The organism is Streptomyces sp. NPDC088354, from assembly GCF_044753585.1.
Lineage (GTDB): Bacteria > Actinomycetota > Actinomycetes > Streptomycetales > Streptomycetaceae > Actinacidiphila.
In genome coordinates, this window is sequence record NZ_JBIVNJ010000012.1 from 111,176 (window position 1) to 167,324 (window position 56,149).

The window sequence follows — 56,149 nt, forward strand, 5'->3', positions numbered from 1 at the left end:
ACTCTGAGGTCTGTCATGGGAGCACGGTAAGCCCCGAGACACCGCCGTTGGGCGGAGGACCTTGGCCCTACGCAGAGGTCAGGCGCTTGCCGTCGTGGCTGCGGACGTGTGGGCCGTTGCTGTCCAGGGCATCCAGGAGCCGGACCGCGAAGACCTCGGCCATTCGGTCTGCGACTTCTTCGGGCGTGAGCCAGTCGACGGCTGTGGACTCGTCGGAGGTGCGTTCGGTGCCGCCGGAGGGCTTGCAGCGGAAGACCAGGGCGACGATGCCGCGGGTGGTGTTCTTGTAGACGCCGGTGAGTTGGTCGACCTCGACGTGGATGCCGGTCTCTTCCCAGACCTCGCGGCTGACGCCGGCTTCGGGGGTCTCGTGCAGTTCCAGGACGCCGCCGGGGAGCTCCCAAGTGCCGTTGTCTGCTCGGCGGATCGCCAGGAGCCGGCCGTCCTCGCGTACTACGGCTCCGGCTACGGATACCGAGTGCAGCGCTGGCGTCGGTGCGGGCCCCTGCGATTTACTCATGTACAGGAGCATAGGAGGCTGAGAAGGACTATGGGAACCGCGGTAGGAGGGGAGAAGTCGGTGCCTCGGTATGTGGAGATCGCCGATGAGATCGTTCTGCAGATCCGGCAGGGCGTTCTCAAGCCCGGCGACACGGTGCCGAGCGAGTCGGAACTGATGGACCGCTACGGCGTCTCCGGTGGCACGATCCGCAGGGCGATGACGGAGGTCCGCGCGAGCGGCCTGGTGGAGACGCGCCACGGCAAGGGTTCGACGGTCAAGGACCGCCCGCCTGTGCGGCATCGGTCGTCGGACCGCTTTCGCCGCTCGCTCCGCCGGGGTGGCAAGGCCGCGTACCTGGCCGAGTCCGAGCAGTCCGGTGCCGAAGCGAAGGTCAGCGTTCTCTACATCGGCCCCGTGGAGGCCCCCGAGGACATCGCCGAGCGGCTCGGTGTGGAGGTAGGCGCCAAGGTGCTGGCCCGGCGGCGGCTCTACTTCCGCAACGGCACCCCGGTTGAGACAGCCACCTCGTACCTGCCGTGGGACGTGGCGAAGGACATCCCCGAGCTGTTCGCCGAGAACCCGGGCGGCGGTGGCATCTACGCCCGGCTGGAAGACCACGGGCACGAGTTCGCCGAGTACGTCGAGACCTTGCAGGCCCGGCCGGCGTCCAAGGCGGAGTCGTCGGAACTGGCGCTCAGTCCTGGTGCACCGGTGATCCACCTCATCCGGAACGCGGTCACCGTGGACGGCCGGGTGGTGGAGGCGTGCGACACGGTCATGGCCGCTGACCAGTTCGTTTTCACCTACCGCATCCCTGCCGTCGACTGACGCTCGCTCAACTCCGTACAGCCCGCCGTGATTTCTTCTTCGCGGCGGGTTGACTCATGTATAGGAGTCGGGCACTCTTCTTCATGTCACTCCTATACATGAGTGACCGAGTTGAAGCCTCTATAGAGGAGTGATCTTCTGTGCGTCAGATCCCCGTCGACACCTCCGCCGCCACCGTGATGGTCGCGCAGCCGCCCCAGCCCAAGGTCCGCGACCGTCGCACGGGCGAGATCGCTACGGACGCCGAGACCGGCGCGACGATGATGACCGTGGACGTGATGTTCGCGGCGAACGGCGAGGTCGAGATCCTGTCGGTGTCCGTCCCGGAGCCCGGTATCTCCGGCGAGCTGGTGATGGGCACCCCGGTCGCGATCACCGGTCTGATCGCCCGGCCGTGGGAGAACGAGTTCAACGGCCAGCGCCGCCACGGCATCAGCTTCCGCGCCGTCGCGGTCACCTCGCTCGCCGCCGGCGCCGCGAAGGCGGCCTGAGCCATGACCCGCTTCACGGTCGCGCTGCTGCTGGTCGTCGCCACCGCGCTGGTTCTGCGGTGGCGGCGTCCCGCCTGGTACTGGCTGACCTTCGGCGTCACCCTCGCTGTCCTGCGGGTCCTCGTCCGCTACACCACGGTCATGGAGGCGTGCGGGCTGACCGTGCCGCCGTCCCGCTGGCGCATGGCCCTCGCGCGGGCCACCAACCGCCCCGCCCCCACCTCGCGGGCCCCGCGCATCCTGCGACTGCGCCCCACCCGCACCGGCCTGGTGGTGCGGTTAGGACTGCGCCCGGGGCAGGACGCCTTCGACGTCGCCGCCTCCTGCGACCGACTTCGGCACTCCTTCGGCATGTACGGCGTCACCTCGCGCGAGCTGCGCTCGGGCGTCGTGGAGCTGCGGATGACCGGATACGACGTCCTCAAGCGGGTGCAGATGCCCGCGAAGATCGACCGCACCCCGATGCGGGTCCCGGTCGCCCTGCGGGAAGACGGCGCCGTCCACTACCGCGACTACCGCACCGTCCCCCACGCCCTGACCCTCGGCGCCACCAAGTCCGGAAAGTCGGTGTACCAACGGAACCTGGTCGCCGAACTGGCAGCGCAGGACGTCGCCCTGGTCGGCATCGACTGCAAGCAAGGTGTGGAGCTGTTCCCGCTGGCCCGCCGGTTCTCTGCCCTGGCCGACAACCCCGACACCGCCGCCGACCTCCTCGACGCCCTCATCGACCGCATGGAGGCCGTCTACCAGCTCATCCGCGCCGAACAGCGGATCACCGCCGACGTCCCCGATGCGGAGATCGCCGCCGACATCTGGGACCTGCCCGACCACCTGCGCCCGACCCCGATCGTGGTCCTGGTCGACGAGGTCGCCGAACTCGCCCTGTTCACCACCAAAGACGAAGAAAAGCGCCGCGACCGCATCATCACCGACCTGGCCCGCCTCGCCCAGCTCGGCCGCGCCGCCGGCATCTACCTGGAAATCTGCGGACAGCGCTTCGGCTCCGAACTCGGCAAGGGCATCACCATGCTCCGCGCCCAGCTCACCGGCCGCACCGCCCACCGCGTCAACGACGAACCCTCCGCGAACATGGCCTTCGGCGACATCGCCCCCGACGCCGTCCTCGCCGCCATCCAAATCCGCCCCGACACCCCCGGCATCGCCGTCACCGGCGACTCCACCGGCGGATGGGCCCGCATCCGCACCCCCCACACCACGCTGCGCGAGGCCGTCAACGCCTGCAACCGGCACGCCGACCGCACCCCGGACCTCCCTGAACTGGCCCCGTTCCGGCCCGCCCTGGATGCCCACCTCACCCGGGTGACGGCACCGCCCGCCAAGACACCGGCCCCGGCCGCTGCCTGATCCCTCCCCGCCCCAACGGCCGACGCGACCGCCTCGCGCCACGTCCCTACCCCTCCGATGCCGAAAACAGGAAGGAGACCGACGATGCCCAAGCTCCGCGTGGACGCCGTCCTCGTACAGGCCGTGATCGCCGGTGCCCTGTCCTTCGCCCACCTGCACGACCTCGCAGCCGCAGCCGGACAGGACGGCTGGAAAGCCTGGGCCTACCCCATCAGCGTCGACCTGCTCCTCGTCGCCGCCTGGCGAAAGCTCCGCTCCCTCCGTCCCAGCGGTGAACCGGTGCGAGCCGCGTGGTTCTGGTTCGCCACGGCCCTGACCGCCTCCCTCGGCGCCAACGTGGCCACCGCCGGCCTCCTCGACCTGGACCACGTACCCGACTGGCTCAGCATCCTCGTCGCCGGATGGCCCGCCCTGGCCTTCCTCGGCGGCACTCTCCTCGTCCACTCCCCAAGCCCCGCCCCCAAACGACAGGAAGCCCCGGCCCCCGACGTGACGGCGGCACACCTCGAACGCGCCGCTGAGCCCGCGCCCGTGTCGGACGCAGTCGAGGCAGCCGAGCCCGTCCCGGCTCTGCCTGCCTCGCAGCCCGCCGCTGCGACGGCGCTTCCCGCGGTCCCGGCCGCACTGGTTACCCACGCCCGCAAGGTCGCCGACGACCACCACGCCCGCACCGGGACCCCGATCGACACCGACACCCTGCGCGTCCGGCTCGGCGTCCCCGCCCAGCTGGCCGACGCCATCGCCGCCCACCTCACCTGACAGGAGAACACCGCAATGCGTCCGCACATCCGCGCCGCCCTGGAACGGTCCGCCGAACTCACCCGGAACCACCGCCTGGTGGACGCCATGCGCCTAGGCGAGGACGCGATCAACCAGGCCACCGACGACGAACACCCCGAGATCCGCCAATGGCTCACCGACCACGCCGGCGACTTCACCGGACAGGAGGACTGACCCCGATGCCCGCCCGCGACTTCTTCCACTCCGTGATGCGGATCGGCCCCGTGCAGATCGGCACCCACCGCGACCGCCACGGCGCCACCAAGCACGCCGCGGTGTGCACCAACGACCGCTGCGGCTGGTCCGCCGACTACTCCAGCCAGTCAGCCGCCCAGCTGGCCGCCCGCACCCACCGCTGCACGGCCCGATAGGAGACCCGCCCGTGGAAGTCCCGCTCTGGTTCGCCCTGATCGTCGTCGGCTACCTCGGCTGCAAACTCATCCGCCCGCCGCTCTGGCTCGTCCTGGTGCTGCTCCTCGGCGGCTACCTCATCGCCGACAGCCTCCTCGCCCCCGTCATCGACACCCTCATCGAGAAGTAGGGAGACCGCTCATGCTCCGCCCGAAGATCCCCACCAACCCCACACCCACCGGGACCGTGATGCCTCTCCCGGTCGAGCCGACCGCCATCGTGCCGTCCACCCCGACCCCGGCCGCCGCGCCCGTCCCCGCCGCGCCCGTCCCCGCGGCCCCGGCTCCGGTGTCGTCCCGGCCCGTCGTACAGCTCACCCCGGGCGCCCTGATCACGCTCGTCGGTGGCGGCACCGCGGTGGTGCTCGTCGTCGGCACGGTCCTGGTGTCGCTGCTGCTGGCGGTCGCCGTCACCGCCGCATCCGTCGCCGTCTGCGCCGTCGTTCTGCGCTCGATGCTCAACGGCCAGCGTCAGCGCTGACCGGCTCCCGGGGCGGTCTCAACCGCCAAGTATCGCCCGCCCCGGGAGCCACGCCCCTGCCCGAACCAGAGATCCGGAAGGAACCCCCATCATGACCCACCCTGGACGCACCTCGCGGCGGATCTGCCCGGCCTGCGACGGCTTCCCCGTCGTCGCCATCACCACCGGCACCCGCCTGCCTGACGGCTCCCGCGGCACGCTCCGTGTCAGCTGCCCGACCTGCTCCGGCTCCGGCACGGCCCGGCCGGCCGCCGTTCCGGCTTGGGTGAGGGCGGGTGTGTCGTGCTGACCTACGTCGACTTCTTCTGCGGTGCGGGCGGCTCCTCCTCCGGCGCCGCCGCCGTCCCGGGTGTCCGTCCGGTGCTGGCCGCGAACCACTGGGACAAGGCCATCGCCTCTCACTCGAAGAATTTCCCCGGGGCGGATCACTTCCTGGGCGACCTGCACGACGCCGACGTCGCCCGCTTCCCTGCGGCTGACTTGTTCTGGGCCTCCCCGGAGTGCCCGCAGTGGTCCAACGCCCGGGGCAAGCGACGCGACTTCGACGCCCAGCCCGACCTGTTCGGCGACACCCTCCCCGACGCCGCGACCGACCGGTCCCGTGCCCTGATGTGGGACGTCCCCCGCTACCTGGAGGCCTGCGCCGCCCGCGGCAAGCCCGTCCTCGCGGGTGTGGTGGAGAACGTCATCGACGTCCGCGCCTGGTACCGGTGGACCGAATGGGTCGCCGCCATCCGCGCCCTGGGCTACCGCACCCGGCTGATCGCACTGAACTCCATGCACGCCCGCCCGGTCCGCTCGACCCCCGCACCGCAGTCCCGCGACCGCCTCTACCTCGCCTACTGGCGCACCGATCTGGGCCGCGACCCGGACTGGGACCGCTGGCTCCGCCCACAGGCCTGGTGCCCGCGGTGCGAGCAGACCGTGAGCGCGGTGCAGTCGTTCAAGAACCCGCAGCGGGACATGGGCCGCTACCGCCAGCAGTACGTGTACCGCTGCCCCCGGGCAGCTTGCCGGAACTCGGTCCTGGAACCTGGTGTCCTGCCGGCCGCGGTGGCGATCGACTGGACCCGCCCCGGCACCCCCATCGCCGACCGCCCCAAGGGCCTCTCGCCGAAGACCCTCGCCCGCATCCAAGCAGGCCTGGACCGCTACGCCCTCCCCGTCACCGTCCCGGCCGGCGGGACCTGGCGCACCGACCCCGCCCCGGTCACCGAACCGATGCCTACCCGCACCACCCGGGAGAACGACGCCCTGGCGGTGCCGCCTCTTCTGGTGCCAGTGGAGGGCAGGGAAGGCAAGCAAGCTGCCCCCGCTGGCGACCCGCTGCGCACCCAGACCGCCCGCAACGAAACCGGCCTGGCCTGGCTGCCGTTCATCACCGAACTGCGCGGCGGCTCCTCCGACGCCCGCCCCGTCACCGACGCCCTCGCCACCGTCACCGCCTCCGGCAACCACCACGGCCTGGTCACCGCCCCCGAACCCGTCCACTGGGACACCCTCCTCGTCCCCTACTACGGCACCGGCACCGCCCACACCGTCCGCGAGCCCGTCGGCACCCTCACCACCCGCGACCGCTACGCCCTCGTCAACGGCCCCGCCGTCGACCTGGACGCGGTGCTGTTCCGGATGCTGGAGCCCGGCGAGATCGGCCGCGGGATGGCCTTCCCCGACACCTACGCCGTCCTCGGCAACAAGCGGGAGAAGGTCCGCCAGTACGGCAACGCCGTCACACCCCCCGTCGCCGAAGTCCTCGTCTCCGCCCTCGTCGAAGCCATCACCGGCACCGCGCTGGAACGGGGCCGCGCATGACCGACACCGCCACCGCGGCGGGCCTGGACCCGACCACCCTCGCAGACCTCCTGCGGGTGGCCGGCGCCCCGGACTTCCACCGCTGGGAAGAACAGATCCGCCGCACCGGCGGCTGCTCCGACCCCATCCACCTGACCGGCTGGACCCTCACCAAAGACAAGGTGAGCGGCGAGACCCTGCACCACTACTCCACCGAGAACGAACCCGGCGGACGCCTCCGCATCGCCTGCGGCAACCGCCGCGCGTCACGCTGCCCGGCCTGCGCCTGGACCTACGCGGGTGACACCTACCACCTCATCCGCGCCGGCCTCGCCGGAGACCAGCGCCGCGACATCCCCAGCACGGTGCGGGACCATCCGCGGGTCTTCGCCACCCTTACCGCGCCGTCGTTCGGGCGCGTGCACAACCGGCCCGACACCGGCCGCTGCCGCTGCGGCAACCAGCACCCCGCCGACGATTCCGCCTTGGGGACCGCGCTCGACCCGGGGACCTACGACTACGCGGGGGCGGTGCTGTTCAACAACCACGCTGGGCAGTTGTGGCAGCGGTTCACCAACCGGCTCCGCCGCGAGATTGCCGCCCGCGCCGGCCTCACACAGAGGGCCATGCGCGAGGTCCTGCGGGTCTCCTTCGGGAAGGTCGCCGAGTTCCAAAAGCGTGGCGCCGTGCACTTCCACGCCGTCATTCGTCTCGATGGCCCCGAAGGTCCTGACACAGAGCCTCCGTCCTGGGCCACCGTGCAGCTGCTCACTGACGCGATCCGTGCCGCCGCACACCACGGCTACACGAGCGTCAGCGTCCCCGCCGCCGGCGACCAACCCGCCCGTACGTTCCGCTGGGGTGCCCAGCTCGACGTCCGACCGGTCAAGGCGTTCGGGGACGGCTCGGACATCACCGAGCAGGCGGTCGCCTCCTACGTCGCCAAGTACGCCACCAAAGCAGCCGAGAACACCGGCACCCTCGACCGCCGCATAGGCGAACTCGCTGAACTCGACCGCCACCAGGTGCCCGACCACGCCCGCCGCCTCATCCAAGCCTGCCGCGACCTCGACGACCTCTACCCCGACCGACGCCTGTGGGCCTGGGCACACATGCTCGGCTTCCGCGGCCACTTCTCCACCAAATCCCGCGCCTACTCCACCACCCTCGGCGCGCTGCGCCAGGAACGCGCCGACTACCGCGCGGCCCAAGAACACGCGGACCTCGGCCTGGAGCCCATCGAGCCGGACACCGTCCTGGTCCTGGCCGACTGGCAATACGCCGGCCACGGCCACACCCCCGGCGAATCCGCCCTCGCCGCGTCCATCGCCCGGGACATCCAGCTCAACCGCGAAACCGCACGCGATGCCCTGCACGACCAACTCGCCCTGGAAGGAGCCGCAGCGTGAAAGACGAATTGATGACCGTTCCGCAGATTCTTGCCGAGTTGGGAGGAGTCTCACGCCGTACGTTCTACCGCTGGCGTGAACTGGGGCAGGGTCCTGACGCTTTCAAGCTGCCCAATGGGGAGCTCCGGGTCTGGCGCAGTGACTTCATGGCGTGGCTGCGCCGACTGGAGGGGGCTGCCGCATGAAGTCTCTCGACGTGAAGGTGTGGGCTGTTCGCAAGCGGAACACCAAGACACCGTCCTACAACGTGCGCTGGTCCGTGGGTGGCCAGGTCTTCTCCGATACGTTCCGGACCAAAGGTCTCGCCGAGAATTTTCGCTCCAAGATTCTGCGGGCCGCCCACGACGGTGAAGAGTTCGATGCTGACTGCGGTCTCCCTGGGTCCATGGCTGCGAAGAAGCCCACGCTGACCTGGTACGACTTCGCGCTCAAGTACCTGGCCATGAAGTGGCCGCACGCCGCGCCGAATACGCGTGTCGGGATCAATGAATCGCTGGCGGCGGTGACCGTGGCGCTTCTGGATGACCGTCTCGGCAGGCCTCCGGAGGAACTGCTCCGCAAGGCCCTGCGGAACTGGGCCTTCGTTCTGCCGGGGCCGAATGATCGGGAACTGTCACCGGAGATCGCCAACGCGCTGCACTGGGTGTCCAAGGCATCGCGCCCGCTGGCCGATCTCGGGGACCCAGTGATCGGCCGTGCCGTGCTCGATTCGCTCAAGCTCAAATTGGACGGTACCTCGGCGGCCGCTGAGACCGTGCGCCGGAAGCGACGAACTCTCGTCAACGCCATGCATTACGCGGTCGACCTGGGGGAGTTTCCAGAGAATCCGCTCTCCGGCGTCCGGTGGCAAAAGCCCAAGGTTTCCAGCGAGGTAGACCCTCGGGTCGTCGCCAACCCTCACCAGGCCCGGGCCATGTTGTGCGCCGTGTCATACATCGGCGGCTACCGTCGTGCTCGCGGCCGGCGCCTGGTCGGTCTCTTCGCCGCAATGTACTTCGGGGGCCTGCGCCCGGCCGAAGCGGTCGGACTCGCCGAGAGTGATCTCACCCTGCCCCCGTCCGGCTGGGGCTCCGCCCTGCTCCACCGCACGCGCCCCAGCGTCGGCAAGCAGTGGACCGATTCGGGGGAGAGCCACGACGACCGCGGTTTGAAGAACCGGCCGGCGGAGGACGTGCGGCGGGTGCCGATTCCCCCACAGCTCGTGGCCATCTTCCGGGAACACCTCGACACCTTCGGGACCGCCGGCGACGGGCGCCTGTTCTTCAGCGAGGGCGGGGGAGTGGTCTCCTCGTCCTCCTACTACCGGGCCTGGCAGGAGGCTCGGCTACTGGCCCTGCCTCCGGCCGTGGCGGCGTCGCCCCTCGCACGCCGCCCGTACGACCTGCGGCACTCGGCGCTGTCGACGTGGCTGAACGCCGGCGTGGACGCCACGGAGGTCGCCGAACGAGCGGGCAACAGCGTGGAGGTGCTGCTCAGCCGGTACGCCAAATGCATCGACGGGCGGCAGGAGGTCGCGAACCGCCGGATCGAGGACCTATTCCGCGAGTACGAGTGAAATTCACTGCCTGCGCCAGTGCCCCTGGAACCCGCCCCCTCCAGGGGCTCTGGCGTTTGTGCGCCCTGACAGGCAGTCGCGCCCGGCGTGCCCTTGGCCCCCGGGGGCGCATGGGTTGTCGGAGGTAGCTGGCAGGCTGGGGGCATGGTGATCGACGGATACGAAGACGACCCGCTTGTTGCCGGGGAGGAGTTGCTTTCCCGGCCGGGCTTTTGGGCCGCCTATCTGCTGTGGCTTTGCGAGACGGACGAGGGCGACGAGCCGGATCCTGCATGGTTCGGCGCGGACGAGGCTGATGCCGACGCTGCGTACGGGGCATTGTCCGACGAGGAGCACTGGCCGGTCTTTCGGATCCCCTTTGGCGACGGCCACTGCGCCGTAGTGCTGGCACGTAATTTTGCCGAGGACGCAGGGATGGAGTACTTCATCACGCATCCCGCCTGGGGCCGCCGCGGCCACCTCGCCACGGCCGATGGACACCAAGCCGGCCCTGGCTTGTCCTGGCCTGAACTGACCCATATCGCCCGCACGCCTGATCCGGCCGCCCCCGGAGTGCAGGATCCGAGCGCCCGCCTGCTCCTCCTCCTGCCGGCGCTTGGCGACGCGGACCTTCCTGTCGACGCTTCCGACGTAGTTCGCGACGCTCTCATTCAGGTGGGAGCCGCGGTGGATACGGCCCCGTCGGTCGCCGAAGCTCTGGTGTCGGAACATTCATTGTGGGAGCCAGCAACATGGAGCCTGCCGGGTCTGTCCCCGCTCTCCGGCGGCCAAGAACCCTTTGCTGGCATTCTCTACTGCGATGAACCGGGAAGCCCCCGGTACGGAATACGACTTGCCCAAGGCATCAGTCGTGAGCAGAGCGATCGGCTTGCCCGGGCTCTCGGCACGTGGCCGAGCGACTGACTGTGCATCGTGCTCACCACAGAGACCATCTCGGCCAGCGTGTCCACGTACTGGTGCCGCGTCCGACCTGTTCTGCCTCGCTCTGAACTCACACCGCGAGTGGCAGAAGCGCGTGCGGCGGTCGGCCGTCCGGGGGCCTTCGCCGTTTTCGCGGGCTGACCTGGGTCGACGCCTCAAGATCCTGTCCACGTACTGTCCACAGACCCCGTCCTACGGCCACTTTCGACGGCATACGCCTGCGCATACGCAAAGACCCCGCACTCAGCGTCTTGGCTGGTGGCGGGGTCTTTTGGCACCTCGTGCGAGGTGCCCCCGGCAGGATTCGAACCTGCGCACACGGCTCCGGAGGCCGTTGCTCTATCCCCTGAGCTACGGGGGCGTGTCGTCCGCCGTGGCGGTGACGGGTGAAACCTTACCAGTACGCAGGGGGTGACCGTGTACAGGGTTTCCCGGGGCGTCGGGCACGCGTCGGGCCCGACGCCCCGCCCGCGTCGCACCCGCGTCCGGCCCCCGCCGAGGGGCCGTCAGGAGGACGCCGAGAGGACCCCGCCCCCGCCCGCCCCACGTCCCCCGGTCGGGGAAGAAGTGGGGAAAACGCGGACGCATCCCATGTCGCGCGCCTAGGCTTCGCAGTGTGCCGGGCGCGTCCGGCCGGGTGCTTGTGGTCGACGACAACAAGGTCATCCGGCAGTTGATCAGGGTCAATCTCGAGCTGGAGGGCTTCGAGGTCGTGACCGCGGCCGATGGTGTCGAGTGCCTGGACGTCGTGCAGCGCGTGCGGCCGGATGTGGTCACCCTGGACGTCGTCATGCCGCGCCTGGACGGGATACGGACGGCGGCCCGCCTGCGCGCCGATCCCCGTACCCGCGACGTCCGCATCGTCGTGATCAGTGCCTGCACCCAGGCGGAGGTCGAGAGCGGTGTCGCCGCCGGCGTGGACGCCTTCCTCAGCAAGCCCTTCGAGCCCGGTGACCTTGTCCGTGTCGTCCGCGCGCTCGCCGACGTACCGGACAGACACGGAACCGGGGATGAGGAAGGCGCTCCCGCCGCCAGTCCCGGCAGTGCGTGACCGGCAGTACGTGACCGGCGGCGCCGCACCAACAGCAGCTGACCGCCGTGCGTGACCGCCCGTGCCCGAGGGGTGAAACCGGTTCGCGTGGCCACCCCCCTCCTCGCCTAGGCTTGACAGCGTGACCCCCGCCGAGCTCTCCCGCACCGTGCTGAGCGCGGTGCGCCGTGCCGTCGAGGCCGGCGAGCTCCAGCTGGCGGGGCCCGTCCCGGACCGGGTCGTCGTGCGCCGGCCGCCCCGCCCCGGCTGCGGGGACTACGCCACCAACGTGGCACTGCAACTGGCCCCCCTCACCGGCGCCCCGCCCCCCGCCGTCGCCGACGTCATCCGGGGCCACCTCACCGCCCTCCCCGGCATCGCACGCGTCGACGTCGCCCACCCCGGGTTCCTCAACATCACCCTTGCGAGCGAGTCGTACGGCGCCCTCGTCGACCTCGTCCGCGCGCAGGGCCCCCGTTACGGCATCGGCCGCCACACCGTGCCCGCCCCGACCGCCCCCACCGGCGACGCCCGCGCCGACACCCTCGCCGCCGCCCTCCACCGGCTCCGCACCGCCACCGGCATCACCCCGCCCGCCCGCCGGCCGCACCCCGTCCGGGAGACCGCGGACGAACTGCTCCGCACCCTCGGCCCCGACGCCACCGCCTGGGCGCTGCTGCGCCCGCCCGCCGAGGACGCCCCCCGCACCGACCCCGCCGAGCACCTCGCGCAGCGCGAGAGCAACCCCCTGTTCCGGGTCCGGTACGCTCACGCCCGGGCCCGGGCCCTGCTGCGCAACGCCCATGATCTGGGCATCGGCCCCGGTGCGGCCGAGGACCTCCGCCACCCCGCGGAGGCCGAACTGCTCGGCCTGATCGCCGACTTCCCCCGCACCGTGGAGGCCGCCGCCCGGCACGGCGCGCCGGACCGGCTGGCCCGGCACCTGGAGCACACCGCGGACGCCTTCCTCCGCTTCCACGACACGTGCCCGGCGCTGCCCAAGGGCGACGAGAAACCCTCGGCCGTTCACGGGAACCGGCTGGCCCTCGCCGACGCCGCCGGGACCGTGCTCGCCAACGGCCTGACCCTGCTCGGCATCAGCGCCCCCCGACACCTGTGAGAGCGAAGAGCACCAGACGATGAGCCGATCCGCACACCCCGCCGGTCCCCGTTACGCCGACGTCCTCCCCGAGGGCCACTACGCCGCGCCGCCCGCCGACCTCAACGTCCTCGACCCCCGCGTGTGGGCCCGCACCGTCACCCGGGACGCCGACGGCGTCGCCACCGTGGGCGGTCTGGACGTCCGGCACCTCGCCGAGGAGTTCGGCACCCCCGCCTACATCCTGGACGAGTCCGACTTCCGGGCCCGCTGCCGTGCCTGGCGCGAGGCCTTCGGCGACGGCGCCGACGTCTTCTACGCCGGCAAGGCGTTCCTGTCCCGCGCCGTGGTGCGCTGGCTGCACGAGGAGGGCCTGAACCTCGACGTCTGCTCGGGCGGCGAACTGGCGGTGGCGCTCTCCGCGGGGATGCCCGCCGGGCGCATCGCGCTGCACGGCAACAACAAGAGCGGCGAGGAGATCCACCAGGCCGTCGAGGCCGGGGTGGGGCGCATCGTGCTGGACTCGTTCCAGGAGATCGTCCGGGTCGCGGACGCCGCGCAGCGCCTGGGCAGGCGGCAGCCGGTGCAGATCCGGGTGACCGTGGGCGTGGAGGCGCACACCCACGAGTTCATCGCCACCGCCCACGAGGACCAGAAGTTCGGCTTCTCCCTCACCGGCGGCGACGCCGCCGAGGCGGTGCGCCGCGTGCTGCGCCTGGAGTCGCTGGAACTGGTCGGCATCCACTCCCACATCGGTTCGCAGATCTTCGACACCTCGGGCTTCGAGGTGGCCGCGCACCGCGTCATCGGCCTGCTGAAGCAGATCCGCGACGAGCACGGCGTGGAGCTGCCCGAGATCGACCTCGGCGGCGGCCTGGGCATCGCGTACACCGCGGACGACGACCCGCGCGAGCCGCACGAGATCGCCAAGTCGCTGGGTGAGATCGTCGCCCGCGAGTGCCGGGCGGCGGACCTGGCCGCGCCGCGGCTGTCGGTCGAGCCGGGCCGGGCGATCGTCGGCCCGACCGCGTTCACCCTCTACGAGGTGGGCACGATCAAGCCGCTGGAAGGGCTGCGCACCTACGTCAGCGTGGACGGCGGCATGTCGGACAACATCCGCACGGCGCTGTACGACGCCGAGTACAGCGTCGCGCTCGTGTCGCGCAGCAGCGACGCGGAACCGATGCTCGCGCGCGTGGTCGGCAAGCACTGCGAGTCGGGCGACATCGTCGTGCGCGACGCCTTCCTCCCGGCCGACCTGGCGCCCGGCGACCTGCTGGCGGTGCCCGCGACGGGGGCGTACTGCCGCTCGATGGCGAGCAACTACAACCACGCGCTGCGGCCGCCGGTCGTCGCGGTCGGGGACGGCGCGGCGCGGGTGATCGTCCGGCGTGAGACGGAGGAGGATCTCCTCCGTCTCGACGTCGGCTGACGTGGAATCTCACGGAGAAGGGGACTGGTCTCGCGATCCGGACACGGCGTGGAATCTCCCGTCCGGTGCGTGAGACTGGGACCGTCCAAAGAGCTCGAAAGAGCCGAAAACGCGAAGCGAGGTCGGATGATGCGAACGCGTCCGCTGAAGGTGGCGCTGCTGGGCTGTGGTGTGGTCGGCTCAGAGGTGGCGCGCATCATGACGACGCACGCGGACGACCTCGCCGCGCGCATCGGGGCGCCCGTGGAGCTCGCGGGCATCGCGGTGCGCCGCCCGAACCGGGTGCGCGCGGGGGTGGCGCCGGAACTGCTGACCACGGACGCGACGGCCCTGGTCAAACGCGGGGACATCGACGTCGTCATCGAGGTCATCGGCGGCATCGAGCCCGCCCGCTCGCTGATCACCACCGCTTTCGAGCACGGCGCGAGCGTGGTCTCCGCCAACAAGGCGCTGCTGGCCGCCGACGGCACCGCGCTGCACGCGGCGGCCGTCGAGGCGGGCGTCGACCTCTACTACGAGGCCGCGGTCGCCGGCGCGATCCCGCTGATCCGCCCGCTGCGCGAGTCGCTGGCCGGCGACCGGGTCGACCGGGTGCTCGGCATCGTCAACGGCACGACCAACTTCATCCTCGACAAGATGGACTCCACGGGCGCCGGCTACTCCGAGGCGCTGGACGAGGCCACCGCGCTGGGTTACGCCGAGGCCGACCCGACCGCCGACGTCGAGGGCTTCGACGCGGCCGCCAAGGCCGCGATCCTGGCCGGTATCGCCTTCCACACCCGGGTGACCATCGGCGACGTGCACCGCGAGGGCATCACCGAGGTCACCGCGGGCGACATCGCCTCGGCCAAGGAGATGGGCTGCACGGTCAAGCTGCTGGCGATCTGCGAGCGCAGCGCCGACGGCAGCTCGGTGACCGCCCGCGTGCACCCGGCGATGATCCCGCTGACGCACCCGCTGGCGAATGTGCGCGGGGCCTACAACGCGGTCTTCGTCGAGGCCGCCGCCGCCGGCCGGCTGATGTTCTACGGTCCCGGCGCGGGCGGCTCGCCGACCGCCTCCGCGGTGCTGGGCGACCTGGTGGCCACCTGCCGCAACAGGCTGGCGAACACCACGGGACCGGGGGAGTCGGCCTACGCGCGGCTCACCGTGCGCCCGATGGACGACGTGGTCACCCGGTACCACATCAGCCTGGACGTGGCCGACAAACCGGGTGTTCTGGCCCAGGTGGCCACGGTCTTCGCCGAGCATCAGGTGTCCATCGACACGGTCCGCCAGCAGGGCCGGGAGCAGAGCGGCGGCGCCGACGACGGACGCCTGGCCGTCGACGGCGGCGAGGCGTCCCTCGTCGTCGTCACCCATCGCGCACCGGACGCCGCACTCGCGGCCACCGTCGAGGCCCTGCGCAAACTCGACACCGTACGGGGCGTCGCCAGCATCATGCGCGTCGAAGGGGAGTGATCCAGCGATGAACACAGTCTCCGCCGTCCGCGGCCCGGCCACCCACCAGTGGCGCGGCCTCATCGAGGAGTACCGGGAGCGGCTGCCGGTCACCTCGCGGACCCCGGTGGTCACGTTGCTGGAGGGCGGCACACCGCTGGTCCCCGCCCCGGTGCTGTCCGAGCGCACGGGCTGCGACGTGTACCTGAAGGTCGAGGGCGCCAACCCCACCGGTTCCTTCAAGGACCGCGGCATGACGATGGCGATCTCCAAGGCCAAGGAGGAGGGCGCGCAGGCCGTCATCTGCGCCTCCACGGGCAACACCTCCGCCTCGGCGGCCGCCTACGCGGTGCGCGCCGGCATGGTGTGCGCGGTGCTGGTGCCGCAGGGCAAGATCGCGCTCGGCAAGATGGGCCAGGCGCTGGTGCACGGCGCCCGCATCCTGCAGGTGGACGGCAACTTCGACGACTGCCTGGACCTCGCGCGCGGACTGTCGGACAAGTACCCGGTGGCGCTGGTCAATTCGGTGAACCCGGTGCGCATCGAGGGGCAGAAGACCGCCGCGTTCGAGATCGTCGACGCGCTCGGCGACGCCCCCGACATCCATGTGCTGCCGGTCGGCAACGCGGGCAACATCACGGCCTATTGGAAGGGATACCGCGAGTACTCCGCGGACGGCGTCTCCACCCGCAACCCGCGTATGTGGGGCTTCCAGGCGCTGGGCGCGGCCCCGATCGTGCTCGGTCACCCGGTTCTGAAGCCGCAGACCATCGCCACCGCGATCCGGATCGGCAACCCGGCGTCGTGGCGGTACGCGGAGGAGGCGCGGGACGAATCCGGCGGCCTCATCGACTCGGTGACGGATCGTCAGATTCTCTCCGCCTACCGGCTGTTGGCCGCCCAGGAGGGCGTCTTCGTCGAGCCGGCCTCCGCCGCGAGCGTCGCGGGGCTGCTCAAGGCGGCCGAGGAGGGCAAGGTCGACCCGGGCCAGCGCATCGTCTGCACCGTCACCGGCAACGGCCTGAAGGACCCGGGCTGGGCGGTGGAGGGCGCCCCGCAGCCGATCGTCGTCCCCGTCGACGCCGACGCGGCGGCCGACCGGCTCGGGCTGCACTGACACGTCCGGCAGCAGGGGCGCACGGACCCGCTCGCGACACGCATCACGCGCTGTCCGTGCGCCCTATGTCGCGGCAGAACCTTCCTTCGATAGGCTGGCTTCACACCGGCGTCACCGAACGCCGTTCCGGCCCATGCCAATGGCACCGTCCCCCGCGGGGGACGGTCCTGGTACGGTCCCCCAAGTCCCCGCCCCCGTACGGCAACGATGCCCTCGTGCCGCGGGGCGGAACGCACTTGAAGCAAGGAGAGTCATCGAACGATGGCCGGACCCGCCTTCCGCGCCGCCGCCGTCCGAGTGCGCGTCCCCGCGACCAGCGCCAACCTCGGACCGGGCTTCGACGCCTTCGGCCTGGCCCTCGGGCTCTACGACGACGTCGTGGTCCGGGTGGCCGACTCCGGTCTGCACGTCGACATCGCCGGCGAGGGCGCGCAGACGCTCTCCCGCGACGAGAACCACCTGGTCGTACGGTCCCTGCGGACCGCCTTCGACCTGCTGGGCGGCCAGCCGCGCGGCCTGGAGGTCGTCTGCGCCAACCGCATCCCGCACGGCCGCGGCCTCGGCTCCTCCTCCGCCGCCATCTGCGCGGGCATCATGGCCGCCCGCGCAGTGACGATAGGCGGCCAGGACCGGCTCGACGAGGCCGCCGTACTGGAGCTGGCCAACGAGATCGAGGGCCACCCCGACAACGTCGCCGCCTGCCTGCTCGGCGGCTTCACCCTCGCCTGGACCGAGTCCGGCTCCGCGCACGCCGTGCGGATGGACCCGGTCGAGTCGGTCGTCCCGGTGGTCTTCGTGCCGTCGAGGCCGCTGCTGACCGAGACCGCCAGGGGACTGCTGCCGCGCACCGTTCCGCACGTGGACGCCGCGGCCAACGCGGGACGTGCCGCACTGCTCGTCGAGGCCCTGACCAGGCGCCCCGAGCTGCTGCTCCCCGCCACCGAGGACCGGCTGCACCAGGAGTACCGGGCTCCGGCCATGCCCGAGAGCGTGGCCTTGGTGAACCTGCTGCGCGCCGAGGGCGTCCCCGCCGTCATCTCCGGTGCGGGACCGACGGTGCTGGCGCTGGCGGCGGAGGACACCGCCGACAAGGTCTCCCTGCTCGCGGGGGAGGGGTGGGCGGCCAATCGCCTGACCCTCGACGCGGCAGGGGCGAGTGTGCTGCCACTTGCCGTGGGGCAGTGACACGATTGCCGGTCGAAGAGAGGGGGAATGTTTGGTGGATCGGGTAGTGTTAATCTCATTGCTGCACTCGCGGACTCAGGTACTCAACCACTGTTCCTGTTGTCCGGGTGCTCTGTGTCCCGCATCGGGACCGCCATTCTTCCGGGAGCCTCCCACACCGCATAGGCAGCCTGCCTGAGCAGTGCCGAGCACGCTCCGGAGTCGGCGCGGGTGACATTTCACCCGAGAGTGAACTCTCACCTCGCCGGAACTGTGTATTGAACTCGTTCCATCTCATTTCTCCGCCATCAGGCGGACCACCGCCCCGAATCCGGCAGTCATATGGACCGGATCCGGACAGCACAACCGGTCGCCGAGCCAGACAGGCCGACGTCCGCTCCAGGGAAGGACCCTTCGTGAGCGACACCACCGATCTGATGGGCGTACGCGCAGACAGCCCTGTCGCCGCGTCCGATGCTGCCGCGCCTGCCACCGGTGCTGCCACTGCCCCCGCCGCGCGGCGTCGCCGCGCGGGTACCGGTCTGGAGGGCATGGTTCTCGCCGAGCTGCAGCAGCTCGCCTCCGGTCTGGGCATCAAGGGCACCGCGCGGATGCGCAAGAGCCAGCTCATCGAGACCATCAAGGCCGCGCAGTCCGGCGGCGCCAAGGCCACTGCCGGCGAGAGCGCCGAGCCCGCCGCCGACAAGCCGAAGCGCCGCGCCACCTCGCGCACCCGTACGGGTGAATCCGGCGAGGCCCCGGCCGCCACGGGCGCCGAGCAGCAGCCGAAGCAGATCGAGATCCCCGGCCAGCCGGCCGGCGAGAAGGCCGCTCCGGCGGTCAAGGCGGAGCAGTCCGCCGACGGCCGGGGCGAGGGCCGGGCCGACGCCCGGGCCGAGGCCGCGGCCGACACGGCCGAGGGCCGTTCCGGCGGCGACGCCAGGGGCGGCGAGGACCGCCGCGAGAGCCGCCGCGACCGCCAGCGCGACCGTCAGCGCGACCGCCGCAAGGGCGGCGAGGACGGTGGCCCGCAGCGTCAGCAGCAGGGCGGCGGCGGCCAGCAGGGCCAGCAGCAGCACCAGCAGCAGGGGGGCGGCGGCCCGCAGGGCGGACCGCAGGACGACGACGAGTTCGACGGCAGCGGCCGTCGGCGCCGGGGCCGTTACCGCGACCGCCGCGGGCGCGGCAGCAACCGCCGCGAGGACTTCGCGAGCGAGCCGCAGGTCGCCGACGACGACGTCCTGATCCCGGTCGCGGGCATCCTGGACATCCTCGACAACTACGCGTTCATCCGGACCTCCGGCTACCTGCCCGGCCCGAACGACGTGTACGTCTCGCTCGCCCAGGTCCGCAAGAACGGCCTGCGCAAGGGCGACCACGTCACCGGCGCCGTCCGGCAGCCGAAGGACGGCGAGCGCCGCGAGAAGTTCAACGCGCTGGTCCGCCTGGACTCGACCAACGGCATGGCCCCCGACTCCGGCCGCGGGCGGCCGGAGTTCAACAAGCTGACGCCGCTCTACCCCCAGGACCGGCTCCGCCTGGAGACCGACCCGGGCGTGCTGACGACCCGGATCATCGACCTCGTCGCGCCGATCGGCAAGGGCCAGCGCGGTCTGATCGTGGCCCCGCCGAAGACCGGCAAGACCATGATCATGCAGGCGATCGCCAACGCGATCACCCGCAACAACCCCGAGTGCCACCTGATGGTCGTCCTCGTCGACGAGCGTCCGGAAGAGGTCACCGACATGCAGCGGTCGGTGAAGGGCGAGGTCATCTCCTCGACCTTCGACCGTCCCGCCGAGGACCACACCACCGTCGCCGAGCTCGCCATCGAGCGCGCCAAGCGACTGGTGGAGCTGGGCCACGACGTCGTCGTCCTGCTGGACTCCATCACCCGTCTGGGCCGCGCGTACAACCTCGCGGCGCCCGCCTCCGGCCGCATCCTGTCCGGTGGTGTCGACTCGACCGCGCTGTACCCGCCGAAGCGCTTCTTCGGTGCCGCGCGCAACATCGAGGACGGCGGCTCGCTGACCATCCTGGCCACCGCGCTGGTCGAGACCGGCTCGCGCATGGACGAGGTGATCTTCGAGGAGTTCAAGGGCACCGGCAACATGGAGCTCAAGCTCGACCGGAAGCTCGCCGACAAGCGGATCTTCCCGGCGGTCGACGTCGACCCGTCCGGTACCCGCAAGGAGGAGATCCTGCTCGCTCCCGACGAACTGAGCATCGTCTGGAAGCTGCGCCGGGTGCTGCACGCGCTCGACTCGCAGCAGGCGATCGAGCTGCTGCTGGACAAGATGAAGCAGACCAAGTCCAACGCCGAGTTCCTGATGCAGATCGCGAAGACGACCCCGGGCACGAACAACGACTGACGCCCGGACGCAACGAAGGGGCGGGTCCCGGCACTTGGGTGCCGGGACCCGCCCCTTTTCCGGTGGCCGCCGACGAGGCCGCACACGGCGCCCCGGGGCCCCGGCGGGGCCGGCCCGGCCGCCCGGTGGGGGCCGACCGTGTGGCTCTTGGACCACGGGTCCCGGCGCGTCCTGGGACAGGGCGCACCGGGACCCGCTGTCATGGCTGGTGTGCACGATCGCGAGGAACCCCGAGGCGTCCCCGGACGTCTCCCAAGAGGGGACATTTCGTCCCATGCCCGATGACCACGACCACGGGGGGCACCCGAAGCCACGACGAGCCGACGAGAACTGAGGACCTCATGGCCCACGAGGCGGACCACGGACGCAGGACGTCATCGCGGCGGCGCAGAAGCGCCCGCGGCCGCGCCCTGCGCATCACGGCCTGGGGCGTGGCGACCGTCCTGCTGCTCGCCACGGCGGCGGTGGGCTGCCTGTACCTCAAGCTCAACGGGAACATCCGCGGCATCGACATCAACGCCCTGCTGGGCCGGGACCGGCCCCGCGACGTCGACAACGGCTCGATGGACATCCTCGTCCTCGGCTCGGACTCCCGGTCCGGGGCGAACGCGAAGGCCGGCGGCGGCCAGGACGACGGCACGGCCCGTTCCGACACCGCGATGATCGTCCACGTCTACCCCGGCCACCGCAAGGCCTCGGTGGTCAGCATCCCCCGCGACACCCTCGTGGACCGGCCCTCCTGCGCCAAGCCCGGCGGTGGCACCGCGCCCGCCGTGTCGAACGAGATGTTCAACGAGGCGTACGCGGTCGGCGGCCCGGCATGCACGGTCAAGACCGTCGAGACGATGACCGGCATCCGCATGGACCACTACATCGAGATCGACTTCACCGGCTTCCAGCGGCTCATCGACGCCCTCGGCGGGGTCAGCGTCACCACCAGCCGCGCGATCAGCGACAACGAGAGCCATCTGCACCTGCCGGCCGGCACCCACCATCTGAACGGGAAGCAGGCCCTCGGCCTGGTCAGGACCCGGCACGGGGTCGGCGACGGCAGCGACCTGGGCCGGATAAGGCTGCAGCAGGCCTTCCTGAAGGCCCTGGTCGACCGGGTCGACAGCATCGGGGTGCTGGGCTCCCCGGCCCGGCTGTACAAGATCGCCAGCACCGCCACCGGCGCCATCACCACCGACTCCGAGCTGGCCTCGGTCAAGAAGCTGGTCAACCTGGGGGAGAGCCTGAAGGACCTGGGCTCCCGGCACATCTCCATGGTCACCATGCCCGTGCGCTACGACCCCGCCGACCCCAACCGGGTCGTGCCGCTGACCGCCCAGACCGAGCGGGTGTGGGCCGCGCTGCGGGCCGACCGCCCCATCCCGCGCTCGGCCACCAAGGGATCGGCCGGTGACGAGGTGGACACCGGCGGTGTCGTCCGCAGCACCCCGCAGGCCCGGGACGGCGGCGCGGAATAGTTCCGGGCCGTCCCCGGTTTGGGGAGATGCGGCCAGTCCTGGCAGACTGGTACGTCGGCCCCGGTTCACGTGACGCAAGCCCGTGCCACGACCCGGGACCCTCCCGATCACTAGGAGTTTCCCTTGAAGCGCGACATCCACCCGGAGTACGTCGAGACCCAGGTCAGCTGCACCTGTGGCAACTCGTTCACCACTCGTAGCACCGTGGGCGGCGGCGTCATCCGTGCCGACGTCTGCTCTGCGTGCCACCCGTTCTACACGGGCAAGCAGAAGATCCTCGACACCGGTGGCCGCGTGGCCCGCTTCGAGGCCCGCTTCGGCAAGGCGGCCGGGTCCGCCAAGAAGTAGCGACCCGAAAGCGCCGGTCCACGGCTGCCCGGATACCCTCCGGCGGCCGGACCGGCGCTTTGTCGTCCCAGGCTGGTTCACCGGCGTCCACCCATTCGCAGAGCAGGGATCCTGATGTTCGAGGCGGTCGAGGAACTGATCGGCGAGTACGCCGACCTCGAGAAGAAGCTTGCCGACCCCGGGGTCTTCTCGGACCAGGCCAACGCGCGCAGGCTCAACAAGCGCTACGCCGAGCTGACCCCCATCATCGGCACGTACCGGGGCTGGAAGCAGACCGGCGAGGACATCGAGACGGCCCGCGAACTCAGCGCCGACGACCCGGACTTCATCGCCGAGGTCAAGGAGCTGGAGAAGCAGCGCGAGGAGCAGACCGACCGGCTGCGCCTGCTGCTCGTGCCGCGCGACCCCAGTGACGACAAGGACGTGATCCTGGAGGTCAAGGCGGGCGAGGGCGGCGAGGAGTCCGCGCTGTTCGCCGGCGACCTGCTGCGCATGTACCTGCGCTACGCCGAGCGCGTCGGGTGGAAGACCGAGATCATCGACGCCAACGAGTCCGACCTCGGCGGCTACAAGGACGTCCAGGTCGCGGTGAAGACCAAGGGCGGCAACGGCGCCACCGAGCCCGGACAGGGCGTCTGGGCCCGGCTGAAGTACGAGGGCGGGGTGCACCGCGTGCAGCGGGTGCCCGCGACCGAGTCGCAGGGCCGCATCCACACCTCCGCCGCCGGCGTGCTGGTCACCCCGGAGGCCGAGGAGGTCGAGGTCGAGGTCAACGCGGGCGACCTGCGGATCGACGTCTACCGCTCCTCGGGACCCGGCGGCCAGTCGGTCAACACCACCGACTCCGCGGTGCGCATCACGCACCTGCCGACCGGCATCGTCGTCTCCTGCCAGAACGAGAAGAGCCAGCTCCAGAACAAGGAGCAGGCGATGCGCATCCTGCGCTCCCGGCTGCTGGCCGCCGCGCAGGAGGAGGCCGAGCGCGAGGCCTCCGACGCCCGCCGCAGCCAGGTGCGCACGGTCGACCGCAGCGAGCGCATCCGCACCTACAACTTCCCGGAGAACCGCATCTCCGACCACCGCGTCGGGTTCAAGGCGTACAACTTGGACCAGGTCCTCGACGGTGACCTCGACGCGGTCATCCAGGCGTGCGTCGACGCCGACTCGGCTGCCAAGCTGGCCGCCGCGGGCGACGGAAGCTGAACCGGAGGCGACAAGTGAACCTGCTGCTCGCCGAGGTCGCGCAGGCGACCCAGCGGCTGGCCGATGCCGGCGTGCCCTCGCCGCGCTTCGACGCCGAGGAACTGGCGTCGTACGTGCACGGCGTCAAGCGCGGCGCCCTGCACACGGTCGCCGACGGGGACTTCGACGCCCGCTACTGGGAGGCCGTCGCCCGCCGCGAGGCCCGCGAGCCGCTGCAGCACATCACCGGCCGGGCGTTCTTCCGCTACCTGGAACTCCAGGTGGGGCCGGGCGTCTTCGTCCCGCGCCCGGAGACCGAGTCCGTGGTGGGGTGGGCCATAGACGCCGTGCGCGCCATGGACGTCGCCGAGCCGCTCATCGTCGACCTGTGCACCGGATCGGGCGCCATCGCGCTCGCCCTGGCACAGGAGGTGCCGCGCAGCCGGGTGCACGCCGTGGAGCTGTCCGACGAGGCCCTGGTGTGGGCCCGCAAGAACGTCCAGGGCAGCAAGGTCGACCTGCGGCAGGGCAACGCCCTGGATGCCTTCCCCGACCTCAACGGCCAGGTGGACCTGGTGATCTCCAACCCGCCGTACATCCCGCTCACCGAGTGGGAGCACGTGGCGCCCGAGGCCCGTGACCACGATCCGGAGATGGCGTTGTTCTCCGGCGAGGACGGCCTCGACACCATCCGCGGCATCGAGCGCACCGCGCACCGGCTGCTGCGGCCCGGTGGCGTCGTCGTCATCGAGCATGCGGACACCCAGGGCGGCCAGGTGCCCTGGATCTTCACGGAGGAGGCCGGCTGGGCGGATGCCGCCGACCACCCCGACCTGAACAACCGCCCCAGGTTCACCACTGCCCGAAAGGCGACGCCGTGAGCACGGCGCCGCACGTCATGGAGGTCTGCTGATGGCACGGCGTTACGACTGCTCGGACGCGACGGACCGGGTGGCCGGACTGCGCGAGGCCGCGTCCGCCGTTCGTCGCGGCGAGCTCGTGGTGCTGCCCACGGACACCGTCTACGGCATCGGCGCGGACGCCTTCAACGCCGAGGCCGTCGGCGACCTGCTGGAGGCCAAGGGCCGGGGCCGCAACATGCCCTCGCCCGTCCTCGTCGGCTCCCCGAACACCCTGCACGGCCTGGTCACGGACTTCTCCGAGCAGGCATGGGACCTCGTCGACGCGTTCTGGCCCGGCGCGCTGACCCTGGTCACCCGCCACCAGCCGTCCCTGCAGTGGGACCTGGGGGACACCCGTGGCACCGTGGCGGTGCGCATGCCGCTGCACCCCGTCGCGATCGAGCTGCTGAACGTGACCGGCCCGATGGCCGTCTCCAGCGCCAACCTCACCGGACACCCCTCGCCGCAGGACTGCGACGCCGCCCAGGAGATGCTCGGCGACTCCGTGGCCATCTACCTCGACGGCGGGCCCACGCCGGCGGCCGTCCCGTCCTCCATCGTCGACGTCACCGGCAAGGTGCCGGTACTGCTGCGGGCCGGGGCCCTCAGCGCCGAGCAGCTGCGCGAGGTCGTACCCGACCTGGAGGTAGGCAATTGACGCCGCCCATACCCGGGCAGCGCGATGACTACTTCCGCATCCTTCACGTCTGCACCGGCAATGTCTGCCGCTCGCCGATGGCCGAGCGGCTGACCCGCCACGAGCTGACCCTGCGGCTCGGCGACGGGGCCTCCGGGATCATCGTGGAGAGCGCGGGCACCTGGGGCCACGAGGGGGCGCCGATGGAGGCGCACGCGGCCACGGTGCTGGCCGAGTACGCCGCCGACCCGAGCGGTTTCCTCGGGCGGGAACTCCTCGACGACCACGTCATCGACGCGGACCTGGTGCTCACCGCCACCCGCGACCACCGCGCCCAGGTCATCTCGATGGGGCACGCGGCGGGCCTGCGGACGTTCACGCTCAAGGAGTTCACCCGGCTCGTGAAGGCGATAGACCCCACGACGCTGCCGGAGGGCAGCGTGACCGAGCGCGCCCGCTCGCTGGTCCGTGCCGCGGCGGCGCTGCGCGGCTGGCTCCTGGCGCCGACGCCGGACGCGGACGAGGTCTACGACCCGTACGGGGCGCCGCTGACCTTCTTCCGGTCCATCGGCGAGGAGATCCACGGGGCGCTGGACCCGGTGCTGACCGCGCTGACGGGGGTGGCGGCACCCACCCGGTGAGGGTCTGCCGGAAGGTTTCCGCACTTTTCCGCACCCGCCGTCCCCCGGCGGAGCACAAGACGGCGCGAAACGGCCGGAACGGTGCAAGAGTGGCAGGTGAGTCCCTTCCAGCCGCCCGGAGCGCCCCATGCCTACCGCGGAAGCGTCGTCAGCCCACATAGCCGCCACCACCACGCTCCCGGCCGGGGACACCGGCTTCTCCCGGCTGCGCGACCAGGACCCCGAGCTGGCGGACATCCTGCTCGGGGAGACCCAGCGGCAGGCCTCCTGCCTCCAGCTGATCGCGGGGGAGAACTTCACCTCGCCGGCGGTGCTGGCCGCGCTCGGCTCCCCGCTGGCCAACAAGTACGCCGAGGGCTACCCCGGGCACCGCCACCACGCGGGCTGCGAGCTGGTCGACCTCGCCGAGCGGCTGGCCGTCGAAAGGGCCACACGGCTCTTCGGAGCCGCGCACGCGAACGTGCAGCCCTACTCCGGCTCCTCGGCCGTCCTGGCCGCCTACGCGGCCCTCCTGGTCCCCGGAGACACCATCCTGGCGATGTCCCTGGCGCACGGCGGGCACCTCACGCACGGATCGCAGTCCAACTTCTCGGGCCGCTGGTTCCGCTTCGCCGGGTACGGCGTGACCGAGGGCGCCACGTTCGAGGAGGGCGGCCGGATCGACTACGAGCGGCTGCGCGTCCTCGCCCACCAGCACCGCCCCAAGGCGATCGTGTGCGGCGGCATCGCCTACCCGCGCACCATCGACTACGCCGCGTTCCGCGAGATCGCCGACGACGTCGGCGCGTACCTGATCGTGGACGCCGCGCACACGCTGGGCCTGGTGGCCGGCGGCGCCTCGCCCAACCCCGTGCCGTACGCGGACGTGGTGTGCGCGACCACCCACAAGACGCTGCGCGGCCCGCGCGGCGGGTTGATCCTGTGCGGGGCCGACCTCGCCCAGCGGATCGACCGGGCGGTCTTCCCGTTCTCGCAGGGCGGCCCGCACATGCACGCGATCGCGGCCAAGGCGGCGGCCTTCGCGGAGGCGGCGCGGCCTGAGTTCGCGCTCTACGCGCACCAGGTGATCGCCAACGCCCGCGCGCTCGCCGACGCCATGGCAGGCCAGGGCATGCGGATCGCCACCGGCGGCACCGACACCCATCTGATCGCCGCCGACGTGTCGGCCTTCGGCGTCACGGGGATGCGGGCCCGCGGGCTGTGCGCGGGCGCCGGGATCGTGCTGGACAAGTACACGCTGCCCTACGACAAGGAGCCCTGCGCGGCCGGCTCCGGTATCCGCCTCGGCACCGCGGCGGTGACCACGCAGGGCATGGGCGAGCAGCAGATGCCCCAGGTCGCGGACGTGATCGCGCGGGCGCTGCGGGAGGAGCGCGGACTGGCGAACCGGGTCGCGGAGCTGGTGGGCGACTTCCCCCCGTACCCGGTCTGATCGGGGCACGCACGGGCCCCGGCCCCTACCCCGGGGGTGACATGTGCAACCCTGGGTACCCGCTGTGAGTCTCTGTCTGTGTTTACAGTCGGCACCCGGACGCGAATAGGGTGTGCCCGTGCGCGAGTACCTGTTGACCCTGTGCGTGGCCGCTGCCGTCACCTACCTCCTGACGGGGCCGGTGCGGAAGTTCGCCATCGCGGCAGGTGCCATGCCCGAGATCCGCGATCGTGACGTCCACCGAGAACCGACGCCGCGACTCGGCGGCATCGCCATGTTCGGCGGTCTGTGCGCCGGCCTGCTGGTGGCCGCGCACCTGACCAACCTCAAGAGCGTCTTCGAGCTCTCCAACGAGCCACGCGCGCTGCTGTCCGGCGCGGGACTGATCTGGCTGCTGGGCGTGCTCGACGACAAGTGGGGCGTGGACGCGCTGATCAAGCTGGGCGCGCAGATGATCGCGGCCGGCGTCATGGTCCTGCAGGGCCTGACCGTGCTGTGGCTGCCCATCCCGGGCAAGGGCATCGTCGCGCTCAGCCCCGTGCAGTCGACGCTGCTGACCGTGGCCCTGGTGGTGATCACCATCAACGCGGTGAACTTCGTCGACGGCCTGGACGGGCTCGCGTCCGGCATGGTGTGCATCGCCGCCGTCGCGTTCTTCATGTACGCCTACCGGATCTGGTACGGCTACGGCATCGAGGCCGCGGCGCCCGCGACGCTGTTCAGCGCGATCCTGATCGGCATGTGCCTGGGCTTCCTGCCGCACAACCTGCACCCCGCGCGGATCTTCATGGGCGACTCCGGCTCGATGCTGATCGGCCTGGTGCTGGCCTCCGGTGCGATCTCCATCACGGGCCAGACCGACCCCGACGCGATCACCAACCTCACCGGCTCCACCCGGGACACCACGCACTTCATGGTGCCGGTCTACATGCCGCTGCTGCTGCCGCTGACGTTGATCGCGATCCCCGCCGCGGACCTGGTGCTGGCCATCGTGCGCCGCACGTGGAACGGCCAGTCGCCGTTCGCCGCCGACCGCGGGCACCTGCACCACCGGCTGCTGGACATCGGGCACTCGCACAGCCGGGCCGTGCTCATCATGTACTTCTGGTCGGCGCTGATCGCCTTCGGCGCGGTGGCGTTCTCGGTGAACTCCTCCAGCCTGTGGATCGTGCTGGGCATCGTGATGCTGAGCGCGATCGGCCTGATCGCGCTGCTCATGCCCCGCTTCAACCCCAAGGCCCCGCGCTGGGCCGAGTCGTTCGTGCCGCCCCGCTACCGCCGTACCCGGATCGAGGCGCACGCCGCCGCGCACGCCGCCATCGCCGCCGGCGAGGCACCGGGCGTCAACGGGGCCACCGCGCTGAGCGAGATCGACCGGCAGCTGGTGGAGGCCGGCCGCACGGCCGGCAGCGGCAGCCGGTGACCCGATGACGCGATAGCACACAGACGCCCCGGCGTCAGCAGGACGCCGCGGGTTGTACTCCGGCCGTGTGACAGGTCACACACGAACCGGGTAAAGACCTCATCAAATAGTTTGTGATACCGTTCACGAAAGCCCGGAAGCAAGCCGAAAGACCGTAGTGCGATGGTCTTCCGGCGTGAGGCATGTCCCCGCCGCCGGGCTACGCTCGTCCTCGACGACCCCTGTACTCCCAACCTCGCCGGAGGAGCTGCCGCCATGCAGTCCAACGACGCCCGAACGCTCCTGAATTGCGCCGTACCCGCCGTAGCCGCGGGAGTGATCGCGGTCGCTGTCGCCGCCGTGCTCGCCGGCGGCAAGGGTGCGATCGGTGCCGGATTCGGCGCGGTGGTGGTGATCACTTTCATGGGAATCGGTCTGACGGTGCTTCAGCGCACCGCCCGTTCCTACCCCACGCTGTTCCAGGCGATGGGGCTGATGCTCTACACGGTGCAGCTGCTGCTCCTGGCCATCGTGCTGGCGGTGTTCAAGCACACATCGCTGTTCGACACCCAGGTGTTCGCGTTCACCCTGCTCGGCACGACCCTGGTGTGGATCGCCGCCCAGGCCCGTGCGCACATGAAGACCAAGATGCTGTACGTCGAGCCCGGATCCGCCGGAACGTCGTGATGAACCACAGGGCCGGTGCAAGAGGGCTGCCGCTCGTTTGCTATCGTCCGGTCTCAACTGCGGCAGAGCTGGCGCGGGCGGCAGTCATGCCTTCGCAACAGTCGTCCGGCTCAGCGCCCGACCGCCGCCCCCACATCTGCAAGACCAGTCCAGTGCCGTTCCGCGGGCTTACGCCGCGCCGACACAACGAGGTTGCCGTACCCATGCGCCACGCTGAAGGAGCTCGCGGTGAGTGATGTAAAGACGCTCGCCTTCGAGACGAACTGCCACATCTTCGACGGGTGCGGCTTCCCGGCCCCCGGCCTGCACTCCTTCCTCTTCAAGCCGTTGATCGGCGACGGGGACAGCAGCGTCTACTTCAACAAGACGATGCTGCTCGCGCTGCTCGGCAGCATCGTCATCGTCGGCTTCTTCTGGGCCGCCTTCGCCAAGCCGAAGGTCGTCCCCGGCAAGCTGCAGATGGTGGCCGAGGCGGGCTACGACTTCGTGCGCCGCGGCATCGTCTACGAGACGATCGGCAAGCGGGACGGCGAGAAGTACGTGCCGTTCATGGTCTCGCTGTTCTTCTTCGTGTGGATCCTGAACCTGTGGTCGATCATCCCGATCGCGCAGTTCCCGGTCACGGCGATCATCAGCTACCCGGCCGCGCTCGCCGCGGTGGTGTACATCACCTGGATGTCGCTGACCTTCAAGAAGCACGGCTTCGTGGGCGGCTGGAAGAACATCACCGGCTACGACAAGAACCTCGGCCCGGTCCTGCCGATGGTCGTCGGCCTGGAGTTCCTCTCCAACGTGATCGTCCGCCCGTTCACGCACGCGGTGCGACTGTTCGCCAACATGTTCGCCGGGCACGTCCTGCTGCTGCTGTTCACCATCGCCAGCTGGTACCTGCTCAACGGCATCGGCATCGCCTACGCGAGCGTCTCGTTCGTGATGGTCATCGTGATGACGGCCTTCGAGCTGTTCATCCAGGCCGTCCAGGCCTACGTCTTCGTCCTCCTGGCCTGCTCCTACATCCAGGGCGCGCTGGCCGAGCACCACTGAGCACCCGCCTACCGCTCAGTACTCCCCCCGATTGTCCGGTGGCCAACCCCCACCGGTCCGTGAAAGAGAAGGAAGAAACAGCATGTCCGCTGTGAACCTCGCCGCCACTCAGATCCTGGGCAACCTGGGCTCCATCGGCTACGGCCTCGCGGCCATCGGCCCCGGCGTCGGCATCGGCATCATCTTCGGCAACGGCACCCAGGCCCTCGCCCGCCAGCCCGAGGCGGCCGGCCTCATCCGTGCCAACCAGATCCTCGGCTTCGCCTTCTGTGAGGCGCTCGCCCTGATCGGTCTGGTCATGCCGTTCGTCTACCCGACCTCCTGATCCGGGCTGACGAGCCCAACCCCTTTCGACGGAAGGCACTGATGTGAACGCCCTGGCACAGCTGGCGGCCGAGGAGGCGGAGAACCCCCTCATCCCGCCGATCCCAGAGCTCGTCATCGGTCTCATCGCCTTCGCCATCGTCTTCTTCTTCCTCGCCAAGAAGCTCATCCCGAACATCAACAAGGTTCTGGACGAGCGGCGCGAGGCCATCGAGGGCGGCATGGAGAAGGCCGAGGCCACCCAGGCCGAGGCTCAGCGGACCCTCGAGGAGTACAAGCAGTCGCTCGCCGAGGCTCGTCACGAGGCCGCGCGTCTGCGCCAGGAGGCGCAGGAGCAGGGCGCCGCGCTCATCGCCGAGATGCGTGCGGAAGGCCAGCGGCAGCGCGAGGAGATCATCGCCGCGGGGCACGCGCAGATCGAGGCGGACCGCAAGTCCGCCGCGCACGCGCTGCGCCAGGACGTGGGCAGGATCGCCACCGACCTGGCCGGCAAGATCGTCGGTGAGTCCCTGGAGGACACCACCCGGCAGAGCCGTGTGATCGACCGCTTCCTCGACGAGCTCGAGGAGAAGGCCGAGGCCGCGCGATGAACGGAGCGAGCCGCGAGGCACTGGCCGCCGCACGCGAGCGTCTCGACGCGCTGGCGGACAACACGTCCGTCGACGCGGCGAAGCTCGCCGAGGAGCTGGCCGCCGTCACGGGGCTGCTCGACCGCGAGGGCGCCCTGCGCCGGGCGCTGACCGACCCGGCTCAGTCCGGCGAGGCCAAGGCCGGCCTGGCGCAGACGGTGCTCCGCGGTCAGGTCGGCGGGGAGGCCCTCGACCTGGTCTCGGGCATGATCCGCAGCCGGTGGTCGCAGTCGCGGGATCTCACCGACGCGCTGGAGGAACTCTCCTTCAGTGCCGACCTGATCGCCGCGGAGCGCTCCGGCCACCTCGACGACGTCGAGGACGAGCTGTTCCGCTTCGGCCGGATCGTCTCCGGCAGCAGCGATCTGCGGGCGGCGCTGACCGACCGCGCCGCGGGCGCCCAGGCCAAGGCCGGGCTGCTCCGTTCGCTGCTGGGAGGCCGGGCCAACCCGGTCACCGAGCGGCTCGTGGTCCGTCTTGTGACCCACCCGCGAGGCCGTAGCCTGGAGGCAGGGCTCGACGCCCTGTCCAAGCTGGCGGCGGCGCGCCGGGGCCGTACGGTCGCGGTCGTCGTCTCGGCGGTACCGCTGAGCGACCGGCAGAAGCAGCGCCTCGGCGCCGCGCTGGCCACGATCTACGGCCGGCAGGTGCACCTGAACCTCGACGTGGACCCCGAGGTCCTCGGCGGAATCCAGGTGCGGGTGGGCGACGAGGCCATCAACGGGACCATCGCGGAGCGCCTCGAAGAGGCGGCCCGGCGGATGGCCGGCTGAACCAGCCACCAACTCAAAGAGCAGTACCAGCGGCCCGAGTTGGGCCGTAGCGAATACTTCGGGCCCAACAAGGAGAGCAGGGAACCCAGATGGCGGAGCTCACGATCCGGCCGGAGGAGATCCGGGACGCGCTGGAGACCTTTGTCCAGTCGTACAAGCCGGACGCGGCCTCGCGCGAGGAGGTCGGCACGGTCAGCATGGCCGGCGACGGCATTGCCAAGGTCGAGGGTCTGCCCTCGGCCATGGCGAACGAGCTGCTGCGCTTCGAGGACGGCACCCTCGGTCTCGCCCTCAACCTCGAGGAGCGCGAGATCGGTGCGATCGTCCTCGGCGAGTTCAGCGGCATCGAGGAGGGCCAGCCGGTGCACCGCACCGGTGAGGTGCTCTCCGTCGCTGTCGGCGAGGGATACCTGGGTCGCGTCGTCGACCCGCTCGGCACCCCGATCGACGGCCTCGGCGAGATCGAGACCGACGGCCGCCGCGCGCTGGAGCTGCAGGCTCCCGGCGTCATGGCCCGCAAGTCCGTCCACGAGCCGATGCAGACCGGCCTCAAGGCCGTCGACGCGATGACCCCGATCGGCCGCGGTCAGCGTCAGCTGATCATCGGTGACCGCCAGACCGGCAAGACCGCCCTGGCGATCGACACGATCATCAACCAGCGCGACAACTGGCGTTCCGGCGACCCGAAGAAGCAGGTCCGCTGCATCTACGTCGCCATCGGCCAGAAGGGCTCCACCATCGCGGGCGTGCGCGCCTCGCTGGAGGAGGCCGGCGCCCTGGAGTACACGACCATCGTCGCGGCTCCGGCGTCCGACCCGGCCGGCTTCAAGTACCTCGCCCCGTACACCGGCTCGGCCATCGGCCAGCACTGGATGTACCAGGGCAAGCACGTCCTGATCGTCTTCGACGACCTGAGCAAGCAGGCCGACGCCTACCGCGCCGTCTCCCTGCTGCTGCGCCGCCCGCCGGGCCGTGAGGCCTACCCGGGTGACGTCTTCTACCTGCACTCCCGCCTGCTGGAGCGCTGCGCCAAGCTCTCCGACGAGCTGGGCGCCGGCTCGATGACCGGTCTGCCGATCGTCGAGACCAAGGCCAACGACGTCTCGGCGTTCATCCCGACCAACGTCATCTCGATCACCGACGGCCAGTGCTTCCTGGAGTCCGACCTGTTCAACGCGGGCCAGCGCCCGGCGCTGAACGTCGGTATCTCGGTCTCCCGAGTCGGTGGCTCGGCGCAGATCAAGGCCATGAAGTCGGTCGCCGGCCGCCTGCGTGTGGACCTCGCCCAGTACCGCGAGCTGGAGGCCTTCGCCGCCTTCGGTTCCGACCTGGACGCAGCCTCCAAGGCACAGCTGGAGCGCGGCAAGCGCATGGTCGAGCTGCTGAAGCAGGGCCAGTACGCGCCCTTCCCGATCGAGGACCAGGTCGTCTCCATCTGGGCCGGCACCACCGGCAAGCTGGACGACGTACCGGTCGAGGACATCCGCCGCTTCGAGCGCGAGCTGCTGGACTACCTCCGCCGCGAGAAGAAGGACCTCCTGCAGGGCATCGTCGAGACCGGCAAGCTGGGCGACGACACCATCGAGGCCCTGACGGACGCGGTCGCGGAGTTCAAGAAGCAGTTCGAGACCTCGGACGGCAAGCTCCTGGGTGAGGGCTGAGCATGGGCGCCCAGCTTCGGGTATACAAGCGCCGCATCAAGACCGTCACCGCCACCAAGAAGATCACGAAGGCGATGGAGATGATCTCCGCGTCCCGGATCGTCAAGGCCCAGCGCCAGGTGGCGGCCTCGTCCCCGTACGCCGATGAGCTCACCCGCGCGGTGGCCGCGGTCGCGACCGGTTCCAACACGAACCACCCGCTGACCACGGAGGCCGAGAACCCGACCCGCGCCGCGGTGCTGCTCGTCACGAGCGACCGCGGTCTGGCCGGCGGCTACTCGTCCAACGCGATCAAGGCTGCCGACCGGCTCACCGAGCGGCTGCGCGCGGAGGGCAAGGAAGTCGAGCACTACATCGTCGGCCGCAAGGGTGTCGCGTACTACGGCTTCCGTGAGCGTCCCATCGCCGCCTCGTGGACGGGATTCACCGACAAGCCGGCCTACGCGGACGCCAAGGCGGTGGCCGACCCGCTGATCGACCAGGTCCTCAAGGACACGGCCGAGGGCGGCGTCGACGAGCTGCACATCGTCTTCACGGAGTTCGTGTCGATGCTGACGCAGTCCCCCGTCGAGCGGCGGCTGCTGCCGCTCTCCCTCGACGAGGCCACCGGCGGCCAGGCCCGCAAGGAGGGGGAGATCCTCCCCCTGTACGACTTCGAGCCGTCGGCCGAGGGCGTCCTCGACGCCCTGCTGCCGCGGTACGTCGAGAGCCGGATCTACAACGCGCTGCTGCAGGGTGCCGCTTCCGAGCACGCCGCCCGCCGCCGCGCGATGAAGGCCGCGACCGACAACGCCGAGGAGCTCATCAAGACGCTCACGCGGCTTGCCAACCAGGCCCGCCAGGCCGAAATCACCCAGGAAATCAGCGAGATCGTCGGTGGCTCCAGCGCCCTGGCCGACGCCTCTGCGGGGAGTGACTAAACATGACCACCACTGTTGAGACGGCCGCTGCCACGGGCCGCGTCGCCCGGGTCATCGGCCCGGTCGTCGACGTGGAGTTCCCCGTCGACGGCATGCCCGAGATCTACAACGCCCTCACCGTCCAGGTCGCCGACCCGGCCGAGGACGGCAAGCTGAAGACGCTGACCCTCGAGGTCGCCCAGCACCTGGGCGACGGCCTGGTCCGCGCCATCTCCATGCAGCCCACCGACGGTCTGGTCCGCCAGGCCGCCGTGACCGACACGGGCGCGGGCATCACGGTCCCGGTCGGCGACTTCACCAAGGGCAAGGTGTTCAACACCCTCGGTGAGGTGCTGAACCTCCCCGAGGAGAACGCGAACGTCGGTGAGCGCTGGACGATCCACCGCAAGGCGCCGAGGTTCGAGGACCTCGAGTCCAAGACCGAGATGTTCGAGACCGGCCTGAAGGTCGTCGACCTGCTGACCCCGTACGTCAAGGGCGGCAAGATCGGTCTGTTCGGCGGCGCCGGTGTCGGCAAGACCGTCCTCATCCAGGAAATGATCATGCGTGTGGCGAAGCTGCACGAGGGCGTTTCCGTGTTCGCCGGCGTCGGCGAGCGCACCCGTGAGGGCAACGACCTCATCCAGGAGATGGAGGAGTCCGGCGTCCTCGACAAGACCGCGCTGGTCTTCGGCCAGATGGACGAGCCCCCGGGCACCCGTCTGCGCGTCGCCCTGGCCGGTCTGACCATGGCGGAGTACTTCCGCGATGTGCAGAAGCAGGACGTGCTGTTCTTCATCGACAACATCTTCCGCTTCACCCAGGCCGGTTCCGAGGTCTCCACGCTGCTCGGCCGCATGCCGTCCGCGGTGGGTTACCAGCCGAACCTCGCCGACGAGATGGGCCTCCTCCAGGAGCGCATCACCTCGACCCGTGGTCACTCGATCACCTCCATGCAGGCGATCTACGTCCCCGCGGACGACCTGACCGACCCGGCGCCGGCGACGACCTTCGCGCACCTGGACGCGACGACCGTTCTGTCGCGCCCGATCTCGGAGAAGGGCATCTACCCGGCGGTGGACCCGCTGGACTCGACGTCCCGCATCCTGGACCCGCGCTACATCGCGCAGGACCACTACGAGTGCGCCATGCGTGTCAAGGGGATCCTGCAGAAGTACAAGGACCTCCAGGACATCATCGCCATCCTCGGTATCGACGAGCTGGGCGAGGAGGACAAGCTCACCGTCCACCGCGCCCGTCGCATCGAGCGATTCCTGTCGCAGAACACCCACGCGGCGAAGCAGTTCACCGGTGTGGACGGTTCCGACGTCCCGCTGGAGGAGTCGATCCACGCGTTCAACGCCATCGCCGACGGTAAGTACGACCACTTCCCTGAGCAGGCGTTCTTCATGTGCGGTGGCATCGAGGACCTCGAGCGCAACGCCAAGGAGCTCGGCGTCGGCTGACGCCCGTCACCCGACGCTCACCCGGCAGGGGGCGGACCCTGTGTCCGCCCCCTTGCCGCACCCCCGTTATCCTGTGTTTTATGCACCCGCCGGACGGCGGCGGGTGCCGACCCGAGGAGCCATCTTGGCTGAGCTGCACGTCGAGCTGGTCGCCGCGGACCGCAATGTCTGGTCCGGCGAGGCCACTCTTGTCGTCGCACGTACCGAGTCGGGCGACATCGGCGTCATGCCGAACCACGAGCCGCTGCTCGGTGTGCTGCAGTCCGGCCCGGTGACCATCCGCACCACCGACGGCGGCACCGTCGTCGCGGCGGTGCACGGCGGCTTCATCTCCTTCGCGGACAACAAGTTGTCGGTCCTCGCGGAGATCGCGGAGCTGGCCGACGAGATCGACGTCCAGCGCGCGGAGCGGGCCCTGGAGCGTGCCAAGGCCGACGCCGACGCGGTCGGCGAGCGGCGTGCCGAGGTCCGTCTCATCGCGGCGACCGGTTCACGCTGAGCATCCGGCCCGGTGGGGCCATGAGCCGCGGGAGGCCCAGGAGGGCTTCCCGCGGTTGCAGTATCCCTGTACGTGACGTTGAGCGAGGAGGTCGATGGGCGTGATCCTCGCTTTTCAGGTGTGCGGGGCCCTTGTCGCGGTGGCGTTGCTGGGGCTGTTCGTCTTCGGTCTGCGGCGGCGGCTGATCCAGCGTCCCGGCGGCACCTTCGACTGCAGCCTGCGCATGGCGCCCGGCGGCGTCGACGCGCCCTCGGGCAAGGGATGGGCGTACGGGGTCGCCCGCTACAGCGGCGACCGGATCGAGTGGTTCCGGGTCTTCTCCTACGCCCCCCGGCCGCGACGGTCGCTGGAACGCTCGGCCATCGAAGTGCTGCACCGGCGGCTGCCGCAGGGCCAAGAGGAGCTGGCGCTGCTCTCCGACGCCGTCGTCCTGGTCTGCGAGCACCGGGGCACCCGGCTCGAACTCGCGATGAGCGACGACGCCCTCACCGGCTTCCTCGCCTGGCTGGAGGCGGCACCGCCCGGCCAGCGGGTGAATGTGGCCTGAGCAGTGAGTGCCCCGCTGGTGGGGGTCCCCCCGGACGGAGTCCGGGGGAGGGTGAATGTGGCCTGAGCAGTGAGTGCCCCACTGGTGGGGGGAGGGTCCATGTGGCCTGAGCGGCCCGCGCCCCCGGCACCCTAGGGCTTCGCCGACAGCCCCAATTCCTGCGCCAGGACGGCCGCCTGCACGCGGCTGCGCAGTTCGAGCTTGGCGAGCATCCGGCTGACGTGGGTCTTGGCCGTCGCCTCCGCCATGGCGAGACGGGCCGCGATCTCGGCGTTCGACAGTCCCTGGCCGACGCAGGCCAGCACTTCCCGCTCACGCCTGGTGAGGCCGTCGAGCACGCCGCGGTCCGCCGCCGGCGCCACCCGTGCCGGCCGGGCGAACTCCCCGATCAGGCGGCGGGTCACCGCCGGGGCGATCATTCCCTCGCCGGCCGCGACCAGGCGCACCCCCTCGATCAGCCGGTCGGCCTCGGTGTCCTTCAGCAGGAAGCCCGCGGCGCCCGCGCGCAGCGCCCCGAAGACGTACTCGTCCAGGTCGAAGGTGGTCAGCACCAGCACGTCCGCCAGGCCCTCGGCGACGATCTCGCGGGTGGCGGAGACACCGTCGAGGCGGGGCATCTGCACGTCCATCAGGATCACGTCGGGCCGCAGCTCACGTGCCGCGCGGACCGCGGCCTCACCGTCGGCGGCCTCGCCGACCACCTCGATGTCGGGCACCGAACCCAGGATCAGCACCAGTCCCGCGCGGACCGCCGACTGGTCCTCGGCGACGACGACCCGGATCACGCCTCCCCCTTCACGGGCAGCGCGGCCCGTACACGCCAGACGTCCCCGTCGTGGCCGGCCTCGAAGGTGCCGCCGAGCAGTTCGGTGCGCTCGCGCATGCCGACCAGGCCGCTGCCCGAGCCGGGGGCCCGCGGCCCCGGCCGGCCCTCCGCGCCCACCGGGGCCCAGGGGCTGGCCACGGTGACGGTGAGCACCCCGGCGTCCTGCTCCAGCACCACGGGCACCTCCCCGGGCGCGGCGTGCTTGAGGGCGTTGGTGAGCGACTCCTGCACGATCCGGTACGCGGCCAGTTCCACCGGCGCCGGAGGCGGGGGAGCGCCGGCCGGCCGCTCGTCGCGCAGGACGAACCGCGCGTGCGGGGCCGCCGCCGCCATCTGAGCGAGCAGGACGTCCAGGCCGTGCAGCCGGGGCACCGCGGCGGGCCCCGAGTCCTCGCCGGACGCGTCGCGCAGCAGGCCGATGAGCCGTCGCATCTCCGACAGGCCCTGGACGCTGTTCTCCCGGATCACCGACAGCGCCTCCCGGGCCGGCCCCTCCCGCCGGTCCAGCGACAGCGCGGCGGTGGAGTGGATGGCGATCGCCGACAGATGGCCCGCGACCATGTCGTGCAGTTCCCGGGCCATGCGGGCGCGCTCGGTGCCGACCGCCTCGCGGCGGTCCATCTCGGCCAGCAGCGCGGTCTGCTCGGCGCGCAGCCGTTCGGCCGCGGCCTCGTCGCGGTGCTGCCGCACGACGACGCCGGTGAAGGCCGGGGCGACAAAGACCAGGGCGCCCACGATGCCGATCAGCAGCGAGTCGGCGACCGGGCGCAGGGCGAGAGCGGTGGCGGTCACGGCCGCGGTGAACAGGACGCTCGCCACCGGCACGACGCGGATCAGCCGCTTCGGCCCGTACACGACGGCGGCGTAGACCAGGTCCGTGAACATCAGCACGGTCACCAGGAGCGAGCCGATCACGAAGTCCGCCGCCAGGACCAGCGTGCCGGCCACCACCGCGAACCGCGGCGCGGTGCGCCGCAGCGACGCGCAGCCGGCCATCGCGGTCAGCGGCAGCAGCGAGAGCCAGGCGTCCCCGCCGCGCGGCTGGTTGCCGGAGTAGGTGCACAGCCCGAGCGCCCACATCAGCAGGCCGCCGGCGAGGCCCGCGGCGCCGATCAGCACGTCGTCGCGGTGCGGACGCAGGGCGGCGGTGGTGGGCATTCCCCCATGACAGCACGCCGTGCGCCGACGGCGCCTCGGCCCGTGGGTGGAACGTGCCCTGCACCGAAGGATGCAGACGCGGCTCATCAGCGGCGACGATGCGCCGCGGGCGACCGGTGGCGGAGGATCGAGGGCCGCTCGTCGCCTCGGCCGTCGGTGGTGGGACGGCCTTCAGGGTCCCGCCGGGCGCCGGACCGGGCGTGCATCACCCGCCGCGCGGGCCGCGCGCGGGGGCCGTGGTCCTGCTGTGCCTGCCGCCGGTGGACGGCGTACTGCTCGCGGCCGTCGTCGCCTACGGCCACTACGGCCGTGTGGCGTACCGCTTCGCCGGCAGCCGCGGAGGGCGTGGGTCACCGGGCTCAACGCCCTCGTCGCGGCGTCCTGTACGTCGTGGCCGCGGCGCGAGCCCGGCTCGGGCCCGCGCCGGTGACCGGTCGTCAGCCGTCCGGGCGCGCGGCCGCCGCGCCGTTCAGCGGTTCTCGCCGGGCACCCACAGCACGTCGCCGACCTCCTTGTTCGCCGTGCGGGCCAGGATGAACAGCAGGTCCGAGAGCCGGTTGAGGTAGGTCGCGGTGAGCGGGTTCATCGTCTCGCCGTGCTCGTCCAGCGCCGCCCACGTGGAGCGCTCCGCCCGGCGCACCACCGTGCAGGCCTGGTGGAGCAGCGCGGCACCCGGGGTGCCGCCGGGGAGGATGAAGCTGCGCAGCTTGTCCAGCTCCTCCAGGAAGCGGTCGCACTCCGCCTCCAGCCGGTCCACGTAGCCCTGTTCGACGCGCAGCGGTGGGTACTTGGGGTCGGGCACGACCGGGGTCGCGAGGTCCGCGCCGACGTCGAAGAGGTCGTTCTGGACCCGCACCAGCACGGTCGCGACCTCCGGCGGCAGCCCGCCGAGCGCGAGGGCGACACCGATCGCGGCGTTGGCCTCGTTCGCGTCCGCGTAGGCCGAGATGCGGCTGTCGGTCTTGGCGGTGCGGCTCATGTCGCCGAGGGCGGTGGTGCCGTCGTCCCCGGTCCGCGTGTAGATGCGCGTCAGATTGACCATGGGGCCGAGCGTAGTCCCCGGTCGTGCCCGGGGTCGCCGGCCGTGGTCGCTCCCCGATTGCGACGAAGGACACACGGTGACCCGGGTCTCCAACTGCTGCGCGGGGCTGCGGAGCACCGTTAAGGTCCCGGCAACAGCATCGAGAAGATAGGTGTGTGCCGTGGCGAAGAAGCTCGCCGTCGTCGGAGCCGGCCTGATGGGCTCCGGAATCGCGCAGGTGTCGGCCCAGGCGGGCTACGAGGTCGTGCTGCGCGACATCACCGACGAGGCGCTGGCCCGCGGCCTGAGCGGTATCGAGGCGTCGTACGAGCGGTTCGTCGCCAAGGGCAAGCTGTCCGCCGAGGACGCTGCCGCCTCGCTGGGCCGCATCACCACCACCACCGACCTCGACGCGGCAGCCGAGGCGGACATCGTCGTGGAGGCGGTCTTCGAGAAGATCGAGGTCAAGCAGGAGATCTTCCGGGCCCTGGACAAGATCGCGCACCAGGACGCGGTGCTGGCCTCCAACACCTCCGCCATCCCGATCACGAAGATCGCGGCCGTGACGGAGCGTCCGGAGCGCGTGGTCGGCACGCACTTCTTCTCCCCGGTCCCGATGATGCAGCTGTGCGAGCTCGTCCGCGGCTACAAGACCAGCGACGAGACCCTGGAGCGGGCCAAGGCCTTCGCCGAGGAGGTCGGCAAGACCACCATCGTGGTCAACCGCGACGTCGCCGGCTTTGTCACCACCCGCCTGATCTCCGCGCTGGTCGTCGAGGCCGCCAAGCTCTTCGAGTCCGGCGTCGCCTCCGCCGAGGACATCGACACCGCCTGCCGGCTCGGCTTCGGCCACGCCATGGGCCCGCTGGCCACCGCCGACCTGACGGGCGTCGACATCCTGCTGCACGCCACCGGCAACATCTACACCGAGTCGCAGGACGAGAAGTTCGCGCCGCCGGAGCTCATGCGGCGCATGGTCGACGCGGGGGCGCTCGGCCGCAAGAGCGGCGAGGGCTTCTACCGCTACTGACGGGCGGTCAGCCCGGCGGGCGGGCACGGGGGTCCCGCCCGCGCCCCCACCACGGGGAGGCTGGGCCCGGCGGGCGCATCCCGTCACTCTCCAGAGTGAATTCGGTATCGGTTCGCTCACAGACGGCAACCTCTTCGTACGACGGACCGTCAGTTACGTAGAACCAACGCACTTTCCACCCATTCACTCCACGGGGAGGCTTCATGCACATCAGGGGCGACCACGCCGAGCTGGTCGTCGGGGGCCGCCTCGACGTCCGTACCGCGGCGGACGCCCGCAAGGTCCTGCACTCCGCGGTGGACGGGGGTCAGGGCGACCTGGTGCTCGACCTGACCGAGCTCGACTCGTGGGACGCCACCGGGCTGGGCGTGATCATGGGGGCGCACCGCCGCTGCGGACGGGCCGACCGCAGGCTCGTGCTGCGGGGCGTCCCGGCGCAGATGCAGCGGCTGCTGGTCGCCACGCGACTGCACCGCATTCTGGTCATCGAGGGGGGCATCGCGGCAGAAGCACTGCCGCGTACCTAGCGGGGCGTGCCGCAACGGAACTGGCAAGCCCGGACAGATTCGGACGCAAGGGCGGCATGGCGGCCCTGAGGTTCGCACATACTGTGGGAAGGTTTAAGGTTCGGTTCCGGCGTGCCACACCCCGTACGCCGAGGAGGGGAGCCGGACCGGTCCAGCTGCGGACGTGCGGGCCCGGGTACGGCCCCGCTGCGACGCGAATGGGGGGCGGAGACTAATGGACCCACACATCGGACCCGACATGTCAGGCGACGAGTACGGCGCCGGGCAGGACTCCACGAGCTTTCCCGACCGCCCGGCCCCGGCCGGACCGGAGGACGGCACACAGCCCGTGCCGCGCGTGACGCGGCCCGTGCGCGACCCGCTGACCCCCGAGGTCGGCTCGGGCACGGCGGACGGCGACGCACCTCGCGTCGTCCAGCTCGTCGTGGGCGACTGCCTGCTGACCCTCAATCCCGTCGACGGCAGCGAGGTGAGCTCCCTGCCGGCCGCGGGGCTGCCCACCCCGGTGCGCCGCGACGCGGAGGCGCGGGCCGCGCGCACCGCCGGCACGCACCCTGCCGTGCCGCCGGGCCCCCGCGGGCCCGAACTGCCCCTGCTGGAGCGGGAGGAGGAGCGCGAACGGCTCTCCCGGCTGCTGTCCCGCGGACGTTCGGTCCGGGTCACCGGCCCGTCCGGCGCCGGCCGCAGCGCGCTGCTCGACGCCGTGGCCGCGGCGTCCGCGGATCTCGCCCCCGACGGCGTGATCCGGCTCTCCGGCTACCGCCGCACGCCCAGCGACCTGCTGCAGGAGATCTTCAGCACGGTCTACGACGCCGAGGGCGAACCGTCGCCGGGGGGCGCGGCCACGGCCTACCGCCCCGACCGCGGCCGGCTCACGGAACTGCTGCGCGACGTCGGCGCGGTCGTCGTCCTGGACGACCTGGAGTTCGGCGGCGCGGCCCTGGAGGAACTGCTCGCGGCCGCGCCCGAGTGCGCCTTCGTGATGGCCGCGACGCCCGACATCGCCGCCCCCTCCTCCGACTCCGCGGTCGAGGAGGTCTTCCTCCCCGGGCTGACCCGGGTCGCCTGCCTCGAACTGCTGGAACTGGCCGCGGGGCGGCCGTTGCAGGAGGAGGAGACCGCCTGGGCGGCGGACCTGTGGTTCGAGTCCGAGGGGCTGCCGCTGCGCTTCGTCCAGGCCGGCGCGCTGCTGCGGCAGCGCGACGCGCTCGCGGCCGAGATCCTCGCCGCCGACGAGTCCGTCTGGGGCGACGCGGAGCCGGACGACGAACTGCCGGTGGACGCGCCCTTCGACGCGAGCGAGGCGTCGGCAGTGGCTCCGGGGTCCTCCTCGCACGTGCCGCTGCCCTCGCTCGCCGAGAGCGCCGCCCCGGCCGCGCTGCTGGCCTCCCGGCTGACCGGGTCGGCCCAGGAGACACTGCGCTTCGCGGTGGCCCTGGACGGCGAGTGCCCGCACCAGTCGCACTTGCCCGCCCTCGTCGGCGAGACGCACGGGGACGCCGCGCTCGGTGAACTGGTCGCCGTGGGGCTCGTCGCGCCCGTCGACCGGCACCACCGCCTCGCGGCGGGCGTGCGCACGCAGCTCGCGGCCCCCGGCGAACTCGCCGAGGAGGCCGCCGCGGAGGGCGCGCCGCAGGCCCTCACGGCCGCCCAGCACTACACCTGGTGGGTCGGTCACCCCTCCGTCACGCCCGAGCGCGTCGCCGCCGAGGCGGAGGCGATTCTCGCCGCCCTGGGCGCCTGCCGGGACGGCGGCCATGCCAGCGCGGCGGTCCTCCTCGCGCGCACGGCGGCGCCGGTGTTCGCGGCGTCGCTCCACTGGAGCGCGTGGGAACGCGCCCTGCGCTCCGGCCAGGAGGCCGCGCGGCAGTCCGGTGAGGTCGCGGAGGAGGCGTACTTCCTGCACGAACTCGGCGTCCTCGCGCTCTGCCTGGGCAGCTACGACCGCGCGCGCAGCGAACTGGAGGCCTCCATAGCCCTGCGCGGTGCCCTCGCGGACCGCCACGGCACGACGGTCGGCCGCCGTACCCTCGCCCTGGTCCTCGACCGCGTGGGCGTCACCGCGCCGCTCACCACCCCGGAGGGCGCCGGGACGACCACCACGGCCCTGGAACTCCCCGATTCCCCCGCGACCGTCATCAGCAAGCGCCTGGCCGTCTCCACGCCGCCCCGCCGCGGTCTCACCCGCTCCCGCCGCAACCTCGTCGCCGCCGGCGCGGGAGCGCTGCTCGCGGCCGTCCTCGGCACCATCGTCACGCTCGGCACGACGGCCTCCGGCGGTGACCAGAACACCCCGATGAACGTCAAGCCCCTGGAGACCGCCCAGCCCGACGAGGCCGACGACGGCCTCCCGGCGGACGGTACGTCGCCGACCCCGGGCTCCACGCAGCACGCGCCCGCGCCCTCGGCCAGCGGCAGCGGTGCCGTCGCGAATCCCAGCGCGTCCGGTGCCGCGGGTGGCGGTGGTGGCGGCGGCGCCGACCCGGGCACGGGCGGCGGGAGCACGACGGGGGAGCAGGGCGGCACAACGCCGTCGAGCACCACGAGGCCGCCGAAGGGCGGTTCCAAGCCGCCGACCCTGAAGCCCCCGACGACGCCGAGCCACTCGTCGAAGCCCTCGACGTCGCCGCCGACGTCGCCGAGCAGCCCGTCGACCACGCCGGGTTCCCCGACGCCGAGCGACACCCCGACCGGTCCGGAGGGCAGCATGAGCGCCAGCGGACCGTCCACCGACACCCCGGTGACGGCGACGGAGAGCGTCACCGGCAGCAGCACCGAGGCGCCCGTCGTCTGACGCCGGCCCGAACGGCAGCGTGGCCCCGTAGTCAGCCGACCACGGGGCCACGACGCTGTGGGGCCGGCGCACGGCCCCCGGGCTCAGAAGAGGCGCAGCTTGTCGTCCTCGATGCCGCGCAGCGCGTCGTAGTCGAGCACGACGCAGCCGATGCCGCGGTCCGTGGCGAGCACGCGAGCCTGCGGCTTGATCTCCTGGGCGGCGAACACGCCCTTGACGGGCGCCAGCAGCGGGTCGCGGTTCAGCAGTTCGAGGTACCGGGTCAGCTGCTCGACGCCGTCGATCTCACCGCGCCGCTTGATCTCGACCGCGACGGTCGTGCCGTCGGAGTCCCGGCCGAGGATGTCGACGGGCCCGATGGCGGTCGGGTACTCGCGGCGGATGAGGGTCCAGCCGTCCCCGAGCACCTCCATGCGGTCGGCGAGCAGTTCCTGCAGGTGCGCCTCGACGCCGTCCTTGATCAGACCGGGGTCGACGCCGAGTTCGTGGCTGGAGTCGTGGAGGACGTCCTCGATCGTGATGATCAGTTGCTCGCCGGCCTTGTTGGTGACCGTCCAGACCCCGTCGTCGCCCTCCTTGAGCGTGCAGGGCGGCGACATCCAGTTGAGCGGCTTGTAGGCGCGGTCGTCGGCGTGCACGGACACACTGCCGTCGGCCTTCACCAGGAGCAGCCGGGTCGCCGAGGGGAGATGGGCGGAGAGCCTGCCCGCGTAGTCCACGGAGCAGCGGGCAATGACGAGACGCATGGTCGGCAACGCTACTCGCTACCGGGCGCGGTTGGAAAATGGCCAGTTGTGAGCGCTCCCACCTAGTGTCGTGGGACCTCTCCGCCTACGGTTGTGAGTGGAGGCCGTCGTGCGGGAGAACACTGGACGGCTTCTCTCCGTAGTCCGTCTGACTCCTCGGACAGGGGGGTCACGAGAGGAGTACTCATGTCGCTCGACGTCTCACCGGCCCTCCTCGAACAGGCCGAGCGAGGCGAGGTCGACGAACGGGAATTCGTCGACTGCGTCCGGACTTCCCTGCCTTACGCATGGGACATGATCAGCTCTCTGGCGGCGCAGCTCAAGGTGGACGGCGGAGAGTTCGCCGACAACCAGGTGCCGCCGCCGGACGAGCACGCGCGGGGGCAACTGCTCCGCGCTCTGGCGAGTGACGCGATCCGGGGGGCACTTCAACGGCATTTCGGGGTGCGACTGGCATTCCAGAACTGCCACCGGGTCGCGGTGTTCCCGCTGGACCCGGCGGTCGATGAGCGTTACGCGAAGTTCACCTCCGTACGCGCACAGTTGCTGAACCAGTCCCCGGAGCTTCGGGACTGCTGAGACCGGCCACAGTGCTCCCGTCGTTGGCCGACACTTTGCCCCTTGATGTTTCAATCAGGCCAATTGCGGGAGCACTTCCGCTCCGAGCCGCGCCACGTTCTCCTCCGTGGCGGCGAGGTCGCCCGAGCCCTCGACAAGCAGGGCGAAGCGGCGGATACCGGTGCGTTCCGCGGTGGCGGCGAGACGGTCGGCGCACAGCGACGGCGGCCCCACCGGGTGCAGGTCGCAGAGGAGTTCGGTGTAGGCGAGGGGGTCGCGCATCGAGCGCGCCCGGCCGTCGACCGTACGGTGGGCGGCCAGTCCCTGCTGCAGCCAGCCGGGCATCGCCTTGGTCAGCGCCTCGACGGCGTCCGCGCGGCGGTCCGCGATCTGCGTCACACCCGCGGACACATGCTCGGCGGCCGCCACCATTTCGGGTGAAAGCCCCGCATCGCGCGCCTCGGCCTGCCACATTGCGACCATGGCCGCCTTGTCCTCGTCCCCGCAGTGCATGCCGAGCAGCATCGGCAGACCGCGCCGTGCCGCCAGCCGCACGCTGGACGGCGAGGTGCAGGCGACCACGACCGGCGGGCCGCCGGGCGCGTCGAACTCGTCGGCGCGGGGGACGACATCCACCTCGCGGAAGGCGAATCGTTCTCCCGCGGCCCCGACCCGGGGGTCGCGCAGCCAGCGCAGCAGCAGGTCGAGCGACTCGGGGAAGCCGCTCTCGAAGGCGGCCAGGCCGGCCCCGAAGACCTCCAGGTCCACCCAGGGGCCGCCGCGGCCCACGCCGAGCGTGAAACGGCCGCCGGACGTGATGTGCAGCAGCGCCGCCTGCTCGCCCAGGGACACCGGATGGGCGGTCGGCAGCACGCTCACCGCGGTGCCCACCCCGATCCGCCGCGTCCGCCCGAGCAGCAGCGCGGCCAGCGTCACCGCCGAAGGGCAGACCCCGTACGGCACGAAGTGGTGTTCCGCGAGCCACACGGAGTCCAGCCCGGCCGCTTCCGCCGCCTCGGCGGAGCGTACCGCCCGGTGCAGCGCCTCCCCGGCTCCCTGTCCGGGGAACTGGGCGGCGAGAACGAAAGTACCGACGCGCATCGTGCTTCACACCTTTCTCGGTGGCCGACGCGACTCCCCTAACCGTCATTAACGTCTGACACGTGCCAAGGGCACGGGCCAACCTCCGCGATTTCATGATTTTCAAGGGGATGGCGGACATGGGGGGTTGTGGGGCGCGTACCCGCACCGCCCCGGGCTACGCGTACGCTGAAAGCAGGTCCGATGTCCCCGACCCGCATGAGGTGTGTGCTTGTGTCCCCGCGCCGAAACCGCCCGCGAGGCACCGCCGGCAGTCCGCAGGAGACGGACGGGCCCGGCTGGGGCCGCGGCGGGGAGCGCACCGAGAGCTGGCAGGGCGAGGAGTGGACGGTCCGTCCGCTCGCGGGGAGTTCCGGCGGCAAGCGCTACCGCTGCCCCGGCTGCGACCAGGAAATCCCGCCGGGCGTCGGGCACTTGGTGGTCTGGCCGCAGTACGGCGGCGTGGACGACCGGCGGCACTGGCACACCGCCTGCTGGAACGCCAGGGACCGCCGGGGCGTGCGGCCCCAGCGGTCCCGGAACGCCCCGCGGTACTGAGCCGCGGGAGCGGAGGTCAGACGTCGCGCTTGGCGAGCACCGCGTACGCGCCGCACAGGGCGACGGCCGTGACGACCGCCAGCGCGAGCAGCTGGGGCAGCCCGTCGGCGTGGTCGCCGCCGAGCATCGGCATCCGGTAGAGCGACGCGAGGGCGTTGGGTGACGAGTACTCGATCAGCTTGTCCCGGAGCGTCCGCATGCTGTCGGCCTGCATGAAGATCGCCATGATCAAGGGCAGCAGGACCACGCCCAGCATGGTCGTGATCGCGCCCGCGGAGTGCCGCAGCAAGGTCCCCACCGCGAGGGACAGCAGCCCGAGCAGGGCGACGTACAGGCCCACGCCGACCGTGGCGCCGAGCCACTGCGCGCCACTGGCGGAGCTGACACCGCCCACCACCACGAGCTGCGAGTCGCTGTACAGGGAGAACCCCGGGTCCACCGGCTTGCCGGCGAACGTGGCGTAGTTCATCAGCGCGGTCAGCAGACAGGCCACCGTGGTGACCGTGAAGGTCAGCGCGAAGAAGACGATCCCCTTGGCGACGAGCACCCGGCCTCGCTGAGGGCAGGCGGTCAGGGTGGTGCGGATCATGCCCGTGCCGTACTCGGAGCTGATCACCAGCACGCCCAGGGTGATGACGCACAACTGCCCCAGCAGCACGCCGAACAGGCCGAAGGCCAGCACCGGGTCGGAGACGTGATCGGTCGAGGAGGCCGCGTCGACCAGCAGGTTGATGCCGAGGATCAGCACGAGCATCACGCCGAGCGTCCACATCGTGGAGCGGACGGTCCGGATCTTGGTCCACTCGGACGCCAGCGCATGGCCGAGGTGCGTCTTCTGCACGGGGATCGCCGAGGAGAACCGCGGCGCCGGGATCTGGACGGGGGCGGTCATCGGGCGTCCTCGGCGGGCTGGATGGGCTGGGTCGGCTGGGTCGGCTGCGCATACGGGTTCGGCTGCGGCGGGGCGTAGCCGTCCGGGTGGGGCTGGGGCTGCTGCGGGAACGGCTGCGGGGCTCCCCAGCCGCCCGGCACCGGCGCATCCGGCTGCTGCTGCAGGCCCTGCCGCGGGTCCGAGGTGGAGCGGTAGTCCACCGCGCCGTTCGTGAGCTGCATGTACGCCTCCTCCAGCGAGGCCTGGTGCGGCGACAGCTCCCACAGCCGCACGTCGGCGTCGTGCGCGAGGTCGCTGATCCGCGGCAGTTCGAGGCCGGTCACGCGCAGCGCCCCGTCCTGCTCCTCCTGCACCTCGGCGCCGGCCCCGGTCAGCGCCTTGCCCAGCTTCTCGCGGTCGGCGGCCACGTCGGGGGTGCGGACCAGCGCGAAGCCCGTGGAGTTGCGGGCGATGAACTCCTTCACGCCCATGTCGGCGAGCAACTGGCCGCGGCCGATGACGATCAGGTGGTCGGCGGTCAGCGCCATCTCGCTCATCAGGTGCGAGGAGACGAAGACCGTACGGCCCTCCGAGGCGAGCCGGCGCATCAGATGGCGCACCCAGTGGATGCCCTCGGGGTCCAGTCCGTTGACCGGCTCGTCGAAGAGCAGCACCTCGGGGTCGCCGAGCAGCGCGGCCGCGATGCCCAGGCGCTGCCCCATGCCGAGGGAGAAGCCCTTGGAGCGCTTGCCCGCGACCTCCTGAAGGCCCACGACCCCCAGCACTTCGTCGACACGACGGGCCGGGATGCCGGACAGCTGGGCCAGGCTGAGCAGATGATGACGGGCGCTGCGCCCGCCGTGCACGGCCTTGGCGTCCAGCAGGGCGCCCACCCGGCGCGGGGCGTTCGGCAGCAGGCGGTACGGCTGACCGCCGATGGTGACCCGTCCGGAGGTCGGGCTGTCCAGGCCCAGGATCATCCGCATCGTGGTGGACTTCCCGGAGCCGTTCGGTCCCAGGAAGCCCGTCACCATGCCGGGCCGTACCGTGAACGACAGGTTGTACACGGCCGTTTTGCTGCCGTAGGTCTTGGTGAGGCCCACTGCCTCGATCATGCTCCGCCCCTCGATGACCAGCCCTCGGGGCGGTGCCCGCCCCCGTGAGGATTAGGAGGCGGGCGGGGCGAAATTGGTTCCCGCCCCCGGGGAACCGAAACCTCCTGCGGTCCCTCGGGGCCGGGAGCCGGTCAGGCGTCGCGCTTCTTCAGGACCAGGTACCCGCCGACGAGCGAGGCGATCACCCACAGGGCCATGATGCCCAGACCGCCCCAGGGCCCGTACGGGCGCGCGTCGCCGGTCGAGACCACCTGCAGGACCTTGGAGCCGGCCTGGTCGGGGAAGTACTGGGCCACGGTCTTGGCCTTGGGGACGTTCGCGAGGATCGCCGAGACCAGGAAGAAGAAGGGCATCAGGATGCCCAGCGACAGCATGGGGCTGCGCAGCATCATCGCGACGCCCACCGAGAACAGCACCATCAGCGTCATGTAGAGACCGCCGCCGACGACCGCGCGCAGCACGCCGTCCTCCGAGATGGAGGTGCTGTGCGAGCCGAGCAGGGCCTGGCCGACGAAGAAGGTCAGGAAGCTGGTGGCCATCCCCACGACGAGGGCCAGGGCGCCGGTGACCGCGACCTTCGACAGGTAGAACGTGGCGCGCTGCGGGACCGCGGCGAGCGAGGTGCGGATCATGCCGGTGCTGTACTCACCGGTGACGACCAGGACGCCGAAGACGATCAGGGCCAGCTGGCCGAGGATCAGCCCGGCGAAGCTCGTGTTCGTCGGGTCGAAGCTCCGCAGATCCTGCTCGGAGGCGTGCTCCCACTGGGAGGCGATCAGCAGGCAGATCAGTCCGCTGATGACGACGGTGACGAGGAGTGCGGACGCCAGCGTCCACACCGTCGAGCGGACCGACTTGACCTTGGTCCACTCGGACTGCAGAACCGCGCTCGGTGCCGCCATGTCAGGACTTCTCCTTCTTCTTCTGCCATTCGGCGCCCCAGGCAGGCGCGGGCGTCGTCGCGGCTGTCGCGGCGGGAACGGCGCCGGCCGCCGCCGCCACGGACCCGTCCACCGGCTGTCCGGGGATGCCCGCCTGGTACTCGACCGACTCGGCGGTCAGGCGCATGAAGGCCTCTTCCAGGGAGGCGCGCTGCGGGCTCAGCTCGTGCAGCACCAACTGGTGCCGCGCGGCGAGCTCACCGATCTTCGCGGTCTCCGCGCCCTCGATCTCGAAGGCGCCCTCGTCGGTGATCAGGGGCGTGATCGACGCGCCGGTCAGCACGTCCTTGAGCTTCTCCGGCTCGGGCGTGCGGACCCGCACATAGGAGCGGGAGTTCTCGGCGATGAAGTCGGCCATCGTCGTGTCCGCCATCAGCTTGCCGCGGCCGATCACGATCAGGTGCTCGGCGGTCAGCGCCATCTCGCTCATGAGGTGGCTGGAGACGAAGATGGTCCGGCCCTGGGCCGCCAGGCTCTTCATCAGGTTGCGGATCCAGTGGATGCCCTCGGGGTCGAGTCCGTTGACCGGCTCGTCGAACATCAGGATCTCGGGGTCGCCGAGCAGTGCCGCGGCGATGCCGAGGCGCTGGCCCATGCCGAGGGAGAAGCCCTTGGAGCGCTTCTTGGCGACCGAGGAGAGACCGACGATCTCCAGCACCTCGTCCACCCTGCGGGCCGGGATGCGGTTGGACTGGGCGAGGCACAGCAGATGGTTGTGCGCCGTGCGGCCCCCGTGGATGGCCTTGGCCTCCAGCAGCGCGCCGATGTGCTGCAGAGGTTCGTTCAGCTCGCGGTAGTGCTTGCCGTCGATGCGGATGCTTCCGCTGGTCGGATTGTCCAGGTCCAGCATCATGCGCATCGTGGTCGACTTCCCGGCGCCGTTGGGACCGAGGAAACCGGTCACCACGCCGGGCCGCACCGTGAAGGTGAGGTCGTCCACGGCGGTCTTGTCACCGTACCGTTTCGTCAGCCCCTGCAGCTCGATCATGCCGCATAGGGTACTGGTGCCACCGCGGCCGGTGCACCCGGAATGCGGGCCCCCGATAGTGCCCGAGCCCCCTGCCGGAAGGCAGGGGGCTCAGTCGGTCCGGACGCGGGGCGCGTTCAGCGCTGGGCCGGGACGCCGCGCGAGACGGGCTCGTCGTCGGCGGGGGCGCCGGCCGCGGCGACGGCCGCACCGGTCAGCGTGGCCAGCATCTCGCGGACGTTGGTCAGCTGGGCGTTGATGCTGTCGCGGCGGTTGGTGAGGGCCGCCAGCTCGCGCTCGGACTCGCTGCGGATGCGGTCCGCCTTGGCGTTCGCGTCGGCGACGATGTCCTCGGCCTGGCGCTGCGCGGTCTCGACCGTCTGACGGGCACGGCGCTCGGCGTCGGTGCGCAGCTTCTCGGCCTCGAGGCGGAGCTGCTCGGCGCGGTGCTCGATCTCGGCGAGGCGCTTCTCGGCCTTGGCCTGACGGGACGCCAGGTCGCGCTCGGACTGCTCACGGCGCTTGGCGAGGTTGGTCTCGAAGTCGGCCGCGGCCTGGGCCGCCTTGGCGCGGGTCTCCTCGAAGAGGGCGTCCGCCTCCTCGCGCTTGGCCTGCGCGTCCTTCTGCGCGTCGGCGCGCATCTGGCCGGCCTCACCCTTGGCCTTCTCGACGATGCGCTCGCCCTCGTCCTCGGCCTTGGCCTTGCGGTCGGTGGCGTAGGACTCCGCGTCGTTGCGCACCTGGGCGGCGGCGGACTCGGCCAGCTCGCGGTGCTGCTCGGCGGCGCGGCGCGCCTCCTCGCGCAGATCCTTCGCCTCTTCCTCGGCGAGACGGAGGATCTTCTCGACGCGTGCACCGAGACCGGCGTAGGACGGCTCGGCGTCATTGACCTGCGCCTGAGCGTTCTGGGTCTCGAGGTGCAGTTCCTCGATGCGCTTCTCCAGCGCGTTGATCCTGGCCAGTGCGCTGTCACGGTCGGCGACCAGCTTGGTGATGCGGTCGTCCACCTGCCCGCGGTCGTATCCGCGCCGCACGAGCTCGAAGCCGAAGGGGGAGGAAGTGTCGCTCATGGGGTTCCTGTCAATTCAGACCGGGTGGGGTGTTAGAGGGAATCCTAGGGGCCGGGGCGGCGTGTCATCGAGTCACTGTCCAGTAACTGTGCACAATGACCGCTCAATCGAGTGGTGCATCGTCGGACCGCTTGCCCCCTGTTCGGGTGGTTCCGGACGCCGCCCCGGCGGCGACCGTGTTCTTACCGTTCTGTGTGCCGTTCTGACTGTTGCTCTTTCCCCCGTCGAGCGGCGTCTGGAATGACTCCAGTGCCTCAAGGACATCCTGCACGCGGGTGATCTCCGCGTTGATGTCCTGGCGACGCCGGGCCAGCACCTCCAGCTCGCGCTTACCCTCCGTGACGATCCTCTCGGCCTCGGTGCGCGCCTCGGCACGCAGCCGCTCCGCGTCCCGCTCGGTGTCGACCTTCTTCTGCTCGGCGCCCTTGAGGAGTTCCTCGGCCTTCTTCACCGCCGCGATGCGGACCTTGCTGGCCTCCGCGCTCGCGGTCGACCGGGTCTCCTCGGCCTGCGCCTCGGCGTCGGAGACCAGCTCGCGCGCCTTCGCCTCGGCCTTGGACAGCTGCTCGGTGGCGGCCTCCACCAGCTTGTCCACACGCTCGCCCGCCGACTTCATCGTGGCGGCGGCCTCCGCGCGGGCCCGCTCGTGCAGCTCCTCGACCTCCGCCTCGACGCGCTGGCGCAGTTCCTGCGACCGCTCCCTTATGGCGGTGGCGTCCCGGCGGGCCTCCTCCAGCATGGTGTCGGAGTCGGTACGGGCCCGCTCCACCAGGCCGTTGCCCTCGTTGGTGGCCTCGCTGACGATCCGGTCGGCCTCCTTGCGGGCGGCGCCCACCATGGTGTCGGCCTGCTCCTCGGCCGCGGCGCCGATCTTCCGGGCCTCGGCCTGGGCGCCGGAGATCAGCTCGTCCGCCTGGGCGGCGGCCTCGCCGCGGCGCTTGTTGGCGTCCTCGCGGGCCTCGTCGCGCATCCGGTCGGACTCCGCACGGGCCGCCTCCGCGTCCCGTTCCGCCGACTCCAGGGCGTCCTTGGCGAGGATGCCGAGCCGCTCGGCCTCCGTCCGCGCCTTGCCGATGAGCTGGTCGGCCTGCTGGGCGGCCTCCGTCCGGCGCTTGTTGGCCTCGTTCCTGGCCTCGTCCAGCAGGCGGCGGGACTCCGCCTCCGCGGTGCCCAGCGCCTCCTCGGCGGCCCGGCGGCGCTCCACGGTGTCCCGCTCGGCGCTCTCCAGGGCGTCCTTGGCCAGGATGCCGAGGCGCTCCGCGTCGCGCTGCGCCTTGCCGAGCATCTCCTCGGCCTGAGTGCCGGCCTCGGCACGCAGCCGGTCGGCCTCCTCGACCGCCTCCGACAGCAGCCGGTCCACCTGCTCGGCGGCGTCCACGCGAAGGCGGTTGGCCTCCTCGCGGGTCTCCGCCCGCAGCGCGTCGGCCTCCTCGATCGCCTCGGTGACGGTGCGATCGGCCAGCTGGCGGGCGGACTCGGCCTCCTCCTGCGCCTCCCGGCGCATCCGGGACGCGTCCTCGCCGGCCCGCTCCCGCTCGGCGTTGGCCTCCGCGTGCAGCCGGTCGGCGCCCTCCTGCGCCTCGCTCCGCAGGCGCTCCGCCGCGTGCTCCGCGGCCGAGCGCAGCCCGGCGATCTCCTCCTCGGCCTGCTCGTGGAGCCCGTTGACCGAGTCCCGCACCTGCTGGGCGGTCGTCTCGGCCGCGCCGATCAGCTCCGCGGCGTGCCGCTCGGCCTCGGCGACCAGCCTGGCGGCCTCGGCACCGGCCTCCTCCACCCGCTTGCGGGCGCTGGCCAGCAGCTCGTCGCTCTCCTGGCGGGCCTGCGCGCGCTCCTGCTCGGCCTCGCCGCGCGCCGCGCCCAGCAGTTCCTCGGCCTCGCGGCGGCGCCGGCCGGCCTCCTCCTGGGCAGCGGACAGCGCCTCGGCGGCCTCGGCACGCAGCCGGCCCGCGGTCTCCTGGGCCTCGGCCCGCACCCGGTCGGCGGTCTCCTGCGCCTCGGTGCGCAGCTGTTCGGCCTCGGCAGCGGCCTCGCCGCGCAGCCGAACGGCGGCCTGCTCGGCCTCGGCACGGCTCTGCGAGGCATCGGCGGCCGCCTCGTCACGCAGCCGCAGGGTGTCCTGCTCGGCCTGCTCCTGCAGGGTGCGCACCCGCTCGGCCGCCTCCGCGCGCAGCGCGGCGACCTCCTCGGCGGCCTCGCGGCGCAGCCGGTCGGCCTCGGTGCGGGCCTCGCGCAGCGCGTCCTCGGCGGCGGTGATACGCCGCTCGGCCTCCTCGCGCTGCCGGACCAGATCGGCCTCGGCCTCGTCGCGCAGCCGCTCGGCGCCGCGTTCGGCCTCCTCGCGCAGCGCGGCGCCGGCCGCCTCGGCGTCCGCCCGCACCTGGTCGGCCTGCTGCTGCGCCTCCTCGCGCAGCTGCCCGGCCTCGCCGTGGGCGCGCTCCAGCAGCTCGTCGGCCTGGCGGCGCAGCCCCGCGGCCCGCTCGATGGCCTCGGTGCGGACCCGGTCGGACTCGGCGTTGGCGGTCTGCCGGTGCGCGGCCGCGTCGGCCTTGGCCTTGGTCAGCAGCTCCTCGGCGGAGCGGGCCGCCTCCTCGATCTGCTGGACGGCCTCGCGCCGGGCCTCGCCGCGGATGCGCTCGCCCTCGGCGACCGCCTCGGCGCGCAGCTGCTCGGCCTCGCCGCGCAGCCGGCGCGCCTCCTCCTGCAGCTCGACCGTCTTGGCCCGGTACTCCTTGGTGTCGTCCTTGGCCGTGCCGAGCAGTTGCTCGGCCGACTCCTCGGCCTGGCCGCGCAGCCGCTCCGCCTCGGACTCCGCCTCGCGGCGGATGCGCTCGGCCTCCTCGCTCGCCGCACGGGTGGTGGCGCGGGCGTCCTCGGTGGCCTTGGTGAGGACTTCCTCGGCGGTGCGGGCCGCCTTGGCCAGCGCGGCCGCGGCGTCCTCGGCCGCCTCGGACTTGGCGGTCTCCTGGGCGTTGGCGAGCACGCGATCGGCCTCGGCCTTGGCGTCCGCGACGACCTGCTCGGCCTCGGCCTTGGCGGCCTCCGCCTCCTTGGTCGCCTCCGCGACCAGGCGGGCGACCTCGGCCTTGGCGGTGCGGGTGCGCTGCTCGTTGTCGGCGTCCACGACGGACAGCCGCTTGGCGGCGTTGCTCGCCGCCTCCTCACGGAGCCGTTCGGACTCGCTCTGCGCCTCGCGGAGCTTCTCCTCGGCCTCGCGCAGCTTCTCCTCGGCGGCCCGGGTGAGTTCGGCCGCGTGGCTGCGGGCGTTCTCGGTGTCGCTGCGGGTGGACGTGCGCAGCTGCTCGGCCTGGGAGGTGGCCTCCTGGGCCTGGTTGGCGGCGGCGTTGAGCAGGCGCTCGGCGTCCGCGCGGGCCCGGCGCAGCAACTGCTCCGCCTCGGCGCGGGCCGCCGAGCCCTCGGACTCCAGCCGGTCGCGGGCACCCTCGGCGATCCGCTGGGCCTCGGCGCGGGCGGCGGCCAGCGCCGCCTCCGACTCGGCCCGGGTCTCCTCCATGAGCCGCCGGGCCTGGGACTCGGCGCGGGCGCGCAGCTGTTCCGCCCAGGCGACGTTCTCGTTGACGTGGCTCTCGACGTTGGTCCGGCGCTCGGCCAGCTCCTCGTCCAGGCGGCGGCGCCGGGCGACGGCCTCGGCGTGCCACTCGGCCTCCACGCGCGACTGGTGCTCGGCCTGCTCCTGGAGCAGCCGCTGGGTGGCGGCGCGGGCCTCGCGCAACTCCCGTTCGGCGTCGGCGCGCAGCTGGTCGGCCTGGATCTGGGCGTTGCGCAGCAGCTGGTCCGCCTGCAGACCCATGTTGTCGTAGGCAGGACGGGTCGCGAGGTTGCGTCGCGCCTCGTGCAGCTTGGCGCGCAACACCTCGACCTGGTATCCGAGGTCGTCGGCATGCTGGACGACCTTGTCCCGCTCTTTCCGAAGCCGCTCCATCTCGGCCTCGAACTGCGAGAGGTGGTCTTCCTCAACCTCGTAGCGGTCGTAGCCCCGCACTCCGCGGTCCCATCCGTCTCCTGGTGTACCCACCCGCCAACCGAGTGAGATTCCCCGGGGCCCCGTTCACCGCGGAGCCTTACGGAGAATTGTGTCCGATCCCACGCCGAGGCGCGGGCAGGTACCCCAGCCCACCCCGGGGTCGCCCCGCCACTCTA

The 56,149-nt window shown here is 71.5% G+C and carries 56 protein-coding genes, 1 tRNA gene and 1 pseudogene (1 of these 58 only partly in view); 44 read left to right on the plus strand and 14 right to left on the minus strand.

Going from position 1 to position 56,149, the window contains the following annotated elements; all coding sequences use genetic code 11:
• Positions 1-17 carry the 5' end (the start) of a DUF2283 domain-containing protein gene (locus ACIP98_RS19840; protein ID WP_401977079.1) on the minus strand. 223 nt of this gene lie to the left of the window's left edge, so the window shows 17 of its 240 coding nt (coding positions 1-17); its start codon is at positions 15-17; its stop codon lies off the left edge, out of view.
• A 50-nt stretch (positions 18-67) separates the two neighbouring features.
• Entirely contained in the window at positions 68-532 is a 465-nt protein-coding gene (locus ACIP98_RS19845) for an NUDIX hydrolase (RefSeq protein ID WP_401977080.1), read from the minus strand.
• Positions 533-550: 18 nt separating this feature from the next.
• Between ACIP98_RS19845 and ACIP98_RS19850 the strand changes: the two genes are divergently transcribed.
• The 14 genes from ACIP98_RS19850 to ACIP98_RS19915 all read left to right on the plus strand — a co-directional run bounded on the left by ACIP98_RS19850 (position 551) and on the right by ACIP98_RS19915 (position 10,515).
• On the plus strand, positions 551-1,330 hold the full coding sequence (locus tag ACIP98_RS19850) for a GntR family transcriptional regulator (RefSeq protein ID WP_401977081.1): 780 nt from the start codon (positions 551-553) through the stop codon (positions 1,328-1,330).
• A 140-nt stretch (positions 1,331-1,470) separates the two neighbouring features.
• Positions 1,471-1,821, plus strand: coding sequence for a hypothetical protein (locus ACIP98_RS19855; RefSeq protein ID WP_401977083.1), 351 nt, complete (start codon positions 1,471-1,473; stop codon positions 1,819-1,821).
• Positions 1,822-1,824: 3 nt separating this feature from the next.
• On the plus strand, positions 1,825-3,186 hold the full coding sequence (locus tag ACIP98_RS19860) for an FtsK/SpoIIIE domain-containing protein (RefSeq protein ID WP_401977085.1): 1,362 nt from the start codon (positions 1,825-1,827) through the stop codon (positions 3,184-3,186).
• Positions 3,187-3,270: 84 nt separating this feature from the next.
• Positions 3,271-3,945 (plus strand): DUF2637 domain-containing protein, encoded by a 675-nt coding sequence (locus ACIP98_RS19865; protein WP_401977086.1) that lies wholly within the window; start codon positions 3,271-3,273, stop codon positions 3,943-3,945.
• 15 nt (positions 3,946-3,960) lie between these two features.
• The gene (locus ACIP98_RS19870; RefSeq protein ID WP_360909918.1) at positions 3,961-4,140 is read left to right on the plus strand and encodes a hypothetical protein; all 180 of its coding nucleotides are present in this window, start codon (positions 3,961-3,963) and stop codon (positions 4,138-4,140) included.
• A gap of 5 nt (positions 4,141-4,145) precedes the next feature.
• Positions 4,146-4,337 carry a mobile element transfer protein gene (locus tag ACIP98_RS19875; protein WP_391578489.1) on the plus strand — a complete coding sequence of 64 codons (192 nt, stop codon included), beginning with the start codon at positions 4,146-4,148 and terminating at the stop codon, positions 4,335-4,337.
• A gap of 11 nt (positions 4,338-4,348) precedes the next feature.
• Entirely contained in the window at positions 4,349-4,507 is a 159-nt protein-coding gene (locus ACIP98_RS19880; RefSeq protein ID WP_401977088.1) for a hypothetical protein, read from the plus strand.
• An 11-nt stretch (positions 4,508-4,518) separates the two neighbouring features.
• Positions 4,519-4,857, plus strand: coding sequence for a SpdD-like protein (locus ACIP98_RS19885; RefSeq protein WP_401977090.1), 339 nt, complete (start codon positions 4,519-4,521; stop codon positions 4,855-4,857).
• A gap of 91 nt (positions 4,858-4,948) precedes the next feature.
• The gene (locus tag ACIP98_RS19890) at positions 4,949-5,146 is read left to right on the plus strand and encodes a hypothetical protein (RefSeq protein ID WP_401977091.1); all 198 of its coding nucleotides are present in this window, start codon (positions 4,949-4,951) and stop codon (positions 5,144-5,146) included.
• Positions 5,140-6,669 (plus strand): DNA cytosine methyltransferase, encoded by a 1,530-nt coding sequence (locus tag ACIP98_RS19895; RefSeq protein WP_401977092.1) that lies wholly within the window; start codon positions 5,140-5,142, stop codon positions 6,667-6,669. The genes ACIP98_RS19890 and ACIP98_RS19895 overlap by 7 nt, the downstream gene beginning before the upstream one ends.
• Positions 6,666-8,057, plus strand: a complete 1,392-nt coding sequence (repSA, locus tag ACIP98_RS19900) for a replication initiator protein RepSA (protein WP_401977094.1) — start codon at positions 6,666-6,668, stop codon at positions 8,055-8,057. Before ACIP98_RS19895 ends, repSA begins: the two co-directional genes overlap by 4 nt.
• 11 nt (positions 8,058-8,068) lie before the next feature.
• A complete protein-coding gene (locus ACIP98_RS19905) occupies positions 8,069-8,242 on the plus strand; it encodes a helix-turn-helix transcriptional regulator (protein WP_401977144.1) in 174 nt (57 codons plus the stop codon).
• Positions 8,239-9,612, plus strand: a complete 1,374-nt coding sequence (locus tag ACIP98_RS19910) for a tyrosine-type recombinase/integrase (protein ID WP_401977095.1) — start codon at positions 8,239-8,241, stop codon at positions 9,610-9,612. The genes ACIP98_RS19905 and ACIP98_RS19910 overlap by 4 nt, the downstream gene beginning before the upstream one ends.
• A gap of 144 nt (positions 9,613-9,756) precedes the next feature.
• Positions 9,757-10,515 carry a hypothetical protein gene (locus tag ACIP98_RS19915; RefSeq protein WP_401977096.1) on the plus strand — a complete coding sequence of 253 codons (759 nt, stop codon included), beginning with the start codon at positions 9,757-9,759 and terminating at the stop codon, positions 10,513-10,515.
• A gap of 307 nt (positions 10,516-10,822) precedes the next feature.
• Here the strand turns inward: ACIP98_RS19915 and ACIP98_RS19920 are convergent.
• Positions 10,823-10,894 (minus strand) — tRNA-Arg (locus ACIP98_RS19920).
• A 230-nt stretch (positions 10,895-11,124) separates the two neighbouring features.
• Between ACIP98_RS19920 and ACIP98_RS19925 the strand changes: the two are divergent.
• From ACIP98_RS19925 to ACIP98_RS20045, 25 genes and pseudogenes are all read left to right on the plus strand, one after another.
• Positions 11,125-11,584: pseudogene (locus ACIP98_RS19925) on the plus strand (response regulator).
• A gap of 121 nt (positions 11,585-11,705) precedes the next feature.
• Positions 11,706-12,683 (plus strand): ArgS-related anticodon-binding protein NrtL, encoded by a 978-nt coding sequence (gene nrtL / locus ACIP98_RS19930; protein WP_401977097.1) that lies wholly within the window; start codon positions 11,706-11,708, stop codon positions 12,681-12,683.
• A 19-nt stretch (positions 12,684-12,702) separates the two neighbouring features.
• Positions 12,703-14,094, plus strand: coding sequence for a diaminopimelate decarboxylase (lysA, locus tag ACIP98_RS19935; protein ID WP_319659973.1), 1,392 nt, complete (start codon positions 12,703-12,705; stop codon positions 14,092-14,094).
• Positions 14,095-14,220: 126 nt separating this feature from the next.
• Complete coding sequence (locus tag ACIP98_RS19940) at positions 14,221-15,555, plus strand: homoserine dehydrogenase (protein WP_319659972.1); 1,335 nt, start codon at positions 14,221-14,223, stop codon at positions 15,553-15,555.
• A 7-nt stretch (positions 15,556-15,562) separates the two neighbouring features.
• Entirely contained in the window at positions 15,563-16,651 is a 1,089-nt protein-coding gene (gene thrC / locus ACIP98_RS19945; RefSeq protein WP_319659971.1) for a threonine synthase, read from the plus strand.
• 261 nt (positions 16,652-16,912) lie between these two features.
• On the plus strand, positions 16,913-17,836 hold the full coding sequence (gene thrB, locus ACIP98_RS19950) for a homoserine kinase (RefSeq protein WP_319659970.1): 924 nt from the start codon (positions 16,913-16,915) through the stop codon (positions 17,834-17,836).
• Between the two features lie 395 nt (positions 17,837-18,231).
• Entirely contained in the window at positions 18,232-20,187 is a 1,956-nt protein-coding gene (rho, locus tag ACIP98_RS19955; RefSeq protein ID WP_319659969.1) for a transcription termination factor Rho, read from the plus strand.
• A gap of 341 nt (positions 20,188-20,528) precedes the next feature.
• Complete coding sequence (locus ACIP98_RS19960; RefSeq protein WP_401977145.1) at positions 20,529-21,656, plus strand: LCP family protein; 1,128 nt, start codon at positions 20,529-20,531, stop codon at positions 21,654-21,656.
• 123 nt (positions 21,657-21,779) lie between these two features.
• The gene (gene rpmE / locus ACIP98_RS19965; protein ID WP_319659968.1) at positions 21,780-22,004 is read left to right on the plus strand and encodes a 50S ribosomal protein L31; all 225 of its coding nucleotides are present in this window, start codon (positions 21,780-21,782) and stop codon (positions 22,002-22,004) included.
• A 114-nt stretch (positions 22,005-22,118) separates the two neighbouring features.
• Positions 22,119-23,207: a peptide chain release factor 1 gene (gene prfA, locus ACIP98_RS19970; protein ID WP_319659967.1), complete on the plus strand. Its 1,089-nt coding sequence runs from the start codon at positions 22,119-22,121 to the stop codon at positions 23,205-23,207.
• 14 nt (positions 23,208-23,221) lie between these two features.
• Complete coding sequence (gene prmC / locus ACIP98_RS19975) at positions 23,222-24,067, plus strand: peptide chain release factor N(5)-glutamine methyltransferase (protein ID WP_319659966.1); 846 nt, start codon at positions 23,222-23,224, stop codon at positions 24,065-24,067.
• A gap of 31 nt (positions 24,068-24,098) precedes the next feature.
• Positions 24,099-24,746, plus strand: coding sequence for an L-threonylcarbamoyladenylate synthase (locus tag ACIP98_RS19980; protein WP_319659965.1), 648 nt, complete (start codon positions 24,099-24,101; stop codon positions 24,744-24,746).
• A complete protein-coding gene (locus ACIP98_RS19985) occupies positions 24,743-25,366 on the plus strand; it encodes a protein-tyrosine-phosphatase (RefSeq protein ID WP_319659964.1) in 624 nt (207 codons plus the stop codon). Before ACIP98_RS19980 ends, ACIP98_RS19985 begins: the two co-directional genes overlap by 4 nt.
• 127 nt (positions 25,367-25,493) lie before the next feature.
• Positions 25,494-26,798, plus strand: a complete 1,305-nt coding sequence (gene glyA, locus ACIP98_RS19990; protein WP_319659963.1) for a serine hydroxymethyltransferase — start codon at positions 25,494-25,496, stop codon at positions 26,796-26,798.
• A 118-nt stretch (positions 26,799-26,916) separates the two neighbouring features.
• Positions 26,917-28,221 carry an MraY family glycosyltransferase gene (locus tag ACIP98_RS19995; RefSeq protein ID WP_319659962.1) on the plus strand — a complete coding sequence of 435 codons (1,305 nt, stop codon included), beginning with the start codon at positions 26,917-26,919 and terminating at the stop codon, positions 28,219-28,221.
• 255 nt (positions 28,222-28,476) lie between these two features.
• A complete protein-coding gene (locus tag ACIP98_RS20000) occupies positions 28,477-28,887 on the plus strand; it encodes a hypothetical protein (protein ID WP_319659961.1) in 411 nt (136 codons plus the stop codon).
• Positions 28,888-29,100: 213 nt separating this feature from the next.
• Positions 29,101-29,931: a F0F1 ATP synthase subunit A gene (atpB, locus tag ACIP98_RS20005; protein WP_319660056.1), complete on the plus strand. Its 831-nt coding sequence runs from the start codon at positions 29,101-29,103 to the stop codon at positions 29,929-29,931.
• A gap of 82 nt (positions 29,932-30,013) precedes the next feature.
• Positions 30,014-30,256: an ATP synthase F0 subunit C gene (gene atpE, locus ACIP98_RS20010; protein WP_018563527.1), complete on the plus strand. Its 243-nt coding sequence runs from the start codon at positions 30,014-30,016 to the stop codon at positions 30,254-30,256.
• 43 nt (positions 30,257-30,299) lie between these two features.
• Positions 30,300-30,845 carry a F0F1 ATP synthase subunit B gene (locus ACIP98_RS20015; RefSeq protein WP_319659959.1) on the plus strand — a complete coding sequence of 182 codons (546 nt, stop codon included), beginning with the start codon at positions 30,300-30,302 and terminating at the stop codon, positions 30,843-30,845.
• Positions 30,842-31,657 (plus strand): F0F1 ATP synthase subunit delta, encoded by an 816-nt coding sequence (locus ACIP98_RS20020; protein WP_319659958.1) that lies wholly within the window; start codon positions 30,842-30,844, stop codon positions 31,655-31,657. The genes ACIP98_RS20015 and ACIP98_RS20020 overlap by 4 nt, the downstream gene beginning before the upstream one ends.
• Before the next feature lie 89 nt (positions 31,658-31,746).
• Complete coding sequence (gene atpA, locus ACIP98_RS20025; RefSeq protein WP_319659957.1) at positions 31,747-33,318, plus strand: F0F1 ATP synthase subunit alpha; 1,572 nt, start codon at positions 31,747-31,749, stop codon at positions 33,316-33,318.
• Between the two features lie 2 nt (positions 33,319-33,320).
• Entirely contained in the window at positions 33,321-34,238 is a 918-nt protein-coding gene (locus tag ACIP98_RS20030; protein ID WP_319659956.1) for a F0F1 ATP synthase subunit gamma, read from the plus strand.
• 2 nt (positions 34,239-34,240) lie between these two features.
• Positions 34,241-35,683 (plus strand): F0F1 ATP synthase subunit beta, encoded by a 1,443-nt coding sequence (gene atpD / locus ACIP98_RS20035; protein WP_319659955.1) that lies wholly within the window; start codon positions 34,241-34,243, stop codon positions 35,681-35,683.
• A gap of 121 nt (positions 35,684-35,804) precedes the next feature.
• On the plus strand, positions 35,805-36,182 hold the full coding sequence (locus ACIP98_RS20040) for a F0F1 ATP synthase subunit epsilon (RefSeq protein ID WP_319660055.1): 378 nt from the start codon (positions 35,805-35,807) through the stop codon (positions 36,180-36,182).
• A gap of 100 nt (positions 36,183-36,282) precedes the next feature.
• Positions 36,283-36,729 (plus strand): DUF2550 domain-containing protein, encoded by a 447-nt coding sequence (locus ACIP98_RS20045; protein WP_319659954.1) that lies wholly within the window; start codon positions 36,283-36,285, stop codon positions 36,727-36,729.
• Positions 36,730-36,860: 131 nt separating this feature from the next.
• On the opposite strand, the gene ACIP98_RS20050 is transcribed toward ACIP98_RS20045, so the two are convergent.
• The 3 genes from ACIP98_RS20050 to ACIP98_RS20060 form a co-directional block, all read right to left on the minus strand.
• Positions 36,861-37,514, minus strand: coding sequence for a response regulator (locus tag ACIP98_RS20050; RefSeq protein WP_401977101.1), 654 nt, complete (start codon positions 37,512-37,514; stop codon positions 36,861-36,863).
• Positions 37,511-38,713 (minus strand): sensor histidine kinase, encoded by a 1,203-nt coding sequence (locus ACIP98_RS20055; protein ID WP_401977103.1) that lies wholly within the window; start codon positions 38,711-38,713, stop codon positions 37,511-37,513. Before ACIP98_RS20055 ends, ACIP98_RS20050 begins: the two co-directional genes overlap by 4 nt.
• A 469-nt stretch (positions 38,714-39,182) precedes the next feature.
• Positions 39,183-39,755 (minus strand): cob(I)yrinic acid a,c-diamide adenosyltransferase, encoded by a 573-nt coding sequence (locus tag ACIP98_RS20060; RefSeq protein WP_319659952.1) that lies wholly within the window; start codon positions 39,753-39,755, stop codon positions 39,183-39,185.
• 160 nt (positions 39,756-39,915) lie between these two features.
• On the opposite strand from ACIP98_RS20060, the gene ACIP98_RS20065 reads away from it, so the two are divergent.
• The 3 genes from ACIP98_RS20065 (at position 39,916) to ACIP98_RS20075 (ending at position 44,085) form a co-directional block, all read left to right on the plus strand.
• Entirely contained in the window at positions 39,916-40,764 is an 849-nt protein-coding gene (locus tag ACIP98_RS20065) for a 3-hydroxyacyl-CoA dehydrogenase family protein (protein ID WP_319659951.1), read from the plus strand.
• Positions 40,765-40,967: 203 nt separating this feature from the next.
• Complete coding sequence (locus tag ACIP98_RS20070) at positions 40,968-41,291, plus strand: STAS domain-containing protein (protein ID WP_319659950.1); 324 nt, start codon at positions 40,968-40,970, stop codon at positions 41,289-41,291.
• A gap of 214 nt (positions 41,292-41,505) precedes the next feature.
• Positions 41,506-44,085: an ATP-binding protein gene (locus ACIP98_RS20075; protein ID WP_401977105.1), complete on the plus strand. Its 2,580-nt coding sequence runs from the start codon at positions 41,506-41,508 to the stop codon at positions 44,083-44,085.
• A gap of 83 nt (positions 44,086-44,168) precedes the next feature.
• Here ACIP98_RS20075 and nucS read toward each other — a convergent pair whose 3' ends face one another.
• Positions 44,169-44,831, minus strand: coding sequence for an endonuclease NucS (nucS, locus tag ACIP98_RS20080; protein ID WP_319659948.1), 663 nt, complete (start codon positions 44,829-44,831; stop codon positions 44,169-44,171).
• Between the two features lie 186 nt (positions 44,832-45,017).
• Here nucS and ACIP98_RS20085 point away from each other — a divergent pair, with 186 nt between their 5' ends.
• Positions 45,018-45,410 carry an SCO5389 family protein gene (locus tag ACIP98_RS20085; protein ID WP_319659947.1) on the plus strand — a complete coding sequence of 131 codons (393 nt, stop codon included), beginning with the start codon at positions 45,018-45,020 and terminating at the stop codon, positions 45,408-45,410.
• Positions 45,411-45,464: 54 nt separating this feature from the next.
• Here ACIP98_RS20085 and ACIP98_RS20090 read toward each other — a convergent pair whose 3' ends face one another.
• Positions 45,465-46,490, minus strand: a complete 1,026-nt coding sequence (locus ACIP98_RS20090; RefSeq protein ID WP_319659946.1) for an LLM class flavin-dependent oxidoreductase — start codon at positions 46,488-46,490, stop codon at positions 45,465-45,467.
• Between the two features lie 213 nt (positions 46,491-46,703).
• Here ACIP98_RS20090 and ACIP98_RS20095 point away from each other — a divergent pair, with 213 nt between their 5' ends.
• A complete protein-coding gene (locus tag ACIP98_RS20095) occupies positions 46,704-47,027 on the plus strand; it encodes an ATP/GTP-binding protein (protein WP_319659945.1) in 324 nt (107 codons plus the stop codon).
• A 16-nt stretch (positions 47,028-47,043) separates the two neighbouring features.
• On the opposite strand, the gene ACIP98_RS20100 is transcribed toward ACIP98_RS20095, so the two are convergent.
• From ACIP98_RS20100 to scy, 6 genes are all read right to left on the minus strand, one after another.
• Positions 47,044-47,919: an ABC transporter permease subunit gene (locus ACIP98_RS20100; RefSeq protein WP_319659944.1), complete on the minus strand. Its 876-nt coding sequence runs from the start codon at positions 47,917-47,919 to the stop codon at positions 47,044-47,046.
• Positions 47,916-49,013 (minus strand): ABC transporter ATP-binding protein, encoded by a 1,098-nt coding sequence (locus tag ACIP98_RS20105; protein ID WP_401977106.1) that lies wholly within the window; start codon positions 49,011-49,013, stop codon positions 47,916-47,918. The genes ACIP98_RS20100 and ACIP98_RS20105 overlap by 4 nt, the downstream gene beginning before the upstream one ends.
• Before the next feature lie 131 nt (positions 49,014-49,144).
• Complete coding sequence (locus ACIP98_RS20110; RefSeq protein WP_401977108.1) at positions 49,145-49,915, minus strand: ABC transporter permease; 771 nt, start codon at positions 49,913-49,915, stop codon at positions 49,145-49,147.
• 1 nt (position 49,916) lies between these two features.
• A complete protein-coding gene (locus ACIP98_RS20115; RefSeq protein ID WP_401977109.1) occupies positions 49,917-50,942 on the minus strand; it encodes an ABC transporter ATP-binding protein in 1,026 nt (341 codons plus the stop codon).
• 116 nt (positions 50,943-51,058) lie between these two features.
• A complete protein-coding gene (locus tag ACIP98_RS20120) occupies positions 51,059-51,991 on the minus strand; it encodes a cellulose-binding protein (protein ID WP_384283137.1) in 933 nt (310 codons plus the stop codon).
• Between the two features lie 103 nt (positions 51,992-52,094).
• Positions 52,095-55,991: a polarized growth protein Scy gene (gene scy / locus ACIP98_RS20125; RefSeq protein ID WP_401977148.1), complete on the minus strand. Its 3,897-nt coding sequence runs from the start codon at positions 55,989-55,991 to the stop codon at positions 52,095-52,097.
• Between the last annotated feature and the right edge of the window lie 158 nt (positions 55,992-56,149).

What these genes read in the sequence shown, in the direction of transcription:
- ACIP98_RS19845 (WP_401977080.1), bottom strand. Translation starts at nt 532, where the DNA reads ATGCTCCTGTACATGAGTAAATCGCAGGGGCCCGCACCGACGCCAGCG.
- ACIP98_RS19850 (WP_401977081.1), top strand. Translation starts at nt 551, where the DNA reads ATGGGAACCGCGGTAGGAGGGGAGAAGTCGGTGCCTCGGTATGTGGAG.
- ACIP98_RS19860 (WP_401977085.1), top strand. Translation starts at nt 1,825, where the DNA reads ATGACCCGCTTCACGGTCGCGCTGCTGCTGGTCGTCGCCACCGCGCTG.
- ACIP98_RS19865 (WP_401977086.1), top strand. Translation starts at nt 3,271, where the DNA reads ATGCCCAAGCTCCGCGTGGACGCCGTCCTCGTACAGGCCGTGATCGCC.
- ACIP98_RS19870 (WP_360909918.1), top strand. Translation starts at nt 3,961, where the DNA reads ATGCGTCCGCACATCCGCGCCGCCCTGGAACGGTCCGCCGAACTCACC.
- ACIP98_RS19875 (WP_391578489.1), top strand. Translation starts at nt 4,146, where the DNA reads ATGCCCGCCCGCGACTTCTTCCACTCCGTGATGCGGATCGGCCCCGTG.
- ACIP98_RS19885 (WP_401977090.1), top strand. Translation starts at nt 4,519, where the DNA reads ATGCTCCGCCCGAAGATCCCCACCAACCCCACACCCACCGGGACCGTG.
- ACIP98_RS19890 (WP_401977091.1), top strand. Translation starts at nt 4,949, where the DNA reads ATGACCCACCCTGGACGCACCTCGCGGCGGATCTGCCCGGCCTGCGAC.
- repSA (WP_401977094.1), top strand. Translation starts at nt 6,666, where the DNA reads ATGACCGACACCGCCACCGCGGCGGGCCTGGACCCGACCACCCTCGCA.
- ACIP98_RS19905 (WP_401977144.1), top strand. Translation starts at nt 8,069, where the DNA reads ATGACCGTTCCGCAGATTCTTGCCGAGTTGGGAGGAGTCTCACGCCGT.
- ACIP98_RS19910 (WP_401977095.1), top strand. Translation starts at nt 8,239, where the DNA reads ATGAAGTCTCTCGACGTGAAGGTGTGGGCTGTTCGCAAGCGGAACACC.
- ACIP98_RS19915 (WP_401977096.1), top strand. Translation starts at nt 9,757, where the DNA reads ATGGTGATCGACGGATACGAAGACGACCCGCTTGTTGCCGGGGAGGAG.
- lysA (WP_319659973.1), top strand. Translation starts at nt 12,703, where the DNA reads ATGAGCCGATCCGCACACCCCGCCGGTCCCCGTTACGCCGACGTCCTC.
- ACIP98_RS19940 (WP_319659972.1), top strand. Translation starts at nt 14,221, where the DNA reads ATGATGCGAACGCGTCCGCTGAAGGTGGCGCTGCTGGGCTGTGGTGTG.
- thrC (WP_319659971.1), top strand. Translation starts at nt 15,563, where the DNA reads ATGAACACAGTCTCCGCCGTCCGCGGCCCGGCCACCCACCAGTGGCGC.
- thrB (WP_319659970.1), top strand. Translation starts at nt 16,913, where the DNA reads ATGGCCGGACCCGCCTTCCGCGCCGCCGCCGTCCGAGTGCGCGTCCCC.
- ACIP98_RS19960 (WP_401977145.1), top strand. Translation starts at nt 20,529, where the DNA reads ATGGCCCACGAGGCGGACCACGGACGCAGGACGTCATCGCGGCGGCGC.
- prfA (WP_319659967.1), top strand. Translation starts at nt 22,119, where the DNA reads ATGTTCGAGGCGGTCGAGGAACTGATCGGCGAGTACGCCGACCTCGAG.
- ACIP98_RS19980 (WP_319659965.1), top strand. Translation starts at nt 24,099, where the DNA reads ATGGCACGGCGTTACGACTGCTCGGACGCGACGGACCGGGTGGCCGGA.
- glyA (WP_319659963.1), top strand. Translation starts at nt 25,494, where the DNA reads ATGCCTACCGCGGAAGCGTCGTCAGCCCACATAGCCGCCACCACCACG.
- ACIP98_RS20000 (WP_319659961.1), top strand. Translation starts at nt 28,477, where the DNA reads ATGCAGTCCAACGACGCCCGAACGCTCCTGAATTGCGCCGTACCCGCC.
- atpE (WP_018563527.1), top strand. Translation starts at nt 30,014, where the DNA reads ATGTCCGCTGTGAACCTCGCCGCCACTCAGATCCTGGGCAACCTGGGC.
- ACIP98_RS20020 (WP_319659958.1), top strand. Translation starts at nt 30,842, where the DNA reads ATGAACGGAGCGAGCCGCGAGGCACTGGCCGCCGCACGCGAGCGTCTC.
- atpA (WP_319659957.1), top strand. Translation starts at nt 31,747, where the DNA reads ATGGCGGAGCTCACGATCCGGCCGGAGGAGATCCGGGACGCGCTGGAG.
- ACIP98_RS20030 (WP_319659956.1), top strand. Translation starts at nt 33,321, where the DNA reads ATGGGCGCCCAGCTTCGGGTATACAAGCGCCGCATCAAGACCGTCACC.
- atpD (WP_319659955.1), top strand. Translation starts at nt 34,241, where the DNA reads ATGACCACCACTGTTGAGACGGCCGCTGCCACGGGCCGCGTCGCCCGG.
- ACIP98_RS20055 (WP_401977103.1), bottom strand. Translation starts at nt 38,713, where the DNA reads ATGCCCACCACCGCCGCCCTGCGTCCGCACCGCGACGACGTGCTGATC.
- ACIP98_RS20060 (WP_319659952.1), bottom strand. Translation starts at nt 39,755, where the DNA reads ATGGTCAATCTGACGCGCATCTACACGCGGACCGGGGACGACGGCACC.
- ACIP98_RS20070 (WP_319659950.1), top strand. Translation starts at nt 40,968, where the DNA reads ATGCACATCAGGGGCGACCACGCCGAGCTGGTCGTCGGGGGCCGCCTC.
- ACIP98_RS20075 (WP_401977105.1), top strand. Translation starts at nt 41,506, where the DNA reads ATGGACCCACACATCGGACCCGACATGTCAGGCGACGAGTACGGCGCC.
- nucS (WP_319659948.1), bottom strand. Translation starts at nt 44,831, where the DNA reads ATGCGTCTCGTCATTGCCCGCTGCTCCGTGGACTACGCGGGCAGGCTC.
- ACIP98_RS20085 (WP_319659947.1), top strand. Translation starts at nt 45,018, where the DNA reads ATGTCGCTCGACGTCTCACCGGCCCTCCTCGAACAGGCCGAGCGAGGC.
- ACIP98_RS20090 (WP_319659946.1), bottom strand. Translation starts at nt 46,490, where the DNA reads ATGCGCGTCGGTACTTTCGTTCTCGCCGCCCAGTTCCCCGGACAGGGA.
- ACIP98_RS20100 (WP_319659944.1), bottom strand. Translation starts at nt 47,919, where the DNA reads ATGACCGCCCCCGTCCAGATCCCGGCGCCGCGGTTCTCCTCGGCGATC.
- ACIP98_RS20105 (WP_401977106.1), bottom strand. Translation starts at nt 49,013, where the DNA reads ATGATCGAGGCAGTGGGCCTCACCAAGACCTACGGCAGCAAAACGGCC.
- ACIP98_RS20110 (WP_401977108.1), bottom strand. Translation starts at nt 49,915, where the DNA reads ATGGCGGCACCGAGCGCGGTTCTGCAGTCCGAGTGGACCAAGGTCAAG.
- ACIP98_RS20115 (WP_401977109.1), bottom strand. Translation starts at nt 50,942, where the DNA reads ATGATCGAGCTGCAGGGGCTGACGAAACGGTACGGTGACAAGACCGCC.
- ACIP98_RS20120 (WP_384283137.1), bottom strand. Translation starts at nt 51,991, where the DNA reads ATGAGCGACACTTCCTCCCCCTTCGGCTTCGAGCTCGTGCGGCGCGGA.